Here is a 57,671-nt window from a genome sequence, read left to right on the forward strand (position 1 = left end):
CTACGGCCCGGTGAACAAGGCGGCGATCAAGGCGCTCGACGCCAAGACGCAATCCAACATGCCGAATTCGCCGACCAACGCGAAGAACGCCGTTTTGCAGGACATGGCGTTCTGGACCGATCACGGCGACGAACTCGAACAGCGCTTCACCGCGTGGGCATCGAAGTAAGCTTGTTGAGTTCGAGGTTCAGGCAACACAGCGGCGGGCGGCGCGACAAAAGCGCCGCCCGCCGCAGCAAGGAGACTCCCGCGTGAACACGATCACCATTGCCGCCGAGGCGCCGCCCGAATCGGCGGCCCGGTTAAAGCGCGAACTGCGCATCGCCGATGCGAAAAAGCGCGCCGTCGCGTTGCTGTTCATCGCACCGCTCGCCATTTTCCTGCTGCTGATTTTCGTCGTGCCGATTGGCGCGCTGCTGACGCGCGCGGCTGAGAACCCCGAAGTCGCGACCGCATTGCCGCACACGGGCGCGGCGCTCAAGAGCTGGGATCGCAAGTCCGCGCCGCCCGACGCAGCCTATGCCGCGCTCGCGCAGGATTTGACCGCGATCCAGGACGGCGAATCGATGGGCGCGCTCGCCCGGCGTCTGAACACCGAAATCCCCGGCTACCGCTCGCTGGTCGCAAAAACCACCCGCGCGATGCCGCTCAATGGCGACCACGGCAAGCCGCTCGCCGCGCCGCAAATCCGCGCGAAGATTCTGGAAATCGACGATCGCTGGGGCGATGTGAACTACTGGCAGGCCATCGCGAAAAACGCGAGCCGCTATTCGCCGTTTTATTTGCTCGCCTCGCTCGATCATCGGCAGGACGGCTTCGGCAATATCGAACACGCCGGCCCGGATCAATCCATCTATCTGAACATTTTCGGGCGCACCTTCGTGATCGGCGTGGCCGTGACGTTTTTCGCGCTCGTGCTCGGCTTCCCGCTCGCCTACTGGATCTCGACGCTGCCCGCGCGCCGCGCGAACCTCGTCATGGTGCTCGTGCTGATCCCGTTCTGGACGTCGATCCTCGTGCGGGTCGCCGCGTGGATCGTCCTGCTGCAAAGCGAAGGACTCGTGAACCGCGCGCTGATCGGCAGCGGCATCCTGAATGAACCGCTCGCGCTATTGTTCAACCGCGTCGGCGTCTATATCTCGATGACGCATATTCTCCTGCCCTTCATGATCCTGCCGCTCTACAGCGTGATGAAATCCGTGCCGCCTACTTATCAGCGCGCCGCCATCTCGCTCGGCAGCCATCCGTTCGCCGCGTTCTGGCGCGTGTACGTGCCGCAGACTTATCCGGGCATCGGCGCGGGCGTGCTGCTCGTGTTCATCCTCGCGATCGGCTATTACATTACGCCCGCGCTGCTCGGCGGCCCGAACGACCAGATGGTGAGCTACTACATCGCGTATTTCACCAATGTCACGATCAACTGGGGCATGGCCTGCGCGCTCGGCGGGCTGCTGCTCGCCGCCACCCTGCTGCTGTACGTGGTCTACGGCCGCTTCACGCGTTCGAACCTGAGCCTCGGCTGATACCGCCATGAAAATGACGAAACCGTTTTTCGCGCCGCACACGTCCGTCGTCGAACGCGTCTGGTATTTCGCGCTGCGCGGCTTGTGCGTGCTCGTGCTGCTCTACCTGATCCTGCCGGTGCTCGCGATCGTGCCGCTGTCGTTCTCGTCGAGCACCTTCCTCGTCTACCCGATTCCCGGCTTCTCGATGCGCTGGTACGAGAACCTCGTCATGTCCGACGAGTGGCGCATGGCGGCGAAGAACAGCTTCATCGTCGCGCCGTGCGCCACGCTGGTCGCGACCATTCTCGGCACGCTCGCGGCCGTCGGGCTGACCAAGGCCAATTTCGTCGGCAAAGGCTTGCTGATGGCCGTGCTCATCTCGCCGATGATCGTGCCGGTGATCGTCGTGGGCGTCGGCATGTATCTGTTTTTCGCGCCGCTCGGGATCGCCAACACGTATTTCGGGCTGATTCTGGCGCACGCGGCGCTCGGCGTGCCGTTCGTCGTGACGACGGTCGGCGCGACGCTGCAGAACTTCAACCACAATCTCGTGCGCGCCAGCCAGTCGCTCGGCGCGAACCCGTTGACGACGTTTTTCCGGATCACGCTGCCGGTGATCGCGCCGGGCGTGATTTCGGGCGCGCTGTTCGCGTTCGCGACCTCGTTCGACGAAGTGGTCGTCACGCTGTTCCTCGCGGGCGCCGACCAGACGACGCTGCCGCGCCAGATGTTTACCGGCATCCGCGAAAACATCAGCCCGACGATCGCGGCGCTCGCGACTATCTTGATCGTGTTTTCAACGAGCTTACTGCTGGCGCTCGAATGGCTGCGCGGACGCGCCGCGGCCCGCGCCGTGGCGGCCTGAGCCGTTTTCCGGAGAAAGTTGCCGGTCGATTATTCGCGCAGACGGGACAGTGTTTTCACGGATGCGCTCTTTATCAGCACCCGCTTAATGACGTAGTTTCTAGGCTGGACCTCAAGCCTGGAAACGAATGCCATGAGAGCATTATCAAAACGCGCCGATCCGTGGTTGCAAACGGTCCGCCAACTGACCGTCCTTCCCGCCGATTCGGCCGGCCCGCGCGCCTTGCCGCGCCAGGAGCGTCCGGAACGCGCGTTTATCGACCGTTTGACGCGCGACTGGGAACGCGATCATTCGCGTCAGTCGAACGATCGCCTGCCGTTTCCGCAGGCGGTCGTGCGCGTGATCGAGCGGCCGAGCAGCGCGACGGCGATTATTTACTGGTCCGATCCCGGCACGTGTCACTACGGTTATCAGGGCTGGCGCGTGACCACGGCGACCGGTGAAGGCGTGTGCTCGCTTTCCGGCCAGCCCGTGCATCGGGGCGACGCGGTGTATCGACCGTCGCAACGCGATCCGAAACCGCACAACGCTTCGGCGATGATTTTGGCTTCGTCGATGCCCGTCGATGAGGAAAGCACCGCCGATTGCGTCGATTGTCACGGCGAACACGCTTAAGCGACGCATCGCGGATGCAAGTTCCACGCCGGTATTGCGCGTTTTCGCGCCATACCGGCGTCGTGCGTTCATAAGCCAGATGTACTTCCGGCCCGCCTCGCGCCCCTTAAACTAGAGGCCCGCCGCTTCATGGCAAAACCGCGCGATGCTCTGCCTCGGACGTCCTCGCGGCCGGAAAATCGCGGGCAGCCGGTGCGCGTACTTCACGCGCGCGCCGGTTCTCGTCGCGAATTTGTCATCGGATGTGTGTACTTTGCATTCTCTCGCCGCTCCATTACCAGCAAGGAGTACATCGTGAAGAATCAGTCAGCGCAGGCCGTTGTGGGCACCGATCCTAGCCGGACCGACAACCCCGCCTTCGAAACCATTCCCGTGCGCACCATGCCCGAACAACCCGCCGACGAATCCAGCCACGCCGATTCGCTCGACATCCCGCTCAACTACGGCGGCATGATGGACGCGGTACGGGACGCGGTTCGCGCGAACCTTTGATGTAAAAAACAACATCTCCGGCGCTTGCCGGGACGAAAAACGGCCCGGACTTCGGTAGAAGTCCGGGCCGTTTTCGTTTTGGATTGGGGGTCGGGGGCTTGGCTTGGGACTTCGTGTGTTTTGGCTTGGCACTGCGTGTTTTGGCTTGAAACGGCGTGTTTTGGCTTGGGACGGCGTGTTTGGCTTGCCCTGCGTGTTTGGCTTGCCCTGCGTGTTTAGCTTGGCACTGCGTGTTTGGCTTGGCACTGCGTGTTTGGCTTGGCACTGCGTGTTTGGCTTGGCACTGCGCGTCTCGGCTTGGCACTGCGCGTTGAGTTTGGAATTACGCGGTTGCGCTTGAGCCTGCGCGGTTGCGCTTGGGAATGCGCCTTTGGCGCTTGAGATTGCCCCCTTACACGCACCCCAGCGCGCGCAAGCAAAAAGCGCAACCCGCCGCACTCACGGCGCGGCTTCCGCTTCGGCGCGCTTCAGATCGGCATGAGCTTGATCGACTTTGCGCTGCCGATCCGCGATTTTCGATTCGCTCTTGCCTTCGTCGCGCGCTTTCTGAAGATCGTGTTCGCGGGAGGCGAGACGCTTTTCGGCGTCCGTCACCTTCTTCTGGCTCGCCCGGCGCAACGACGCGTCGCTGCAATTGCGCTTGAGCTGCGTGAGCGCGGTTTCGAGGCCCGAAACGCGCGGCGCGTTGTTGTGCGCCTTCGCTTCGGCAATCTCGGATTCGAGCGCCGCGCGCTTGCTGTCGCAGGTCTTCGCCTGCGCCGAGGCGAGCCCGGGAAGCATCGCCAAAGTCATCACCACGCCGCCGATCAACGTTTTCATTCGCGCTCCAAAGTCAGTCGATGAGCCGCCATGATGCCGCGACGCATCCGTTCCCGCCAGATTCATGCGTTCAAGGTTCGCGCGAGCACGTCCCGCACGACCCCTAGCCGCCGCGTATCGCGCGCCGGCCGCGACACGCGATCGGTCGCGAACGCGAGCGCGCGTTCGAGCCGCGCGGCGGCGGCATCGACAGCGGCGTTGGCGTTGCCATTGGCATTGGCGTTGCCATTGGCGTTGGCGTTGGCGTTGGCGTTGGCGTTGGCGTTGGCGTTGGCGTTGGCGTTGGCGTTGGCGTCGGCGTCGGCGTTGGCGTTGGCGTTGGCGTTGGCGTTGGCGTCGGCGTTGGCGTTGGCGTTGGCGTTGGCGTTGGCGTTGGCGTTGGCGTCGGCGTTGGCGTCGGCGTTGGCGTTGGCGTTGGCGTTGGCGTTGGCGTTGGCGTTGGCGTTGGCGTCGCCATTCGCCTTGCCGAGGCCGCCAACCAAACGCCCGTCCGACGCCGCGCGCGCCAGCTCACGCGCGAGCAAAACGCACGCGCAGAGCGGCCCGGCAGCCAGTTCCACGCGCGCATTCCATGCAAAGACCTGCTGCGTGCGCAACGGCCGGAGCGCGATCCGCAATTCCTGCCAGCGCCGGTCGAGCGCGCGCATCGCGACGAGCGGCCCGCGCGCGCCGGACGATTCCGGCAATCCGGACGCGCCCGAAGGCACGGCGCTCGCCTGCAATACGTCGCGGATCGCGGCGATCACGCCCGCGATCCGGGCGTCGACGTGGTGCGCGGTGCGCAGCGGCATCAGCCACGCGGCCACCGCGATCGACACGACGCAGCCCGCCAGCACTTCCTGCACCCGTATTTCGATCAGCGGCACGATGGCGAAGCCGAGTTCGCCATACACCAGCCCGACCAGCACGGTGATGAAGAACACGCCCGGCGCGTAGCGGGTCAGGATGAAATACGCCCAGCCGAACACGCACACGAGCATCGCCGCGACGAGCGCGAGCGGCATGCCGTGCAGCGTCATGACGAGCGCGGCGCTCACCAGCACGCCCGCGAACGTGCCGAGCACGCGTTCGCCCACCTTCTGCATGGTGTCGCCGCGCGAACGCGTGCCGAGGAACACCACGAACGTCGTGATGACCGCCCAGAACCAGCGCTCGGGCGAAAGCGACTGGCCGATCAGCATCGCGATAAACGCCGCGGTCGTCGCGCGCAACGCGGGCAGCCAGGCGAGCGATGCGCGGAGCGCGGCGAGCTTACGCCACGCATCGCGAATGGCGGCCGATGGACTGCGCGGCAAGGCTTCCGACTCCACATGCGCCGACGACGGAACGGCTCGCGCCAGCCGATGCAACGCGCGCCGCAGCGCGACCGTGGTTCGCCTGCGTTGCGGCGTCGGATCGTCGGGTATCCGCGCTTGCGGCATCCGCGCTTGCGGCGTCCGCGCTTGCGGCATCCGCGCTTGCGGCGTCCGCGCTTGCGGCATTTGCGCTCGCGGCGTCTCGAACACAAACTGCGCCGCCGTGACTTCGACATCGACGAGCATGGCGCGCAGCCGATCCTGATCCCGCACGCCGAGCAGCGAAAGTTGCTCCTCGACGGCTAATGCAGCGTCGTTTAAAAGCGACAGTCTCAACATGGACAAATGCTCGACGTTTCCGCGTGCATGCAGCACTTGCGCGCCGCGCAGCGCGACGCTTCTCAGCGCGCGTCGCAAGGCGGCTTCGGGACGTACCGGCACCAGCACACGCCCGACGAACGCGATCACCCCGACGGCGACAAACGACAATCCGACCATCGCGATCAACGGCTCGTGCGCCGGATGGAGATAAAGCCCGAGGTAAAACATGACGACGGCGCACATCGCGCTTCCGAGCGCGCGCGGTCCGCACGCCTGGCATAGCACGCCGGCAAAAAGTACCGCGAGAAATCCGGTGTCGCCAAGAAGCGGCCAAGCCGACAAGAGACTAGCTACGACAAAACTTGAACACGCTACCAGATAAATAATCGCGAGCGAGACGAACCAACTCGCGCGCCGGGCGTCGCGTAAAAACAACGGAGCGACCATCGCGAATAGCAACGCAAAAGCGGGCAAGGTCATCGGATGTTGGGTTCGCAACGTCCACGAAACACCGATCACGCCCGTCAGCAAGCACGCGAGCGCGCTGCGCGAGGCGGTGTGTAACCGGAGCAGGCCGGGATCGGCCAGAAGAAGGCGGGACGCGAGGGATGGAACGGCGACGTCTGCCTCGTGCGCGGCAGGACGACCGCGCGCGGACGGCGCGGTGAATCCGGTGTCGGACATGATGCGTATGACCTTTGGACGAGTCCCGGTCGGGCTTGTGGCCGCCCCGGAACGACGAACGTGCAATAAGCCAGCAAAGTGCGCGGGCCGCCTGATGCATGCCGTGTGCCGTTTCTTCGCCGGGATCGCCGGCCGAATCGGCTTCGGGAACGCGCGCGGGACTTTTAATCTCGCGTAAACCCGGATGTTAGCCGCGATTGGATTGAAGAAAAAAAGATCGCAATTTCGCGTTTTTACGCTCAACCCTTTCCCGTTTCGCGCCGTTAACTAGTTGGTACAAAATGGATCTGAAAGCTTTGCACATTCATCAGACGAAAAAATATTACTCAGGAAAGCTTTGCAGTTATTTCCAAGACTTACTGAATCATCGAACAGCGCCGGAATCGGCAATCTTTTCATGCGACTGAATAAAAAATACGGCTGCTAGTCTTAAAGCTGGCGAAAAAAAACGGGTTGAAGTACCTTCGGGCGTGCGTAACCGCCTATATGAACAGCGGGCGCGAGTGTGCTCAAAAATCGGGCGGAACCATTGCCGGATTATCGAGTAAGACTGACCGATTTATTTCGGCACGAGACATTGGCCCTTTATTGGACGTTATGGTCGCTATTACCGAATACCTTCTCGATCGTCAGATGTCCGCGCAATGGCGCGGCGTGCTGGCCGCCCTCGCCGATGAATTCGAAGCGCAAATCGGGCGTGAAGAACTGCGTCAGTTGATGCACCGCGTCGGCCAGCGTTTCGCCGATGCCCAGCCGCTCCCGCCGTGCGGATCGACCGCCGAGCTTGCCGAAGCGCTTAACGTGCTGTGGCAAGACACCGACTGGGGTTTCGTCGAAATCGCCGATCACGCCGAGTATCTGCGCATCGTCCACTACTGCGCGCCATTGCCAGCGTTTGGCCGTGACGCATTGAAATGGACGCCGGCTTTTCTTGAAGGCGCTTATCAATACTGGTTGAGCGCGCTCGGCGCGGAAGGGTTGTCGGTGCAGCAGACAAGTGAATTCGACGAGAACGCCGCTGTCGAATTTCGTTTGATCCGGAGCGATCGCGCGAGTTGAAACGCCGGATCGGCGATGGACTATCGGCATTACGCTGGATTTCCGCGAACCAGGGCCACGCACGGCCGGCCGCACGCAAACACAAGCGCGATAAAGAGCGCGATTTAGAACGTTAGCAGGCAATACGAGGATGGCGGCATCATGAATACTTCACGCGACATCGAAAAGCTGTTCGATCATTTTGGCGGCAATGCGGGCGATTATCAGGAAATCGGCCGCGAAAACGAGGCACGCTCGGCGCGCACGCGCTGGCCGCTGCTCGCCACGCTCGATTTCAGCCAACCGCCGATCCCGACCGTGACCGAGCGTGGCGGCGTCCAGTTGCCGCGCGGCTTCACGCCCGCCGGAAACACCGGGACGGGCACCGATACACCCCGCCCGGCCGCCACGCCGATCGGCCGGGGCAAGCCGCCGCTCTTCGCCCGTGCGCATCGCCGCAGCATTCCGCCGGTCGCCAACGTCGCCATTCCCGAGACGCCGGCTGGTGCTTCGCGTTTCGGCGACTTGAGCGATCTCAGCGAAGCGGCTGCGCAGCCCGTGCGCGTGGCTCCCGCGCCGACTCCGGCTCCTGTGCAAGCGCCGGCTCCCGTGCAAGCGGCCGCGTTCGCGCCCGCCGCCGTGCCGCCGCCTGTCGTCAAGCCGCAACCCGCCGTCGCCGCGCAACCAAGTTTCACTAAAACACCCGGACCGTCGATCCTCGGCAAGCTTTTTACCGCGCCGGCCACGCAGCCCATCGCCGCGCTGCCCGACGCGCCGCTTTCGTCCGTATTCGACCGTTTGCGTGCGACGCCCGCGAACAGCCGCCCCGAAACTGAAACCCAGACGCCCGCCCGCCCGTGGCCGGCCAGCCGTATTCCGAGAAAATGAAAGTCATCACCGTGGTATCCGCGAAGGGCGGTGTCGGCAAGACGACGCTCGCCGCCAATCTCGCTTCCGTCATCGCCGCGCGCGGACGCCGCGTGCTCGCGCTCGACCTCGATCCGCAAAACGCGCTGCGCCTGCATTTCGGCATTCCGCTCGACACCATCGACGGCATTTCGCGCGCGACCCTCGCCGGCGATCCGTGGCAAACCGTCATGTTCGACGGCGTCGACGGCGTGACCGTGCTGCCTTACGGCGCGGTGGTCGAAGACGATCGCCGGCGGTTCGAATCGCACGTGGATCGCGATCCGCTCTGGCTCGCGCAGTCGCTCGACGGGCTCGGGCTGGACCCGGAAGACATCGTGATCGTCGATACGCCGCCGGGTTCCTCGGTCTATACGCGCACCGCGCTGACCGCCTCGCATTTCGCGCTGAACGTCGTGCTGGCGGACGCCGCCTCGTACGCGGCGATTCCACAAATGGAGCGGATGATCGAAAACTACGCCGCGCCGCGCAAGGCGTTCGGCGGCCAGGGTTATGTCGTCAATCAAGTGGACCAGTCGCGCCAGTTGAGCAAGGACGTGCTGAAAGTGCTGCGCAACATGCTTGGCACGCGGATGTTCCCCGGCGTGATCCATCAGGACGAAGGCGTGAGCGAATCGCTCGCGTGCGACACGACGCTGATTCACTACGACCCGCTGAGCCAGGCCGCCGCCGATCTGCGCGCGTGCGGCGACTGGCTGCTGGCCGCCGCCGATTCGATGCAGGCCACTTCCCGGAACGTCGCATGAGCACGCCCGACCCCACCCTTGCGCCGCCGTCGCGCCTCGAACGGATTGTCGATGCGCGGCTCTGGAGCAGCAAGATCGTGACCGTGATGGTGACGGCGTTCGCGATCTTTACGCTGTATTTCGTCGTCACGGTGCCGCTCGTGTTCGGCCAGCAGCTTGCGTTCGCGAGCATCTGCTTCGTGTTCGCGCTCCTGTTCCGCCGCCTTCAGGGCAAGTACGTCACGCTCGTGATGATCATGCTGTCGGTGATCGCTTCGAGCCGCTATATGTACTGGCGGCTGACGGAAACCACGTACTGGGAACGTCCGCTCGACGCCGTGTGGGGTCTGCTGCTCGTCACCGCCGAAGTGTATTCGGCGCTCGTGCTGCTGCTCGGCTATTTCCAGACCGCGTGGCCGCTCGAACGCAAGCCCGTGCCGCTGCCCGCGTCGCGCGATGCATGGCCGACCGTCGATATTTTCATTCCCACGTATAACGAGCCGCTTTCGGTGGTCAAGCCGACCATCTACGCGGCGCTCGCGCTCGATTACCCCGCCGACAAGATTTCGATCCACGTGCTCGACGACGGCCGCCGTCCCGAGTTCAAGGCGTTCTGCGAGGAAATCGGCGTCAACTGGACGATCCGCACGCATAACCGTCACGCGAAGGCCGGCAATATCAACGAAGCGCTGAAGATCACGAAGGGCGAATATCTCGCCATTTTCGACTGCGATCACATTCCGACGCGCTCGTTCCTGCAGATCGGCCTCGGCTGGTTCCTGCGCGACAAGCTGCTCTCGATGCTGCAGACGCCGCACCACTTTTTCTCGCCGGACCCGTTCGAGCGCAATCTCGGCACGTTCCGCAAGGTGCCGAACGAAGGCGAACTGTTCTACGGACTTGTGCAGGACGGCAACGATCTTTGGAACGCGACGTTCTTCTGCGGATCGTGCGCGCTCTTGCGCCGCACGATGGTCGAGGAAATCGGCGGGATCGCGGTGGAAACCGTGACGGAAGACGCGCACACCGCGCTCAAGCTGCACCGGCTCGGCTACACGACCGCGTATCTGGCGATTCCGCAGGCGGCGGGTCTCGCGACCGAAAGTCTCTCCGGCCACATCGGCCAGCGGATTCGCTGGGCGCGCGGCATGACGCAGATTTTCCGTATCGATAATCCGCTCACCGGGCGCGGCCTCAAGATCGGCCAGCGGCTCTGCTATCTGAACGCGATGATGCACTTCTTCTACGGCATCCCGCGTCTCGTATTCCTGACCGCGCCGCTGTCGTTTCTGTTTTTCGGCGCGCACGTGATCGAGGCGGCCGCGAGCACGATCGCCATTTTCGCGCTGCCGCACATGATGCACGCGAGCATCACGAATTCGCGGATGCAGCGCTCGTTCCGGCATTCGTTCTGGGCCGAAGTGTATGAATCCGTGCTGGCGTCGTATATCACCGCGCCGACCCTGCTCGCCGTCATCAACCCGAAACTCGGCAAGTTCAACGTGACGGCGAAAGGCGGCCAGATTTCGAAGGACTACTTCGACTGGTCGATCTCGCGTCCTTACCTGTTCCTGCTGCTGCTCAACCTGATCGGCTTCGGCGCGGGCATCGCGCACATCGTTTTGTACTGGCACGTGTCGAGCGAAGTGCAGACCACCATCCTGAATCTGTGCTGGACGGTCTACAACATGCTGATCCTCGGCGCGAGCGTGGCTGCCGCGAGCGAGCGCCGCCAGGTCCGCACGACGCACCGCGTGCTGATGAAGATGCCCGTGATGCTGAAATTTTCAACCGGCCGCACGCTCGCGTGCGAAACCATCGATTACTCCGAAGGCGGCGTGGGCGTGAAGTTGCCGGCGGAAATCGAAGTGCCGATGCACGAGCGCGTCATGGTCTCGCTGTTTCGCGGCGACGAGGAATATTCGTTCCCGGCGAACGTCGGATTCACCGCGCCGGGACGCGTCGGTCTGCGTTTCACGACGCTCACGCGCGAGCAGGAGTTCGAGTTCGTCAAGACCACGTTCGCCCGCGCCGACGCGTGGACGGGCTGGTCGGAAGGCCGTCTCGCGGATACTCCGCTGCGCGGCCTGTCACACGTTTTACTGGTGGGCACGCGCGGTATCGCGGGCTTGTTCGAACATCTTTATAGCGACCTTCGGACCTGGATGGGACATCGTTCGGTCGACGTCAAGAAGCTGAAAACCAAAGACTGATCCATGAGTGAAGGTATGTGCAAGCCGCGCGTCGATAAAACAACAGGGAAACGCGCATCGCGTTTGGCGGCAAGACCGCTCGCCCGCTCACTCGCATTCTGGCTCGCGCTGCAGACGGCGCTTGCTTCGCCGCTCGCAACGGCCGCCGCGGCCGTTGCTTCGGCCTCTGCCTCGGGCGCGGCCGAAAATGCAGCGGGCGCCGCCACGATCCTGAATCCGAACACCATCCCCCAGCCCGCGCTTGCGATGCCGGTGCCCGCATTTTCGGGCGGCCCGGTGAAGGCGCTCGGCGCACGCACGCCGACCACCGCCGAGCCCGGCGTGCTGGTGCCGGGCGGGCGTCGTCAGACGCTCTCGTTCGTCGATCTCGGCGCGCTCGATCCGCTGCAACTGCGTGGCACCGACGGCCAGAACGGCGTGCCGTTTTCCGTGCGCGGCGACGAAGTGGTGACGGCGGCGACGCTGCATCTGATCTACAGCTACTCGCCCGCGCTGCTCGCGTCGGTCTCGCAGTTGAAGGTGTTGATCAACGGCGAAGTGGCGGCGACGCTGCCCGTTCCGCGCGATCAGGCCGGCACGCTCGTCGCGCGCGACGTGTCGATCGACCCGCGTTTCATCACCGAATTCAACCACCTCAACGTGCAGTTGATCGGCCATTACACGCAGCAGTGCGAGGACCCGTCGAGTTCGTCGCTGTGGGCGACGGTCAGCAACGCGAGTTCGCTCGATTTGACCTACGCGTCGCTCGCGAGCAAGCCGGATCTGGCCGCGCTGCCCGCGCCGTTCTTCGACCGGCGCGACGTGCGCCGTCTCGAATTGCCGTTCGTGTTCGCGCAAAAACCGAGCGTGCAGACGCTCGAAGCCGCCGGGACCGTCGCGTCGTGGTTCGGATCGCTCGCCGGCTATCGCGGCGCAGTTTTCCCCGCGCAGATGGACAACGTGCCGCTGTCGGGCAACGCGGTCGTGTTCGCGACCTCCGATTCACATCTGAGCGGCGTCACGATTCCCGAAATCAACGGCCCGACCATCGCCGTGGTCGAACGCGATGCAGCAGCGCGCGGGCGGCTCCTGCTCGTGCTCGGCCGCAACGACGCCGAACTCAAGACCGCCGCGAAGGCGCTGGGGATCGGCCAGAACGCGTTCACCGGCGAAAGCGCGACCGTCACGCAACTCGCCGATCTCGCGCCGCGCCAGCCCTACGACGCGCCCAACTGGCTCTCGACCGACCGCCCCGTGCGCTTCGGCGAACTGGCCGAGCAGCGCGATTTGACGGTGAACGGCTACGACGCCGACGCCGTGCGCGTGAACCTGCGCGTGCCGCCCGACCTCTTCATGTGGCAGACCAAGGGCGTGCCGATCGACCTCGGCTACCGTTACACCGTGCGCCCCGCGCCGGATCGGTCGTCGCTGAATATCAGCGTGAACAACGGCTTCGTGCAGTCGCTGCGGATTCCGTCGGTCGCGACCTCCACGTTCGATCTCGGCCGCTATTTCTCGCGCGTCATGCCCGACCGCACGGCCGCCGCGCGCCGCGAAATCTATTTGCCGCCGCTCCTGCTCACGCCGCGCGCGCAGCTTCGCCTGCACTTCTACTACGACATTCCGAAGACGGGCGAATGCACGGGGCGCGTGCTCGACAACGTGGTCGGCGCGATCGATCCGAATTCGACCATCGATCTGTCCAGCTTCCCGCATTACATGGCGCTGCCCGATCTCGCCGCGTTCGCGAACGGCGGCTTCCCGTTCACGCGGATGGCCGATCTCTCGCAGACCGCCGTCATCCTGCCGAACGATCCGGGCTCCGCCGATTACAGCCTGTATCTGCTCGAAATGGGCCGCATGGGCGCGTCGACGGGTTATCCGTCGAGCGGCGTGACCGTCGCATTCGCCGATCAGGCCGACCAGCTCGCCGCGAAGGACTTGCTCATTCTCGGCTCGCCGGGCCGTCAGCCGCTCCTGCAACGCTGGGCCAAGTCGATGCCGTTTTCGGGCGACGCCGATTCCCGCAGCTTCCAGTTGTCGGATGTCGGTTTCAAGCTGGTGGACTGGTGGCACGGCGACCACGGCGTCGAACGCTCGCCCGCGCGCGCCGATCTCACGCTCGTCAGTTCCAATGGCGACGCGCTGATCACCGGGTTCGAATCGCCGCTGCAGAAAGGCCGCAGCGCGGTCGCGCTGGTGAGCGCGGCGGGCCAGTCGGACGCCGATCTGAGCGCGGCCTTGCTCGACGCCGAACTCATCACCGAAATCCAGGGCGCGATGGCCGTGATTCACGGCCGCACGGTGACGGTCACCTCCAATGGCGACGCGTACTATGTCGGCCAGTTGTCACCGTTCCAGTACATGCGCTGGGCGCTGTCGTCGCATCCGCTGCTGCTGGTGTTCGCCGGCGTGATCGCCGCGCTCCTGATCGCCGCTCTGTTCTACCGCACGCTGCGTTCCATCGCCGCGCGCCGCCTCAAGGATTGACAATGCAGTTTGCCTTGAAAACAACGCTGGCTTCGACGCTGGCCGCTGCGCTGCTCGTCGCGAGCGGCGCAAGCGAAGCGGCGTGCGCGTGGCCGGCGTACCGCAGCTTCGTCGATCGCTTCGTGCAGGCCGATGGCCGCGTGATCGACTATTCGACGCCCGCGCAGCAAACCACGTCCGAAGGCCAGTCCTATGGACTTTTCTTCGCGCTCATCGCCAATGACCGCGCGACCTTCGATCGTCTGCTCGCCTGGACGCGCGCGAATCTCGCCGCGAATCATTTCGACGCGAACGACATGCATCTGCCCGCGTGGCAATGGGGCAAGAAGCCGGATGGATCGTTCGGCGTGCTCGACGCGAATTCGGCGTCGGACTCGGATATCTGGATCGCCTACGATCTGCTGCAGGCCGGGCGGCTCTGGAAAGATCCGTCGTACACGGCGCTCGGCCGCGCGCTCGCCGCGCAGATCGTCAAACACGAAGTGACCGATCTGCCCGACCTCGGTCCGATGCTGCTGCCCGGCCCGCAAGGTTTCAGCAAGGACGGCGTGACGCGCCTGAACCCGAGCTATCTGCCGCTGCCGGTGCTGCGCGCGCTCGCGCACGACGCGCCGGGCGGTCCGTGGGCCGCGCTCGCGGACAACGCCTACAAGCTCGTCAAGACCACGTCGCCGCGCGGTTTCGCGCCGGATTGGGCGGCGTATCGCGACGGCCAGTTCGTGGTCGATCCGGTGAGCGGGGACACCGGCAGCTACGACGCGATCCGCGTGTATTTGTGGGCGGGCATGACCGCGTCCGCCGATCCGCTTGCGAAACCGTGGCTCGCCGCGCTCGGCGGGATGCGCGAACGTATTGCGCAAACCGGCATTCCGCCCGAGAAGGTCGCCTCGACCAGCGGCGCGGGAACCGGCGAAGGTCCGTTGAGCTACTGGGCATCGCTTGCGCCGTACTTCAAGGCGGTCGGCGACGACCGCGCGCTCGGCCTCGCGCGCACGCATCTCGCGGCGCTCGACGCCGCGCCGGATGCGGTCTCGAATGTCGTCTATTACGATCGCGTGCTCGGACTTTTTGGAATGGGTTTTATCGACGGGCGTTATCGCTTCGACTCAACCGGACAACTCGTGACGAACTGGAGAAGCGCATGCTGAAACGCGTTCCACTCCGGGTTCTCACCCTCCGTGCCGCGATGGGCTTCGCGGCCGGTTGCGCGCTGCCCGTCGCGCCGCTGAGCGCGTTTGCGCAGACCGCGCCCGATCCGATGAACGTGCTGATCAATCAGGGCAAATACTGGCAGGCGCACAAGCGCGGCGATCTCGCCGAGCAGGCGTGGCTGAAGGTGCTGCGGATCGACGCGAAGCAGCCCGATGCGCTGTTCGGCATGGGCATGGTGCTCGCCGACCGCAAGGACGGCAGCGGCGCGCAGCAGTATCTCGCGCGGCTGCGGCAGGTCGCGCCGAACTATCCGGACATCGACGAACTCGGCCGCCGGCTCGGCGAAACCAGTTCGCGCGATCAGTCCGTCAACGACGCGCGGCGTCTCGCGCAAAGCGGCCAGAGCGCGTCGGCGGTGCAGGAATACAAGCGCGCGCTCGACGGCAAGCCCGCGACGCCCGCGCTGACGCTGGAGTATTACCAGGCGCTCGCCGCGACGCCGCAGGGCTGGGACGAGTCGCGACGCGGCCTCGAACAACTGGCGCGCCAGAATCCCGGCGATCCGCGCTACGCGCTCGCCTACGCGCAGCATCTGACGTATCGCGACACTACGCGGCGCGACGGGATCGCGCGGCTCGCGGCGTTGTCGAACGACAGCGCGGTCGGTGCGGACGCGAAGAAAAGCTGGCGTCAGGCGCTCTTGTGGCTCGGCGCGCGGGCATCCGACGCCCCGCTCTATCAGGCGTATCTGCAAACCTCGCCCGACGACGCCGCCGTCAAAGCGCGCTTCGATTCGATGGTGCAGCAGGACCGCGCCGCGCGTACACGCTCGCAGACCGACGCCGCCGGCGATGCACGCGGGCGAACGGTCGCCGAAGGTTTCACCGCGCTCGATCGCGGCGATCTGGTGACGGCGCGCGCGCGATTTTCGTCGGTGCTCGCAACGAATCCCGACGACGCCGACGCCCTCGGCGGCATGGGCGTCGCCGCGCTGAAGCAAGAGCATTTCGCGGAAGCGCGCAACTATCTCGAACGCGCGTCGCGCGGCGGCAATGCCGCGCGCTGGAAGGACGCGCTCACGAGCGCGACGTACTGGACCTACACGAGCGAAGCGATCGGCGCGCGCAGCAACGGCGAAATCGCCAAGGCGCGCGGGCTTTTCGAACGGGCGATCGCGCTGAATCCGTCGGACGTGACCGCGCAGACGCTGCTCGGCGAGATGCTGCTGAACAACGGCGACCCGCGCGGCGCGGAACAGGCGTACCGGATGGCGCTGCGTCGTCAAGCCGACAATCCCGACGCGATCCGTGGCCTGGTCGGCGCGCTCGCGGCGCAAGGCCGCGGCGACGAAGCGCTCGAATTTGCCAACAAGCTGAACGCAGAACAACAGGCGAAAGCGGGCGGCATCAACAAGCTGCGCGGCGACGCGCAGGCCGCGCAGGCGCGCGCGGCGGAAGCGCGCGGCGATCTCGGCACCGCGCGGAGCCTCTTCGAAGATGCGCTGCTGAACAATCCCGACGACCCATGGCTGCGCCTCGACCTCGCGCGCATCTACGTGCGTCAGGGCGCGGTCGGCAATGCGCGCAGCATGATGGACGGCCTCCTCGCGACGCATCCCGACATGACCGACGCGCTCTACGCGAGCGCGCTGCTGTCCGCCGAAACGCAGGACTGGCAGGCCGGTCTCGATCAACTCGACCGGATTCCCGCCGCGAAACGCACCGACGCAATGCCAGCGCTGCAACACCGTCTTTGGGTTCACGCTCAGGCCGAGCGCGCCGCGAGTCTCGCGAAGAGCGGCCAACGCCAGCAGGCGCTCGCCGTGCTGCGCGCCGCCGAGCCGGTCGCGAGCGGCAACGCGGAACTGACGGGCGCGCTGGCATCGGCGTATGTCGATGCAGGCGACCCCGCGCGCGGCCTCGGCCTCGTGCGCAGCGCGATGGCCGTCGCCCCCGGCGACACCGGCCTCTTGCTGCAATACGCGGGCATTCTCGCGGCGACGCAGCAGGACGCGGAACTCGGTTCCGTCATGCGTCGCTTAGCCTCGATGCAACTTACGCCGCAGCAGCGCACGGACTTCGGCAATTTGAATCTCTCGATCGTCGTGAAACAGGCGGATACCGTGCGTCAACGCGGCGATCTGGCGAGCGCCTACGATGTGATCGCGCCGTGGCTCGCCGCGATGCCGGACAATCCCGATCTGCAGGCGGCGCTCGCGCGGCTCTACACCTCGGCAGGCGACGACCGCAGCGCGCTGACAAGTTATCGCGTAGCGCTGGCGCGCCGTCCCGACGACCTCGAATTGCTGCTCGCGACCATTCCCGCCGCGACCGGCGCAAAAGATTATCGATACGCCGAGGCGACCGCGAGCAAGGCGCTGGCCGCCGCGCCGGGCGATCCGCGCGTGCTGGCGGCCGCCGGGCGGATGTATCGCGCCGAGGGTAAGCTCGGGCTGGCCGCGCAGTATCTGCAACGCTCGCTCGTCGCCGCGAATACTCCGCTCGCGCCCGCCGCACGGACCGCGAGCAGCGGCAACGTGCCGCGCGGCTGGGAAACGGCGATGCAGCGCATCGGCGCGACGCCGCTTCCCGGCACTAATCCGTTCGAAGGAAAAACCGCCGTCGATGCGCTCGGCAATCCTTCATCGACGTTCCAATCGACGTCTCCTTCTTCGCTTCCTTCGACAACGCAGACCGTGCCGAACTATCCGCCGCCCCAGCAACCCGCGCCCTATGTTTCGCCTTATGTGGCGCCGACGGGCGCGCCCGTCGGGATCCCGCGTTCGACCGGCGGCTATGGCGCCGACGTGTACGGCTCCGGCCAGTCGGGCGGGCCGGCCGCCGCGCCGTTGCAGCCGTATCCGGGACAGCAGCAGGCGCAGCAGTACCAGGCGCAGCCGCAGCAATACCAGCCGGCGCCGATGCAGGATCCGGCACTAAGCTCGCCGTGGCCGATGTCGCAAGGCGCCCGCGATGCGCAAGCCAACGCGGCGGCGCAAATGCAGCCCGGCGGGAATGGCAACGTGAACGGAACGCCCGCGCGCCGGACGTCGGGCAAAAAGCCAGCGAAGAACGCCGCGCCGGCTTATGCGCAACAGCAGCCGGCGTATGTGCAGCCGCCGGTTTATGGACAACAGCAGCAGTACGCGCCGCAGCAGGGTTATGCGCAGCAGCCGTATCCGCAGCAATACGCGCAGCCGCAATACGCGCAGCCGCAGCAATATCAGCAGCCTTATCAGCCGCAACCGCCGCAGCAGTACCCGCAACAGCAATACGCACAGCCACAGCCCTACATTCCGCAGCCGCCCGCAGGCTACGCGCAGGCGTACTATCCGGCGCAGCAGACAGCGCAAACCGGGCAGGCGTACCCATCGCCCGCGCAGGTCGCGAATGCGCAGACGCTCGGCGTCGCGGATGAACTCGCGCAGATCAACCGCGAGCAATCGAGCACGATCTCCGGCGGGATCGTGTTTCGTAACCGCGAGGGTGAAGACGGCCTGTCCAACTTGACCGATATCGAAGCGCCGATCCAAGGCCGGATCAAGGCGGGCAACGGCCATGTCGTCGTGACCGCGACGCCGGTCACGCTCGACGCCGGCACGGCCAGCAACGAGAAAGCGACGCTCGGCCGCTTCGGCTCCAGCATCGACGCCGCGACCGGCGTGAACAATTACGGATCGCAGACGGCGAGCGGCGTCGGGTTATCGGTGGGCTACGAAACGCGGTCGATCAAAGGCGATATCGGCGCGACGCCGCTTGGCTTCCGCCACGAAAACGTGGTGGGCGGCGTGCAGTACGACGGCGGCATCACCGATCGCGTGACCTACTCCGTCGCCGTCGCGCGTCGCGCGGTGACGGACAGCTTGCTCTCCTACGCCGGCGCTCGCGATCAGGCCTATCAGAATCAGACGGGCCAGGAACTCTCCTGGGGCGGCGTGACGTCGAACGGCGTGCGCGCGGACCTCGGCTGGGACGACGGCACGAGCGGCGTCTACGTGAACGCGGCGTACCAGTTCCTCAACGGCGACAACGTCGCGAGCAACAACGCGGTCAAGGGCGGCGGCGGGATCTACACGCGCGTCTACAAGGACGCCGACCAGACGCTGACAGTCGGCGCGAACACGACGCTGATGCGCTACAACAAGAACCTCTCGTACTTCACCTACGGCCAAGGTGGCTATTTCAGCCCTCAGCAGTATGTGATCCTGAACTTCCCGATCGAATACATGGGCCGCAACGGGCTGTTCACCTACGACCTTAAAGGCTCGATCGGCGTGCAGCATTATCGCGAGGACAGTTCGCCGTACTTCCCGACCAACAGCAAGCTGCAATCCAACGCCGTCGTGAACAATCTGACGCCCGACGCGGGCGCGATGTATCCGGGACAAAGCAAGACCGGCGTCTCGTATTCGCTCAGCGGCACGGGCGAGTATCAGCTCGCGCCGCAACTGGCGTTCGGCGCGACGGCTTCGTTCGGCAACGCGTATCAGTATCGCGAGTGGCTTGCGGCGGTGTACGTGCGCTATAGCTTCACGAAGCAGACCGGCGTGCAGCCGTTCCCGCCGAGCGCGCTCGCGTCGCCGTACATGATGACCAACTGACGTTTATCCGCAGCAACTTGCGCGTCTTCATCGGGACGCGCCGGGCAACCGGCGCGTCCCGATGCTTTTTGGGCACGACGAAAACTCATACGTCATGTCCGGGTTATCTGAATAAATCGCCGTATCGCCCTTTTCTCGCGCGATAAACTGGCCTCTCATTAGTTAGCTTTGCCAATCAATAATTATAAAGACAGTAGATCGGAGAGCCTTGTCCACTCAGGGTTCTGGAGATTCGAGATGAAGAAGAAAGTTGCGGTGGCGGCGGCGCTGGTTGCGTCGTCGTGGACGGTATCGTCGCAGGCACAAAGCAGCGTCACGCTGTACGGCGTGATCGACGAGGGAATCAACTACACGAGCAATGTCGGCGGCGAACATGCTTACCAGATGCAAAGCGGCTACGCGCAAGGCAGCCGCTGGGGCCTGACGGGCGCGGAGGATCTGGGCGGCGGCGTGAAGGCGGTTTTCACGCTGGAAAGCGGCTACGACTTGAACAACGGACGCAGCGGGCAAGGCGGCACGCAATTCGGGCGACAGGCGTTCGTCGGCCTGTCCGACGCGCGATACGGCGCGCTGAAGTTCGGGCGTCAATACGATTCGCTCGTCGATTTTCTCGCACCGACAACGGCGAACGGCAACTGGGGCGGCTATCTGTTCTCGCACCCCTACGACAACGACAACACCGACAACTCGTTTCGCGTGAACAACGCCGTCAAATACACGAGCCCCGATTTCGGCGGCTTCAAGTTCGGCGGCACGTATGGGTTCAGCAATGCGGCGGGCGGCTTCGCCAACAATCGCGTGACGAGCGTCGGCGCGCAGTACGCAAGTCACGGCTTGCTGATCGCGGCCGCTTATCTCGACGCGGACAATCCGTCCGGCACCGCGAACGGCGCAATTCCGCTCTCCGACGAAAACTTCCGCGCGCAGCGTCTGCGGATTTACGGCGCGGGCGTGAACTACACGTTTGGATCCGCGACGCTCGGCTTCGCGTACACGAACTCCGCGCTGTCGCAGCCGGTATCGACGTCGTACATCAGCGCGTCGATCGTGCCGGCGGGCGGCGCGGTGTCGGCGTTGCGGTTTCAGAATTTCGAACTGAACGGCGCGTATCGATTGACGCCCGCGTTCCTGCTCGGCGCGCAGTACGTCTTTACGACAGCGAATTTCGATGCCACTTCCGGCCGCGCGCGCCCGACTTATCACACGCTCGGCGTGATGGCGGACTACAACCTCTCGGTCCGGACCGACGTGTATGCGCAGGCGGCGTATCAGAAAACCGCTGGCGACAAGACCGGCACGGCGCTCGATCGTGCATACGTACCGGGGGCGTCGGATGCGTCGGCAAGCACGAACCAGTTCGTGTTGCGCCTGGGAATGCGTCACCGGTTTTGATCGGTAGACGATAAAACTGCGCCCGAACCAGATTCGGGCGGTGTCGGTCCACGTAATGCCGTTGCGCGCGACCGCCTGCGTCACGCGCCACATTCCTCTCCGATGAACGTGCGGCTTCGCTTCACGTTTCCTCCCAAAAAATCAATGTGTAAAAGCGCGACTCGAGGCTGCCCTGCTCGACCGCTGCGCCGTCGTGCGCGAGCCGAATACCGAGACCGACTTGACACAGGGCTTTTCATAAGACTTTTTGAGAGCATTCCTACATCAAGCGATAAGCGAAAAACTTAATATTTACTCCAACGCAGGCGAGTAATGCTCATCCCTCCAACGGCTCTACGAGGAAGCAAATCACGACTGTGTGGCGGCGTCGCGGTAATTCACCGAAAGACGCCGCGTTCCTCTACCCACGCCTCGCTATTCATTCTTTGGATCTGCCATGAAATTCTCTACATCAGCCCTGTCCAGCATTGCAGTACTCGGCGCGATCGCAGTCGCATCCACCGGCGCGCAAGCTGCCGACGGCACGATCACGTTCACCGGCGCTGTGTCGGACACGACCTGCTCGATCGACTCGATCGCGTCCGGCCCGGCCGACAAGTCGGTTACGTTGCCGACCGTTTCGACCCGCACGCTTAGCGCGAACGGCGCGACGGCCGGCACGTCGGCCACGACCGATCTGACGTTCGCCCTGACGGGCTGCACGGGCGCAGCGAAGGCCGTTGCGCACTTCGAAAACGGCTCGACCGTCGACCAGACCACCGGCTACCTGGCAAACCAGTCCACCGCGCCTGGCTCGGCCACGAACGTTCAGGTGCGCCTGCTGAACGCATCGCTCCAGCCGATCAACGTCGTGACCAACGCCAATAACGACATCGCCAGCAACGGCGTGGCCGTCATCACCAACGCAGCAACGCTGCAGTATTTCGCCGAGTACTTCGCTACGGGCGCGGCAACCGCCGGCCCGCTCAGCACATCGGTCAAGTACACGATGCAGTACCAGTAAAGCGGTAACTGCAGGCGTCCCTGTTTGCGGACGCCTGCTTTTCGCCCAATTTTAGAGACAGCTGTTCACGGAGATCCACGATGAAGTCGCTTACCAAGATTGCATGCGCACTGGGCATGACCTTACTACTGGTCGCAGGGGGTGCCGCCGCGAGCGTCACGGTGGGCGGGACACGGGTCGTGTATCCGCTTGAGAGCCGGGAAGTCACGGTCAAACTCGATAACGACCGCGCCACGCCTTCGCTGGTTCAGGTCTGGATGGACAAAGGCAATGCGGAGTCGAAGCCCGACGAAGCAACCGCTCCCTTCGTCCTGACGCCGCCGATCTTCCGCATGGATGGCCACAAATCGCAGACGCTGCGCATGATGTACACGGGCGAAGCGCTGCCGCAGGATCGCGAATCGGTCTTTTGGCTTAACGTGCTCGACGTGCCGCCCAAGGCGAAAAGCGGTCCCGACGCCAATACGCTGCAGTTCGCGTTCCGCACGCGCATCAAGGTTTTCGCGCGTCCGAAAGACTTGCCAGGCACGTCGCAGGATGCAGCTGAAAACCTCACCTGGAAGATCGTGCCGTCTCCCGACAACAAGGGCTACGCGGTCAGCGCGACGAATCCGTCCGCCTATCATGTGTCGTTCAGCGAAATCGACGTGGTGTCGGGCACGCGGACCTACAAGAACGAGGTCGGCGGAATGGTCGAGCCGAAATCGACCTCCGTGTTCACGATCAACAATCTCGACCAAATTCCAGCCGACGCCCACGTGAAATACATCGCGATCAGCGACTTCGGCGGCGCAATTCCGCACGACGCGCCGCTCGGCCGGTAACGCCAACCCACGCTCGCCGCCGATCAGGCAGCGAACCGCACGCCCGGCGTCGAGCCGCGGCGCATCAAAGACACTCCTCGCGCGTTCAATTCGCGGACCGCCCTCCAGGCAGCCCGCCGGGAAAACTCGCGCACGAATTCGAACGTCGTCATCGCGAACCCGGACCATGAAACCTTCTCAACGCCCTGCATCCCGCCCGAACGAAACCGTGCTGCGTCTGCGGCCGCTCGCCGCGATCGTGGTGGCGTTGCTGGCATGCGGCGCGATTTCGCCCGCTACGGCCGGAGATTCCACATCGAATGCAGTCGAAGAAGTTCAGTTCGACAACGTGTTCATCAACTCGCAAGGCGGCCAAACGATCGACGTGAGCCGCTTTGCACGCGGCAACGCGGTGTCGCCGGGAGGCTATCTGGTCGAAATCGTCGTCAACGGCTCGCGTCTCGCCCGTGAAGAAGTCCGCTTTGCAACGCGGGACGGCCAAGCATCCGCGACGCCGTGCCTAAGCCGCGCCCTGCTGCAACGCGCAGGCGTCGATCTGGTTAAAGCCGACGCCGCGACAGGACACGCTGCTGCGACGGCAGCGCCGGAGGCCGAGTCGTGCGGCGACGTCGCCGATATCGTGCCGGGTGCGAGCGTCGATTTGGACTTCGCCGAGCAGCGCCTCGACCTGAGCGTTCCGCAGGCCTACATGCGTCGCTCGGCGCGGGGCTACGTGTCGCCGGATCAATGGGACCAGGGCGTCAACGCCGGCTTTCTCAGCTATAACGCGAACACGTTCCGCACGAGTGGTGGGGATCGCAACTCGACGCAAAGTTATCTCGGACTGAACGCTGGCGTGAATGTCGGGCGCTGGCATTTCCGGCATCAGTCGTCAGCATCGGCATCGACCGGTCAATCGACCCAATTCGACAACATCGCCACGTATGCGCAGCGCGATATCGAAAAGCTGGGCGCGCAGGTGACGCTCGGCGACGCCTACACGACCGGCGAAGTGTTCGACAGCGTCTCGTTCCGAGGCGCCCAAATAGCAACCGACGATCGCATGTTGCCCGAGTCGCTGCGTGGCTATGCGCCGGTCGTGCGCGGCATCGCCGATTCGAACGCGCGCGTGACGGTGCGTCAGAACGGCCAGGTGCTGCTGGAAACGAACGTTTCGCCAGGCCCGTTCGAAATCAACGACCTCTACTCGACGGGTTACGGCGGCAATCTCGACGTGACCGTGACGGAATCCGACGGGCGCACGAAGACGTTCACCGTGCCGTTCGCATCGGTCTCGCAATCGCTGCGTCCCGGCGTCACGCGATTCAGCGCAACGGCAGGCCAGCTTCGCAACGATTCCCTCGAACAGAAGCCGGTGTTCGGCCAGTTCACGATCCAGCGCGGCCTGACCAACGCCGTCACCGCCTACGGCGGCGCGATCGCCTCGTCCGCCTATGCCGCCGCGAACCTCGGCGCGGCGCTGAATACGAAAGTCGGTGCGTTCTCCTTCGACGTCACCGGGTCGCAGGCGAGCGTACCCAATGCGCAGGCGATGCGCGGCACGAGCCTTCGGATTGGCTACAGCAAGTTCTTCACGCCCACCGATACGAACGTCGCGGTCGCCGCGTACCGCTTTTCGTCGTCGGGATATCTGAATCTAAACGATGCGGCTTCTGTGCAGGACATCGCGAATCGCGGCGGCGACGTCGACTCGGTTTTTCGCCAGCGCAGCCACTTTCAGGCGACCGTCAACCAGCGGCTCGGCGATCACGGCACCGTGTATCTGACCGGGTCATCGCAAAATTACTGGAACCGTAGCGGCACCGACACGCTGTATCAGGCCGGTTATACGAACGGCTTCAAATACGGCACATACAGTGTGTCGGCCGGGCGCACGCGCGCCATGGACGGACGCCTGTCGAACGAATTCATGCTGGGCCTGACGATGCCGCTCGGTCAATCGGCCCGCGCACCGACGCTGACCACAAACGTCGCGCGAAACTCCGGCAGCGGCACGAATACGCAGGCGAATATCAGCGGCTCGCTCGGCGAGTTCAACCAGTTTTCCTACAGCGGTTACGGCAACTACAACGCGGGCACATCGAACAGTTCCGGCGTGGCGGGCGCGAGCGCCACCTACCGCGCGCCCACCACGACGGTTAGTGCCTCGGCAAGCGGCGGTAACGGCACGCAACAGGTGTCGGCGGGCGTGCAGGGTTCGATCGTCGCGCATCCGGGCGGCGTCACGTTCTCGCAGACGGTCGGCGATACGTTCGGCATCGTGCAGGCGCCGGCAGCGAAAGGCGCGAACGTATCGAGCGCGCCGGGTACGAAGGTCGATTCGCACGGCTACGCGGTGATTCCGTATCTGTCGCCCTACAGCTTGAATGTGGTGGATCTCGACCCGAAAGGCACTTCGACCGATGTCGAATTCAAGTCGACCTCCGCGGAAGTCGCGCCGCGCGCCGGGTCGGTCGTGATGCTGAAGTACGACACGGTGACCGGTCGCGCGGCGCTCGTCCGCGCGCCGAAGCTGGGCGGCGGCACCCTGCCGTTCGGCGCGAGCGTGGAGGACGAAACCGGCAAGTCGGTGGGCGTGGTCGGACAGGACAGCCGGATCTTCGCGCGCGGACTCGAAGATCGCGGCGGGCTGATCGTGAAGTGGGGCGACAGTCCTGCCGAGCAATGCCGGATCGCGTACACGCTGCCGCAACCGACTGAAAAGACGACGGGATATCTGTCGGTGGAGTCGCAGTGCGTCGCCGGGCCGGTGCTTCAGGCGCAAAACTTCCGCACCTTGAACACCAAGTCAGTCGATACGCATTGAATTCAACCAGAGACCGAAATAGAAAGCGCTGAACAAAATAAGCCTCAAGCGTTTTTTGCTACGGACACTCTCAGCAGTCCGGCGGGCGCATCCGGCGTCAATTCCGTCGTCCCTTCGACGGGCAGCGCGACTGGTATCGGCATTCAGTTGCTCGATGCAACCGACAACCCGCTCACCCTGGACCAGGTGCGCATGGTCGCGAATTCCACGACCGGCAATCTGGCCGTTCCGTTCTCCGCGCAGTACTACCGGCTCGCAACCGGCGTGATGACCGGCACGGTGCGAGCCTCGGCCACCTACACGATGAGCTATCAATAACGCCGAATCCGCTGCGCATTCAGCGCGCCGCGAGATCTTCCGGCGCGATGCTCCACCCGCCCCCGAGCGACCTGTACAACGCCACCGCCGCGAGCGCATGCTCGCGTTTCGCCTGATTCAGCGAATCGGCGTCCTTCAGATACGCCTCCTGCGCCGCGAGCACATCGAGAAAGCTCGCCGCCCCGCCCTTGTACAACTGCGTCGAAAGCGTGAGCGACTGACTGGACGCGCCGAGTGCATCGGTCAGGCGCGCGGTCGCCTCGGTCGAACTCACAAGATCGCTGCGCGTGTCCTCCACGTCCTTCAACGCTTCGAGCATCGTCTGCGCGAGATGCAATTGCGATTCGCGCATCCGGCTTTCGCTCGCCTCGATCTCCGCCGTGATGCGCCCGGCGTTGAAAATCGGGCTGGTCGCGTTAAGCGCGGCGCTGAACAGGTTGTCGGTGAGCGTCGGCAAACCCAGATACGAAGACGCCAGCAAACCGTCCGTCAGACGCAACGAAAACTTCGGATACCGCTCCGCCCTCGACACGCCGACCTGCGCCGCGCGCGTCTCGACATCGGCATAGGCGGCGCGGACATCGGGACGGCGCAGCAGCGCGTCGGACGGCAACACCTGCGGCGCGGCGTTCGACGGCGCGGGAATCGCGGGGTCGTCGCCGGGTTGCGCGAGCGTCAGCCGATCCACCGATTCCGGCGTGCGCCCCGAATACACCGCTATCAAACTCAACTGATGCTGCACCGCCGATTCCGCACGCGGCAGCCGCGCTTCGAGTTCGCTCAACTGGTTTTGCGCGCGCGCGACGTCGAGCCGGGTCGAAAGTCCGTATTGCAGGCGGCGTTGCGTGAGCCGCAACGCGCGCTCTCGAATGACGATGTTGTCGCGCAGTATTTTGCGTTCGGCCTGCGCCCAGCGCAAATCGACGTAAGCGGACGCGGTATCGGCGGCCAGCGCAAGGCGCACCTGGTCCGCGTCGTGCGCGCTGTGACTGCGCGCGGCTTCCGCTGCGAGCAATTCGAGCCGCTCGCCGCCGAACACGTCCGGCGTCCAGGAAAGCGCCACGCCGATTCCGGCTTCGCGCACGTAGCCGAGCGGCGGCGGCGTGTTCTGCCGCGTGTTGGATGCGCCCGCGTTGAGATCGAGTTGCGGCAGCAGCGCGGCGCGGCGCTGGGTGGTGAGTGCGTCGGCTTGCTTTACGCGCTCGGCGGCGGCCTGCACATCGAGATTGCCTTCCAGCACGGACGCCACCAGTTCGTGCAGCACGGGGTCGCCGAACTGATTCCACCACCCGGCGGGATCGACGTCGGGCGCGGCTTCCGGCGTGCTCACCGACCACGCCGCCGGAGCAGTCGCGCCGACGGTCGCGGACAAGTCGGGATGCGTCGCGGGTTGCACGGCGCACGCGGCGAGCGTCAGACAAGCGGCAATTTCAGCAAACAGTTTTTTCATGGCTTCGTGACTTCGTGGCGTCGTGACTTCGTGACTTCGTGGCTTCGTGGCTTCGTGGCTTCGTGGCTTCGTGGCTTCGTGGCTTCGTCGCTTCGTCGCTTCGTGGCTTCGTGGCTTCGTGGCGTCGTGGCTTCGTGACTTCGTGACTTCGCGGCTTCGTGGCTTCGTCGCTTCGTGGCTTCGTGGCGCGGATCAAGCAGATCAATGAGCATCCGAGGAAGGCGGCGCGTTCGTGATCGGCCGCGAAAACAGCACGCTCGCGATACCGACAAGAAAGCACGCGGCGAGCACGTAGAAACAATCGGCGAAGGTCAGCACGAGCGCTTCGCGCAACACGAGCGCGTGCAGGTTCGCGAGCCCCGCCTGCGACGCGTCGAGCGCATCGCCCATGGCCGCGCCGAGATGATTCGCGCTTTGCGCAAGCAGGCTTTCGACTTCAGGCCGCCCGCTCGTGATGTGCTCGTTCAGCCGCAGATAATGCAGATTGAGCCGGTCGTTGAGCATCGTTGCGCTGACCGCGATGCCGATCGCGCCGCCCAGATTGCGCATCAAATTGAAGAGGCCGCTCGCCGATCTGAGACGCGATTGCGGCAGCGAGCCGAGCGCCATCGTGACGATGGGCGGCACCGCGAATTGCTGACCGATCCCGCGCAACGCCTGCGGCAGCAGGAATTCCTGCCAGCCCCAATCGTGCGTCATCGGCGTGTAGAAGTAGCAGCCCGCGCCAAAACAGACGAGGCCGAACACGAGCAGCCAGCGCATGTCGATAAACCGCGACGCCGTCGCGTACGCCCCGAGCGCGAGCAACTGGAAGCAGCCGACCGACAGCAGTGCATAACCGATCTGCAGCGAATCGAAACCGCGCACCCGCGAGAGAAACAGCGGCGTGAGAAACACCGAAACGAAAATACCGATACCCGTCACGAACGACAGCAGCGAGCCGATCGCGAAATTGCGGACGGCGAGCGCGCGCAAATCGACGATCGGCTCTTTCGCCGTGAACGCGTGGACGAAGAACAGGAAACCGCAGATCGCGGAAATCCAGGTGCAGGCGAGAATGGCGTCGTCGCCGAACCAGTTCTTGCGCGGCCCTTCTTCGAGCACGTATTCGAGGCAGCCAAGGAAGCCCGACATCAGCAGGATGCCGAGGTAATCGCCGCGCTTGAGGAGCGACAAATCCGGTTCGTCGATCCGCATGTACTTCGGCACCAGCGCGGCCACGGCGACGCCCGGCACGAGGTTCAGATAGAACAACCAGTGCCACGACCATTGCGACGTGATCCAGCCGCCGATCACCGGCCCAATGGCGGGCGCGAGCGACGCGAGCGCGCCGATGGTCGTCGAGGCGATCAGCCGTTGTTTGCCCGGGAACAGCACGAAGGCGGTGGTGAAGACGGTCGGGATCATCGCGGCGCCGAGCGCGCCTTGCAGGCCGCGGAAAATGATCATCGAATTGATGTCCCACGCGAGGCCGCACAGCATGCTCGTCACCGTGAAACCCACGGCGGACGCGACGAACAGCCAGCGCGTGGAAAATACGCGCGAGAGCCAGCCGGACATCGGAATCACGAGAATTTCCGCGATCAGATACGACGTCTGCACCCACGAAAGTTCGTCCTGACTCGCCGATAACCCGCCGCCAATGTCCTTCAGCGACGACGCCACGATCTGGATATCGAGCGTCGCCATGAAGAAGCCGAGGCACATCAGCGCGAAGGCGAACGCGCGCTGGCGAATCGGCTGGCTGGCGGGATCGAGCGGCGCGGCGGTCGCGGCGTTGGCGTTCATTGAGCCGCCTGCAGATCGACGTGGACGCGCACCGTCGCCGAGAGTCCTGGCCGCAGCACGTTCTTGGCGCGCGGCTCGTCGTCGAGCCGGATTCGCACCGGCACGCGCTGCACGATCTTCGTGAAATTGCCCGTCGCGTTTTCAGCGGGCAGCACGCTGAACGTCGCGCCGGTCGCGGGCGCGAGACTTTCCACGCGTCCGGCGAGCGGCGCGTTGGCGGCGTCGAGCGCGACATCCACGCGATCGCCGACGCGCATCTGCTTCAACTGATCTTCCTTGAAATTCGCGTCGATCCACAATCCGCTCGACGGCACGATGCTCAACAGCGCCGCGCCCGCGTTCGCCAGCATGCCGACGCGCGCCGTCCGGTTGCCGACATAGCCGTCCACCGGCGCGCGGATCGTCGTGTATTCCACGTTTAGTTCGGCCACGCGGCGGGCCGCTTCTGCCGTGCCGACGCGCGCGCGGGCATCGGCGATCTGCGCGTCGATCACGGTGGATTCGCGCCGCGCGGCGACCAGCGCGGCGTCGCTCTGGTCGGCGGCGGCGCGCGCCTTGGCGAAATCGGCGTCCGCGCGCTCGACGATCTGGCCCGACACGGCGTCGTCCTTCACCAGTTCGCGATACCGCACGCGATCCGCCGCGCTGCGCGTCACTTCCGCCAACGAAGCGTGCCGCTGCGCGTCCTGCTGGCTGATCACGGCGTCCTGCAACGCGCGCTTCGCCTGGAGTTCGGCGACGGCGGCCTGCGCGCTCGCCACGTCCGCCGAGGCTTGCGCCAGGCGCGCGTCGTAATCGCGGGCGTCGAGGCGGATCAGCACCTGCCCCGCCGTCACGCGCTGGTTATCCGTGACCCGCAATTCCGCGACGAACCCGTTCACTTTCGGCGCGAGCACGGTCACGTTGCCGCCGACATAGGCGTCGTCGGTGGATTGCACGAAGCGCAGCACCGTGTACCAGTACGTCGCGGCGGCGATCAGCACCACCACCACCGCGCCGACCGCGAGACGCATCCACGGCACGCGCCGGGTTCGGGCGGGTGACGCCGGCGCGGCGGGCGCGGCGGGCGAGGAAACGTCGGTCGATGTGCTCATGGTCACTTTTGTGCATATGCACTTAATGAATTTCAAAAAAGCACGCGGACCGCGTGCTCAACAGATTCGGGAAGGCTAATTGTGTATATGCACTAAGTCAAGCGCGGCGAATGTACAAATGCATGACGCCGCCGACAATAATCGCTACGCGCGGTCGCGGAACAGCGCGTCGAGCTTCGCGCCGGGGACCGCGCCCGCAAAACCGTCGAAACGGCCTTGCGCCAGTGCCTCGGCCGCGTGCATGAAGCCGCCCCACGCCGCCCGCGCCAGCGCGCCGCCGACGCTCACGCGCCGCACGCCGAGCGCGGCCACCTCATCCAGCGTAAAGGCCGAATTCGAGCCGATCAGCAAATTGACCGGCTTCGGCGCGACCGCCGCGACGACCGCTTCGATCTGCTCGCGCGTCGAGATTCCCGGCGCGTAGAGGCAGTCCGCGCCCGCGTCGGCGTAGGCTTTCAGGCGCGCGATGGCGTCGTCCAGATCGGGCACGCCCGCGAAAAAATTCTCCGCCCGGCCGATCAAGAGCGTATCGCCGCCGGATTCGTCGATCGCCCGGCGGGCCGCGCTGATCCGTTCGACGGCGATGTCGATAGGAAAGAGCGGCGCGGACCCGTCGCCGGTCGAATCTTCTATCGACAGCCCCGCCACGCCCGTCTCGACCGCCAGCCCGACGCTTTCCGCGACGCCCTCCGGATCGCGCCCGAAACCGTTCTCGAAATCCGCGTTCACGGGCAAATCCGTCGCCTCGACCATCTCGCGCAGGTGCGCGAGCACGACTTCGCGCGAAAGGTTGTTATCGGCGCGTCCCGTCGACCACGCGCGGCCGGAACTCGTCGTTGCAAGCGCCTTGAAGCCGAGCGTCTGAAGATAGCGGGCGCTGCCGATATCCCACGGGTTCGGCAGGACGAAGCATCCGGATTCGTGCATTGCCCGGAACGCTGCGCGCTTCTCGTTGACGGTGCGGGTCATTGGGTGTCTCCTGAAAAAGGTGCTGACAGAACGCCGTGGGCGCGCTCGATTGTCGAACGCTCGACGCGCCACGCGTGCGCTGTGCGCGAAACTGTGCGATTCCTGAGTGTGGACAACGCGAGGCAGCCGCTTCATTATCCGGTTTCCCGTTCGACAACTCGGCGGAAAACGCCCGATCGAGAGAGGCGCGACCGTGGTCAGGAAAAATACCGCATTTCCGCGCAGCCAAAAAGCGCCGATGACCACGCAACGCCGCGCGGTCCTCATCATCGGCGCGATCCTGTTCATGGCCGCGCTCGGCTGGGCGCTGGCGATCGTCATCAAACCCGCGATTCAGCGCACGATCGTGATCACCACGGGTGCCGACAAGGGCATCTATCGCGGCTTCGCGGACCACTACGCGCCCTTGCTGAAACGCGACGGCATCACGCTCGATATCCGCAGTTCCTCGGGTTCCGTCCAGAATTATCAGCGGCTGACCGACCCGAAAAGCGTTTATGAAGTCGGCTTCATCCAGTCGGGGACCGTCAAACCGAGCGAAACCGATGGCATCCAGACCATCGCCGCCGTCTCGTACGAACCGATCTGGGTGTTCTATCGCGGCGACGTGACCGTCAACCGGCTGGCGCAGTTGCGAGGCAAGCGCGTGTCGATCGGCGTTGCGGGCAGCGGACTGCTCAACGTGTCGCAAGTGCTGCTTGCTTACAGCGGCGTGACCCGCGACAACACCAGGCTGCTTGAAATGGACGCCGCCAAAGCGTACGAGGGCCTTGAAAGCGGCCAGCTCGATGCAGCGTTCTTTATCGGCCGGCCCGACGCGCCGCTTCAGCAGACGCTGCTCAACAGCAATCTCAAGCTCGTGAGCTTCGCGCAGGCCGACGCATTGGTGCAGAAATTTCCGTCGCTCACGAAGATCATTTTCCCGCGCGCGCTGACGAGCATCGTCAACGATCTGCCGCAGGCCGACGTCACGCTGCTGGCCGCAACCGCAATGCTCGTCTCGAAGGAGACACTGCATCCGGCGCTCGCTTACCTGCTGCTGGAAGCGGCGAACACGGTGCACGGCGGCGAGGATTACTTCACGCCGCGCGGCGCGTTTCCCAATCCGAATACCGACGAATTCCCCATCTCCGACGAAAGCACGCGCTACTTCAAATCCGGCCGTCCGTTTCTGCAGCGCTACCTGCCGTTCTGGCTCGCGAGCTTTGTCGAGAGGCGCTTGTTGATCCTGGTGCCGTTCGCCGCGATCTTGCTTGGGTTGTTCCAGTTGCTGCCGCGCATCGCGGAATCGCGGCTCAAAGGGCGGCTGGCCGTCTGGTATCGCGCGATCAAGTCGCTGGAAGACGAAATACGAAAAACACGGCAGCCCACGCCGGAGCAGACCGCACAATGGCGCGACGAGATCGAGAAAATCGACGAGTTCGTGAGCCAGATACACCTTCCGCAGCGCTATTTGCCGGATGTGTACGCGCTCAAGCAGGCGATCGGCATCGTGCGCGACCGGATAATTCAGGTGGCCGGGCAGCGTCGCGACTGACGGCGCGCCGTTCTCGGGAACAGGCTTTGCGCCGAAGTTCGAAACCGCAGTCCGACACCAGGAGAGCCTGATGGAAAAGCACGGGTCCAAGTATTCGAGTCGCGAAGCAATCAGCTTGATCGACGAACAGTTGCAGGTGCTCACGCTTGCGCTCGGCGCGGCGGCTCAGCCGCCGAATCCGGAGGGGATCCAGTTGAAACGCAAAAACGAGCCAGCGCTCGTGATCTCGGCGATTTCGGCTGCGGATTCAGGCGCAAACGCGGGCGCGAACGCAGCGGCGAACGCGCCCATTCCAGCCGCCGCCGTAGAGCGCGTGCTCGTGACCAACGCAATGCTCGCCATCGCGAGCTTTCTCGCCGATCACCATATCGACATCTCGCGCGCGCCCGAAATTCAGTTCCTGTCCCGCGCGCGCGATGCGATCCGCAACGGCAACATCGTGACGGTCCGCGCCGGTGAGCCGACGCCCGAAGCCAGTTTCGGCGGACTGAAGATCGATGCATCCGACGACGGCGCGCCGCTCTTCTGCGACGGCGACGGCAAAGGGGTGATGTGTAGCGGCGATGCGGTTGCGCTGATGCGGCGCGTCGCCGAGCATTTGCGCGGCATGCGGCATCTGTTCAGCGCGGGCGATGCGGGATAGCGGCGTCCGGCACGCTCACAACCGCACCGTCTGCATCAGCCGATGGCTATACGCGCCATGAAACCAGACGTGATCGACCAGCGCCAGCGCGCCGAGCCACGCCGCGCCGACGATCAGCGCGTCGCAATGGCCGCTGTTCCACCAGTTGAGCGAATGACGCCGGGCGATCCACGGGACGCCGAGCGGGTTCGGCCAGTCCGCGAGCAAATGCATGAGGCCGCCGCAAGCAAAGCCGAAAGCCGCCGACGCGATGGGATGCACGTGCAAAAAGTGATAGGAACCGGCCAGCAGCGCGATCCACGCGACGCCCCAGTGCGTGAGCGTCCGGTGCGTGATCCAAAGTTTGCGCGAGCGCGACCACCACGCGACTTCGAGCCAGTCGGGCGCGGTTCCGCCGACCACGCCGCCCGCGAACGCAAGCGCGATGCCGAGCAGATACGGACCCGCCGCGCCGGTCTTGCCGACCACCGCCGCCGCGATAACGCCCGCCGCCCAGCCGGACGCGTGATGTGCCTTGTTCGAAGCCATGAGTCGTCGCGGCGCCCGCCGCCGTGGAAAATCGTGGCGCGCATAATTGCATGAAAAGGGCGCGCGCGGCATCGCGAAATGGTAAGTGTTCGTTGCGCGGCGGCGCTCGCTACAATGTCGGTTACGCAGCCTCCAGCCCGAACGCCTCCCATGCAAGACCTCAAATACCTGAGCGCCTATCCCGCCGCGTTGCAGGACAAGGTGCGCCAACTCATCGCCCGGGATCAGCTCGGCGACTATCTCGCCGAGCGTTATCCGCAACGTCACGCCGTCCAGTCCGATCGCGCGCTGTATCAGTATTGCGCCGAGTTGAAGCAGGAATATCTGCGCGTCGCGCCCGCCATCGATAAAGTGGTCTACGACAGCAAGCTCGACGTCGTGCGTCACGCGCTCGGCCTGCACACCGCCATCTCGCGCGTTCAGGGCGGCAAGCTGAAAGCCAAGAAGGAAATTCGCGTTGCGTCGCTATTCAAGGAGACGGCGCCGGAATTCCTGCGGATGATCGTCGTGCACGAACTCGCGCACTTAAAGGAAAGCGACCACAACAAGGCGTTCTACCGGCTGTGCGAATTCATGCAGCCGGGTTATCACCAGATCGAATTCGATCTGCGCGTGTATCTCACGTATCGCGATCTGCGGCGCGACTGAGCACTCAACGAAAAGCAACACAGGAGACAATCCGATGGACCTGAATTTGCGTGGCAAGGTAGCGGTGCTCACCGGCGCGAGCGTCGGCATCGGATTGGCGGTTGCGGAGGCGTTCGCCGCCGAGGGCGCGCAACTCGTGCTCGCCGCGCGCCAGCCGGAACGGCTCGACGAAGCGGCGGCGTCGATCGCGGCGCAATACGGCGTGAAGGCGGTGCCGGTGGCCTGCGATGTATCGACGCAAACCGGCGTCGATACGCTCGTCACCGCCGCGCGCGACGCGTTCGGCGGCGTGGATATCCTGTTCAACAATGCGGGCACCGGCAGCAACGAAACCATCATGAACGCGCCCGACGAGAAATGGCAGGCGTACTGGGACCTGCACGTCATGGCGGCGGTGCGGCTCGCGCGCGGCCTCGTTCCGCTGATGAAAACCCGCGGCGGCGGCGCGATCCTGAACAACGCGTCCATTTGCGCGACGCAGCCGCTCGGCTACGAACCCATCTACAACGTGACGAAAGCCGCGCTGATGATGCTCTCGAAGAACCTCGCGAACGAACTGATCGCCGATAACATCCGCGTCAACACGATCAATCCCGGCCTCGTGCTCACGCCCGACTGGATTAAGACCGCGAAGCAGCTCACGGAGAATTCGGGCGGCGACTGGGAGGCGCATCTGCAAAACGTCGCCGACGAACACGCGCCGATCCGCCGCTTCGCCTCGCCCGCCGAACTGGCGAGCTTTATCGTGTTTCTGTGCTCGGAGCGCGCGAGTTACAGCGTGGGATCGACGTATTTTGTCGATGGCGGGATGCTGAAGACGGTTTGATGCCCGAGTCGGGCGCGCCCTGCGCGCGTCGATAATTCAGCGTGCTGCCCAATCGTCGACCGCCGAGCCGGATCGCCGGTCGGATGCCGCCGCCGGCACGGAACTTGCCGGCACGGCCTGCCGGGGAGCGTCGTGTCTGAGCGATGGCGCATCGGCATCGTTTATCACCAGTCGATTGTTCCGCAACTCGATCTTCACCGGATCGGTCTTCTTCCATTGCTTTTTCGGAATCGCCACCTTCCATGCCGCGTCCCGCCCGGGATCGCGGAAGAACGCGACCACGCCCACGAACTGCGCCGCCTCGTTCATCGGCTCGGCGATATTCGCGCTCGCCTCCGGACGTAGCACGACGTCCTTCGTCGCGAGCAAATCCGCCTTGAGCAGGTTCAGATCGTCCGACTGCAGCTGCGAATAACTCAGCTTTTCGAAGGCCTGCACGTCCTTGAGCTGGTAGAACCTCACCACCGTCGAAAGCGACTGCCCTTCGACGTCGGCGTTGAGCGACGTGCGGCCCTTGAGGTCCACGTTCATGGTCTTGACCTGAGTCGTGAAGGCCCACTTCGCGGCGTCCGCGGTTGTATCGCTGATCGACTGGGCGACGCCGCAGCCCGACACGGCCACCGCCGACCCAATCGCGATCGCCAGACTTGCACGGCTTGCACGGCTTGCGGCGCGCTTGATTTTTTCGTCCATGATGACGATGCCCCTGTTCCTGATGTTGTTCTTCATGTGTGCATTTCTCCCGCGCCGTTCCAGCGGCCGAGCTGCACGCGCGTGATCCGCGCCGCGCCGTCCGCCGATCCGGCCGTCACTTCCAGTTGCGCCGTAAAACCCAGGGTCGACTGACGCGGTTCGAGCACGGGTTTCGGCATGAGCTCGGGCCGCACGTGCATTTCCAGATCCGCTTCGCTTTCGTAGCCCAGATAGAACCGCAGCAGCGCCATGACCTCGCGATGCGCGCGTTGTCCCGGCACGAGCGCCAAAACCGTTTCACGCGACGCCGGCGTAATGACGACCCGCGCGGTGTTCGCCCGGTCGTAGAAGCCACGGCCGAGCAGACATTGCTCGCCGAGCGCCGCCGGCTCGACGTCGTCGACTTCCCGCCACACCGGGTGAAATTCCTCGACCGCGATCGCGGCGTCCGGCACGGCGTGCCGCAGCACGCCCGCCAGTCCCTCGGCCGTGCGCGTTTTCTGCATGGCGAGCCCGAGCATCGACAGCAGCCGGCGTTTGTCCGCGACTTGCGAAAGCTGGTGACGCGCGGTGGAGGACGCCTGCATCCCGGTCGCCGCGCGCGGTTGCGGTACGGAAGTGGCGATGTGCACGGACGTACTGAATCCGAAGCCCGCGAAGCTGAGCAGATAGCGGGAGACCGGGTCTGCGCCGTCACGCCTGAAACCGGCCGGATACCGGTATTTGCGCGCGACGCGGTAGTACTGCGTCATCACGCGGTGATGGAACAGGTCGAGGAACGCCGAGAGGCGCTCTGCCCCGTCGCGGCTCTGCGCCACTTCGTCGATGAAATACGCGGGCATGCGCGCGTCGACGCCATCAAGCCCGAGGAACGTCGTCACCACGGATGGCGGCGCGGCCGGATTGTCGGCGTCGCGCCGGACCGCATCGATCTCACGCCCGGGAAAGCCCAGTTGCGCGCGCGAACGGAACCGGACGGGATCCGTACTCGGCGAATCGGTGGTCCCGAGCGGCGGAGCGTCGGGCGCGGCCAGTTCGAGCAGTTCGCAAAAGCGGATGAAGTTCATCCGCGGCGCGTGGTCGAAAACGGCGGGAAGGACTGCCGATGGCGGCGGCATCGTTCGTGCGTTCAAAACGGCGCCCCTTCGCCCTTGGTTTCAGGCCATTCGATACGCTGTCCCGTGGGTTGGGTCACGATCACGAGCTTTGTGTAGAGGTTCAAGGTTGCATAGAGACCGAGGAACCGGTTGAGCATGCTGCCGAAGAGTTCGAGGTCGCCGCTGCCCGCGAAACGCCCCGCGTCGAGCAGGACGGTAATCTCCACGCCGCGCAACAGCCCGCCCTTGACGAGCTTGCTGAGCGGCCGGTGGCGCACGTCGGTGATGGCGTCGATACGCCGGCGGTTGAGTTCGCCCTCGGTCCAGTCGTAGAGCGCGAGCGAGCCGCGCAAAATTTCCGCGTCGAGCAGCGACAAATAGTTCGGGGCGAGATGCGACAACACGCGCCACTGAAAGCGGTCGCCGGTGGGCGGATAAACGGGCAGCGTCGGCGCGGTGAGATTGCGCACCGCGCCGATGCTGGTAAAACCGCCGCGCATGCGCGTAATGCCCGCTTCGCGCAGCGCATGGCGCGGCAGCATTCCGTTGGTCCCTGTCACCGAAAGCGACAGCGTTTCGGTGGGCAGTGTCTTCGCCTGATCCCAGGCGTGGCCGCCGAGCACGATCCAGGTGTCGAAGCGGCCGGACGGACCGCGCCGCATGCGGCTGTGATAGTAGCGTTCGGGCATGTCATGCCGCAGCATGCCGCCGCGATGCCGGAAGGCCGCGAAAGGCACGTATTCGAAACGCCGGCCGCGCTCGAAATACTCCACGGCATCGACCGAATAAATATCGACCAGCGAGCCATGTTCCGCGCGCGCTCGCACGCGGTATTCGGTTTCGTGCTGCGTGATCGTGACGGGATCGCTGCCCACCGAGAACAGATTGATGACAGGCGTGCAGTACAGACGAACATTTTCCGCACTGAAACGCATGTCGTCCGGATACGAGCGCTCGAGCACGACCTCGACATCGAACGACGTCGCCGATGCGGGAATCGCCTGAATGTCGAGCCCAAGCACGTCGACGAACATGAACTTTTCGGGAAACGTGAAGTACTCGAGCAGCAACTGATAGCCGCCGAATGCGTTGTCGGCTTTCGGCCAGAGCCGCTCGTCGGCCGCGAAACCTGCGGGTGCGAGACGAAGACCCGGCATCGGCATGGGCGCGCCGGGGCGGTCTTCCGGCCAGCCCGGCACGCGAACGTGCATCGCGACCGGTTTTGCCGTGAGCGCGGCGTAAAGCGCAAGGGCCACGGGCCGGTCCGCGTTCAAGTACAGGCGCAGGCGCGGCACCTGGAGCCGCTCGCGTTCGGTCTGAGTCTGGATAGCGAGACGCAGACGGATGACCGAGCGCCCGTCCTCACGCGCATAGACGCCCGCTTCGCTCAGCGCGAGCGGATACAGGTCGACCGCCTGCGTGGTGCGATAGATACACTCGATCGCAGCGTCGCCCGCGTTGAGTTCGGTGCCGACCGGCTCGGAGGTCGCCTCCAGGCCCGCCGCGAGCGTCTCGTGTTTCTGCAGCGCGCCTGCCTCGGGAATGAGTTCGAGAATGGCGAGCGACGGAATCATGCGCAGATAATGCGGCCACAGCATGCTGACGAGACCTTCGGTCAGCTCGGGCAACTCGTCGTCGAGCTTGTGGCGCAGCCGGCCCATGAGGAACGCAAAGCCTTCGAACAGCCGCTCGACGTGCGGATCGCGCTCGCCGACGCGGTCGAGGTCGAGGTCGCGGGCGCGAGCGGGGAAAGCTTGCGCGAACTCCTTGCCGGCTTCGCGCAGATAACGCATTTCGGCCTCGTAATAGCGCAGGATCTGGTTATCGCGGGTGGGTTCGGTCATGTGCGGTTTATCCGTTCAGGCGGGCGCGGCTGGGCGTCGTAGTCGAGGTATTGAGCCGATGGTTCATAACGGCGCGCGACCTTGCGGGATCGGCACTTCGGCATGTCTCGCCGCGTCTCTCGCGGCCTTGGGCAACGGCGGCGGACCGCTGGACGGCGGCAGACGTGCAGCGGGCGCGCTACGATCGATGAAGATCCGCGACGGCAGCACGAACCCGCGCAGTGCAAGCAACTCAAGCGGTCCCCTGCCCACGTCGGTACGGATCACATAGCGCAACGGATGTGCGATGTTCGACGGCGCGGGCGCAAGCGGCGCCTGCACCGTCAGCGCAGCCGGGTCCGCGTCGTTCCAGTCTCCTTTCTGGGTCTGGGTCTGGGTCTGGGTTGGCACCGGTTCGACGCCCGCTGATTTCGCCTGCCAAGTCAGCCGATACGTCGCGCTGTCCACCGGCTCGACCGTCGCGCGCTCCAGCATGCGCACCAGCGCCCAGCGTCCGATGTACTCGAAGCTCCGGTTCGTGCCCGCCGTGTCGGTCTGCCATTCGAGCCGCGTGCCGGCACTCTGCGGATCGTTCGACGGCCACGTCAGCATCTGCCACGTCTCCTGCTGGTTGTAGTAGTGCAGCGTCTGCGCGTCGAGCGTCAGCAACGTGTCGCTCACGCCCGGCGTCGGCACGGGCTTTAGCGCGAACACGTACTGCGGCTCGCCTTGCGCGAGCAGATGGCCGGCAATCTGCCGCAGCGTATTGATGGCCTTCAGGAACGCCGGATCGAAACCGCGCGCCGTGCTGCCCGCGCCCGACCGGGCGGCCGCAGGCACCCACTGGTCGCCCTGAAGTTGCAGCGCGCCGGCGAGTTGCGTCGAGAGAAACGTTTCGATCAACCCGCCCTGCGGACGCACGAAGCGTGCGAGTTCGGGCAGCGAGGCGTCGTTGGACGTGCTGGCGAATGGATAGCGTCCCGAAAACGAACGGTTCCACGCCGAGACGATCGCCTCGCGCCACGCGTCGTTCAGGCTCGCCTCGGCGGGCGTGAGCACCGTCTGCGTGGCCTGCGCGATCGGCTGCACAAACAGCGCCTCGCCCATGCCCGACCATTGTTCGCCGAGGCTCGCCGCGACGAGCTGCGCGTACGCGAGCGTATCGGATAGCTCCGAGCCCTTGCCCTGGAATAGCGACTGCGCGACCTGGCGCGCCTGGTCGTCGGGATCGGCGCTATCGCTGATTTGTTGCAGCTTCAGGCGCAGCGTCGTCACGCGTTCCGTGAAGCGGTCGAGGCTCAGGTCGCTACCACCGGACGCGGCGTTGCCCGCGCTCTGGCCGACCAGCTTGAGCACCGGACCGAACGACGCGCCGAGCGGCCCGGCCGGTTCGGCGCGGGCGGGCTGCGAGGCGTCGTCTTTCTTGCCGAAGATATTCTTTGCGCGCGTGACGAGCGCATCGGAGATCGAGGCCTCCTGCACGCCCGCGCCGCCCTGCCAGGCGAGCGACTTCATCAGCGCGATGAGCGGCGATTGCCGCGCGTCCGCGATCAGCTTCAGTTGGCCGACCGCGGCAGGCAACGTCCGCGCGGCCTCGAACCGGACGCTGTTCATGAAGTCTTGCCAGTGGCCCGCGTAGCCGGAGAAATACTGGGCGCGCAAGGCCGTGCGCAATGCTTCCGGCGTGAGGGCTGCCGTGGCCGCGCCGGTTTGCGCGGCGTTGCTGTCGCCGAGCACCCAGTCGGCGGATACGCCGTTGTGTTTCGCCGCTTCATCGATGGCGGATTCGATCGAACCTTCCCACGCCTGGCGCGTGAACACACCGGGCAGCGTCGCGGACGACGAAAACACGCCGCGTGTATCCGTGCCCGCCGTCAGCGAGGCAAGCGTCTGGTCGGGATATTTGCGGCCTATCGAATCGAGGATGCTCTGGTAGATCGTGTCCTCGGAGTTCCTCACGCCGATCACCGCCAAGAGCGTCTGGCGCGCCGCGCCCACGAGTTCCTCGCGCGGCTGGATGCGCCAGTCGGGATGCGCACGAAAGTGCTGTGTCCAGAAACCGAACAGCCGCGCGGAGAGATCGAGTTTCTCGCCGGGCGGCAGGCCGGTGGCGACGTTCCAGTGCTGGCCGAGTTGCGGCGTCATGAAGGCTGGATCGGCGCGTCGGGGATCGGCCATCATCAAATAGGTTTTGAGGGCCCGCTGGCCGGCCTGCGCAATTTCGCTGCTTTGGTCGTCGATTTGGGTGGTCGGCATTTGGCCGAGATCAACGAGCTGACCTTCGATATCCTGCTGCACCGGCGCGACGAGCAGCGGGCGCGCCGCGCGCCCGTAAGGCGTCCACAGCGCCGCGAGGATCGCTCGATCGTGGTTCAGGCCGAAGCGCGTGGAGAGCGGCGTGTGTTGCTCCACGCGCGCCTCGTGCAGGCCGATGCGCTGCTGGAGATCGAACAGCGCGCGCAGGCGGGCGGGCGTGTCGGGTGCGTGGTCGAGCGTGCGCAGGGCGTCGGTTGTCAGCGACAGTTCGCGCGCGTTGGTCACGCCGGAGACGAGCATGCCGGCGCTCCACAGGCCGATAAGCGCGAGCGCGATCAACGATATCACCGTCACGGGATTGGAAAATGTGCGGCGGCCGGGCGTGCGGCTCGCGGCTTCGGCGATGTAGGCCCACAGCGGGAGGTGGGTACTGCTGGATACGGTCGCCGATCCGGCAGCAGGCGGCAACGGGGCGAAGAAGGCACCGGCGACCTGCATCGGGCGGCGCTGCCAGCCCGACAGACCCGCGATCCAGCGCGCGAGCACCGCGCCGCGGGCGTCGAGCCGGGCGGAAAGTTCAGCGGCGTACGCGTCGTCGCGGTTTATTGCGAGTTGGTGGACGCTACGGTCGGCGAGCCGGTCGCGCAATTCGACGAGCGCGCTTTCGATGGACGATGCGTCGAGCGAATATGCGAATTCGCAGCCGATCACGGGCGTGGCGGTTCGGTGGACCGGATCGGCGGCGGCGATGTCGAGGACGTAGACCGGCGCGGACCAGCGCAGCAGTTCGGTGATGCGGGCGAGATGGAGGGGCCACGGGTTCTTCTCGTGGCTTGCGATCGACAACGGCGTGTCGTTATCGAGCACGAGCGTGATGGCATCGATTGGGCGACCGTGGCGTAGTTTGCGGAGTTGGCGCAGCCATGATTCGTCGGGGTTGCCATCTGCACCCAGACCGCCCCATAGCAGCACGGCGGTATCGGTCGGCAGCCAGCCTTGTTCGGCTAGATTCGGCAACAATCCGTTGATGGCTGCGAGGTCGCCCGTGACCAGCACCCAAGGTTGCGCATAGGCGCAGCGAAGCCAGCGCTTCTGTTGCAAGTAACGCTTCAGATGTTGTGCCTGCGAGATGAACTGCTCTGCACGGTGCTTTGCGGCGGCCGCAGCGGGATCGGCGGGCGGAGGTGGCTCGGCGCCTAAGGCTTTCGATGCCTGCTGGATGACCTCTCGCTTCTGTTTGCGCTGCGATAACGAATAGACGATGCCGACAAGACCCGCTCCCCCAGCGGCGACAAGAATCGTCTTATAACGCACCAACCATGAGACCAGATCCTTCGAATCCACCGTAAACAGTACAACACCCGCGATGAGTGCAATGACCGCGGCGACGGTCGCACCCCTGCCCCAGATACGCATTTTTTCGCTTTTCAAACTGTTGTTTCCTTTTGAGGCGCAGCCGAGATCGTGCACAGGAAGAGGGATGCGGATTCCGGCTCGCTCCAGACGACCAATTGCGGTCCCGCTCCGTGCACTGCCTCCATTGCGATGGCGAGCGCGACCCAACCACTGGCTGGACCCGGTTTGCCGAGGAGGCTGTCGAGCAGATGCTCGGTTACCGGATCTTTGGGATCCGCTTTGAGCACCGAGCGAAGGGCGGTAGCGTCGTCGACGTCCCAACCCGCGGACCACACGTGCGCGGGACGATCGGGCGACATCTGTGTCTGCACGATCTGCGAAAGGCCGCGTTCCAGCGTGTCGCGCGCGCTTATCATGGGGCGGAAAATCGAGCCCGCCTCGGTCGCAGCCGGCTCGATGAGAAACGCCGCGCCACCTTCGCTGAAGTCACGCTCTTCCTCTTCGTCCACCCAGAGCTGCGTGGCGATTACAACGCGTGTTGTAGTGTCGATGCGATCCGCTAGCTGAATAATCCACTGCGCGCCGCCGGTCGCCGATCGTGCCTCGACGCTAAATATCGCGCGAGGGACCATACGGCCGAAAATCCGTTTCGCCTGCCGAATCCAGATATCCACCTGTTCGAGCGACGCGTTGTCCAGCATTAGCGTAATGACGACTTCCCGCTGAGTTCGAAGCGCGTTGGAAAAACGCCTGGCGACGAGGTGCAACAGCCTCGTGCGGCGAAACGCAACCGAACGACTCTTCGCCCAGCCGAACGACAAAGCTCGGTCTTTGTTCGATGGATGAGCCGCTTTTGCATCGGCAAATCCGGCGGGCTCGTTAGACGCCGCGGCGAAGGCCGCCACACCGGTCACGCGCAAATGCCGACGCGTCCATTCGCGCCACATTCCTGCAAGCCGATGCTGCTCTTTTTCTGCTTCTTCAGCATCCGTCTGCTCATCCTCCCAACCGCGTAACTTCACGCCAAATGCCAAAGCACAGGCGACCAGCGGAGCGCCAGCCAGCGCACACCAAAACAGGAGCGTGTTGGTCGGCTTGCCGTTCGGCCACAACATCAAGACAGCAGTCACCGCGCCCGATGCAAGGGCGGTGAGCGTCGGGAGCCACACGCGCAGCGAGATCGGCTTCGGATACTCGATGGTGGAAAATACTGGGATAGGCCAGGTCATCGGGCGAACATTGGTTAGGATATACAACTATTGCTGACGCTGATGCAGCAGAAATTGAGGTCTGCAGGTTCCCATCGACTTGGCTTTGTCCAGCCGCTCGCAAGGTCAATTTTGCGATTCGGATAATTTAGGGGAGTGTAATTGCGCTATTCAGAATGGGCGTCAACTTTTCCTTTGCCGAAATGAAAAACATACCAATTTTTTCACTTTCCGTCAGTCGATGGACAGCCTTGCAGCCTGTGCGCGATATTTATGTCTTAGGCGGCGGGAAAATCAAGAGGCTCAGGAGGCAAGTTCTCGCTGTCGTTACGAGATGGGCGGAAATGGCTTGTGACTGCGGTTTCCGTCTGATTGCGCTTATGATTCTCCGACTTATTTTGGACGGGAATTTCTGTTGCCTTTATCTTCCGTTATTAATGTTGGCAGCGGCGCCCCGATTGGCTTCACGAGATTCGCTCCCTGCTGGATCACCAGCAGCGTCTTTCCGCTGTCAGGCAGCTTGCTCGCACGGTCTTGGCTCAGGGTCACTAGCAGCCCAGCGCATCACTCTCATCACATCTAAAATTTTCGATGGCTTTGTCCATGTTGTCTGTCACAGTCGAATTGCATAGGATCTGCACTTCGCCGCCACCTCTTTCAGAAATCGCTACGCCATATTTTGGAAAAATAGATTCGTTGCCGTCGTAGCTTCTAAAAATTGAATATTTGTATTCCGAATTAACGAATGCAATTCGCAAATAATCAACGTGCTGGCGAAAATAATGATTATAAAAAAATCCATTCTTATCGTCCCGCTGCGCCGAGTATTCCATTTCGATTCGCCTGCGTTTTCCGTAACGGTAGGTCGTTAATCGGCCGCGCTCATTCCCGCAGAGCGCAATCGCTTTTGAGCGTATTGTAGAGCACGAAAATATCACTGATTCTGCAGGCGTGCATAATAAAGACCCCGCAAACCCCGGTTCGCAAAGAACGCCGCTCAACAAAATTAAAATAATTTTCCGTGTCATTCTCATTTTTCACACAATTCATCGTAATTTCTTGAAATTATTCTATCGTAGCCATTCTAAGCTTTTCCATTGTATCCAGCGACAAACGCGTGCCAATCTTTACTACAAATTGATCGTTTTAAACATTATCTGAGTTAATGAATGAAACGAATGAACTGAGTTGATTATCCTCCGACTCACTTATCGATGAAACATAGTCATGAGCGTTCGCAAAACCAGCAGAATTGTAATTGCTTCCTAATATCTGGAACCGCCCCCAGGATGCAGAAAGCAACGCCGCATTCGGGTCAAGTGCGTATGCCTCAATCAATTTTTCGTACTGAATCGCCTTCGCGCCATATCCTCCCGGCATGGAATTGGAAATTCGTGGATGGCTTTGATCGTATTTTCCTTGCGTGGCACGATGAAATAGATGTCTTTCAAAGAGAATAGACGGCACTGGATCGTCTCCCCATGCCAAATCGTGACCGGGTCGAAAATAGGAACCGGATGAGCCGGTTTCGGTGTTCGCAACCGCTTTGATTGCCCGTACCTCACAACCTAAGGTCGCAGCGGCCTCTGCATAGCGTTGTCCATTAAGTGACCGGCCATCAAATTTCTGCAAAAATTTAAGGTCAATCCGCTGCCCTTTTCTGGTCGCCTTGTGGCGTAAGCACGCCACGCTGTCCGCCGGAGAACCAGCCGCGATGCTATCGAGTTTTTCAAGGTTGCCACGGCACAAGGACGCTGGCGCTGACTGAATTTTATTACCGCTATTTCGCCTGCAGCTTTGTTCATGGAACGGGCGTCAATAATTCGTCGATTCGTTTCCTCATAGAAGCGAGAGTACACTTCTCATCCGTCCCGCATTTATTTCGCGTAGCCAACCATGCGCTCTGAGCACGGGTTAGCGAGTTAATATCTTTGCCCAGATTCTCGTATTGAGATATAGATAACTTGTACGCTTCAGATACGCTGCGGTCGAATGCAGAAAGCTCCATAGACTGACATATTTCGTTTTCCGTTTGATTTTTCGCCTTTAGACAACTATAGGTAGGTCTTGGCTTTTGATTGAAAGATATTCTATCCAAAACGAGGATCGTTTCGTCATACCATCTCAGCACAAGTCGCTCACTACGGGTCATAAACAGCCAAGAGCCTTGTACACCTCCATCCGTTCCCAAGCTGCCATTCCACATCACGTCTTTGCAATAAATTTGTATTAACTTGGAACGCAAATCCCAATCGGGATCAAGCCGATAACTCTCCACATCCGCATGGACTGCGGGATAACCATACCCTGCCATGCTCTCCCTAATTAATTCTCGAGGGTCAGCGGAGATTAGCTTTACACGCGATATCACACATTCTGAATTTTCCGGAGCATCGGTCGATACGCGGCCAGGTGCGAATGTAAAAATGCGGCCAACCAAACGTGGATCATTCCATATATAGAAAGATTTTCGAGACGCCTCTGTATTTATATGCACTTCGGCAACCTCCCATTTGCCTCGCAAAGAATTGGGAAGTTCGTTCGCGACGGCTGGCAGCGCCAAAATAAAGGATACCACCAAGCAAATCAATGATTTCATATACGATGTCTCAGCGATCTCAGCGATTCGACAAATATCAAAACCCTCACTCATTTATGCGCAAGCGGGTGGCCATTAAATTCATATTGATTATTGATATATAGACTTACCTCATCCGCACGTCGGTTTGTAAGCCCCTTCATCACAACACCCCCGGATGTATTTCCTTCTCTAATTTTTGTCATCGCGCTGTCGATATTCCCATTATTTATAAAATCGGACACGCTCCTCCATCGCCCGGCGGGATTATATGCAAAGCTCACGAGCGCATCGAACTCATTTTGACTGAGCAAGACTTTTATTGAACCGCACACCACATTTTCGTAGTGTTTAATAGTATTGCGGAGCAACTCCACCTGTTGTGCATCAGTTAAATTAACTAGATTACGATTTGTGATGGCAAATGTACTTGCAGCATCACCTTGCAATCCCGATGCGTGTGAAACAGCCTCCGCCGTCGTATCGGAAAGTCCGATGGATTTCATGGCAGCAACAATCTCGCCTGAAGTTCTTCCTTTCATATCGAATCCTGCACCAAGCGTTACGCCGCTACCGCCGCGAGGCCAATGCAAATGGTTGGTAACATTCGCCTGCGCCTCATGTGCGAATATGAACCATAGGCCGTTATCGGAAATCGCGTGAGCATTTGCGCTGGGGCTTTGATAGAAATTCCCCACCAACCCCACCGGATGAACATGCCAAACATCAGGCCCCGCCGGGAACCCTTTAACAGCCTTCACCTGCTCCCACCACCGTAGTTTCCTGATCCGCTCCAGCTCAGATTGCCAAATATGCTTGCCGTCGCCCATCAGCGACGAGAGCGTTTCCCACTTGCTCATATCGCCGCCCCACTCGCTCTCGTAACCCACAATCAAATGCGAAACCGCTCCCGCGAGCCACGGCACGGTCAACGCCTTTCTAAGATCAGCGGGAACGACGCTCCCTTTGCCACCACCTTGCCGCTTCGCCGCCTTCTCCAGTTTCGCGATCAATAACCCCGCGTTCACCGCAGCCGCAGTGACGCTGAACTCCTCTTCCTCGCCGTCAAGCAACTGTTTTGCTTCGTACAGATTGCGCCGATACATGTCGAGCAGTGGAACGTCGGTCGTATCGACTGTGTCGAAGCCCGGCCATGACCACGGGCTTTGCCATTGCGTATCGGGGTGAGCCTTTTCGCAAACCCAGCCAAAAATTGTCTTGCCATCAGCATCGCCCGCGGTGATCGACCACCATTGCGTACCCTGATCGCAAGCCTTGCTGGTATCGGCTACCTGGTCGAGTTGCGCACGCGAAAGCACCTGCGGGTAGCCGACCACGGGTTGCGCATTGGGGAGCTGAAGCGGAAAGGCCGTCCATGTGTGCTCGAGTGCGCGCGCCACCTTGCCCGCGACGCTGCGCTCAACCCAGAGCGGACTGCCGACGGGCGTGCCGCTCGAATGGTGTGCGGGGCCTTTCTTGTGCGCAACCGGCTGCGCCGCGAGCCGGTTCGGTTGCACCATGGCCCAGCATCCTTTGCCCGGATCGCCTTTTGCGAGCGTGAGCGTAAGGCCCGCAAGCTGATCGTTACTTTGCGGGTCGGATGGCTTCACAAGCTTCGCTCCCTGCTGGATCACCAGCAGCGTCTTTCCGCTGTCAGGCAGCTTGCTCGCACGGTCCTGGCTCTTGCTGATGAAGTCCTTGATCTGCGCGCCGGTGAACACTTCGACATGAAGCAGCGGACGCATCGGTTTGGGTGGCATCACCTGCGATTGACTGGAGTTCTGATATTCGCCAAGGTAGCCGACCACATCGCCCGCCTTGACTGGATACGGCTCGTCCAGCACGACAACCGTATCGAGCGGCTTGGGGTCGACAACCGCATCCAGTTGGTCGAGATTCACCCAGCCCGTTGACGCTCTCGGATCAGGCACGCCGCCCGCGACATTGGCAACCGGCGTCCCGCTCAGGATCTTGGCGATCTGCGCCCAGCCGGACGTTGCGCTGCTCGTCACGATAAGCTCGCCACCTCGCGGCAGCAGCCCGATGACGGTCCCCTTCTTGGCACGGTCGTGAATATGAACACCCTGTGCGCTCTGGGGCGCATCCGCACTATCCGCCGCGCCGGTCGACGGCAGTGCGTATCGCAGCTTCCGGTCGCCTTGTGACACCAGCGCGCCGAGGCTATCCGGCGAAGGGCCCGCCGCTATGCTCTCGAGTTGCGCACCGTCGCCGAAAGTGGTGCGTTCGGCGCCGCCCGAATCCAGATCGAACCTGAACGGTGTACTGAACCGGGGCGGCTGTGTTTGCTGATCCTGCGCCTTGCTGCCGACGACAAAATGTCTGTCGCCTTGCCAGAATGGTAGCGGGCGAGGTGTCCATGCCGACTGGTTACCACCGCTTGCCTGCGCCGCCCGGTAACCGGCCCAGTCGAGTTGGTGCATGTACAGGCTGTAGAACTCGAGCACCTCATCGGCGGGCGGCTGATAGGCCGGCGGGCCACTGGCAACGACTGTGGACGCGCCCGATGCGGGGGAGGCCGAACTCGACGCGCTGCCCGGCTTGTCCGGTATGGGCGGCAGCACGAGCTTGTGGCGCACCAGCACGAAAGATGTCGAGTACAGCGCGTAGCGCGGTGGCGTGGTCGGATAGGTCAACTCGGGATAGACGGTATCCAGCCGATAGGCCACCACCTCGCCATCGGCAATAACCTTGGCACCGTCGCCCTGCTTCAGCTTGCCGCCGGTTCCCGTATCGAAGTGGATACCACCGTGGAACATGCCGTTGGCACCCAGCGGATAGAAACCGCCATCCGCACTTGCCAGCGCATTGAGCCAGGTCTGCGGATCCGCTGCGTTGCCGCTCGACGGTGCAAACGGGAAGCACCAGTTCAAGGGCTGCCATTGCGGCGGTGAATTGGCCGGTGCTGCCGCTGCGGGACGCGGTTGGCCGCGATCGCTTGTCATGGTCTAGTCCGTCCCGGTCAGTTCGAGTAATGGTCTGCGCGACTCTGGGGGATCACCCCGGCGGCTGTAGGAAGAGTGGGATTGGCGTTTATCGACGCCGCGCCTTTCTTCTGGATCGTGATTACCTTGAAAAGCAGATCCGCAGGGCCCGCGAGCGTGACGTTGCCATCCTTGAGTTCGATGAATGCACCGCCGCATTCGAGAATGAGCTCTTTCTTCGCGCTGATGCGTACCGCCCCGTTGACACTCGCCATCGACACATCCTTATCGGCGAGCAGCGACATTGCGTCGCTTTGTGCCTGAATCTCGACAGGGCCTTTCCCGGCGAATATCTTGATTCCGAGCTTCTGCGCGAACATCGAAATCTTCTCGCCCGCCGCGACTGTGAAGCGCTTCCCGACGCTGAAGTCGGCGTTCTTGCCCGCGACCGTCTCGATGTTGCCCTGCGCCGCGAACTGGATGCCCTGGCCCGCGACGATGCCCGCCGAAGCTGGCGTGCTCATCAGCAGACCCGGTTTCTTCAGACCGTCGAAAGCTTCTTTCATTTGCTGCTGTGCGTCGGTGTCGGCAGGCTCGGCTTTCGCGCTCGTCGCCGACTCTGCCAGCGCCTTTGCAGTCGCCAATGCACTCTCAAGCTGCACAATCGTCTCCTGCATATCGAGCTGCTTGCCACTTGCACCGGGACGATCATAAGTCGTCAGATGCAGACCCTTGCCCGCGCGTTCGACGCCATACCCCGACGTCCTCAACTCGTAGCCTTCGCCACGCTTTTCGAGCTTGCTGTCGACCAAATAACCGAGGTTGAGTTGCGACTTCCCCGAATGCTCCGTACTCAGCTTGATGCCTTCTTGCCCCGCCCAATCCTCCATCCGCAGTTTGTTGTTTGACTGCGTACGGATCGTGTTGCGCGAGAGCCAGCGACGATCGTTCGTCACCAGATCCCTCGCCTGACTATGGTGGTGGAACGCCGTGATCTCCGGCTTGTCGGGGTCTCCATCGCGGAAGGAAATCACCGCTTCGTCGTTATCGAGCGCGACGAAGTGCATGCCTGTCTGCAACTTGCCAGCGAACGGTTTCGCCAGCCGCAGCGGCACACTTTCACCACCGCCGGGCCAGTCGGCGAAATCGACGTCGAAGCGGACCACGTAATAGCCCGCCGACGTCAAATATCCGTATTTGTATTTATCAGGGCTGCAAACCCGCGCGCTGAGCGTCCCCGCGATCTTCGGCCACGCTTCGGGGTGCAGTTCGAGACGAAAGCGCCGATCGGCGGGAATGGCCGTATAGCTATTGGTATAGGACTTGTCACGCGCTCCGAGGTGCGTGACTTCGATCACCACTTGGCCTTTGGGCGCATCCGGCAACACCACATCCGTTTCCAGCACGCGCGCGCATTGCAGCGCGAGCACGGTGCTCTCGCCATCGAATATCACTTGCCGCGCGATGGCTGCCTCATGGCGCAACTGGGCTTCCCATTTCGCGCCGTCTTGACTCAAGTGGTGCGTGCCGTAGATGTACGGCTGGCCATAGGTCGTAGGATCCTGAGGCGCGATATTCGCCTCGTCGCGAAAGCGCTCCCACGCCTGCTCCGGGTCGTAATCCGCCACGGCGAACGATTGCGGCACCGTCACCATGTGCGTTTTGAGCGACGTCACCGCTTCGACGCCGGCCGCATCTAAGCCGGAAGCCTCGCGATACGGCGCGATCAGTTGTGGATCGTAGAGATAATGGTCGATGTCATCGCTGAAGACCACCTGATCGCCATACTCCGTCTCAACGACGAAAGAGTAGATGCCCGCCTTCTGCATAAGCATCTGCACGTAGGCCAAATCGTCGATCTTGTATTGGAAGCGGAACAGGTGCTTGACGTAATGGTTTCTCAGACGAAACGCGTACTGCTCGGGTCTCAGACCGTGACGACGCATCACCGAGGCGATGATGTCCGGCGTCGATTGATGCTGATAGACCTGCGTATTGGTGACCGCCGAAAGCCGCCCGATGTGGGATTTCAGCACGACACGGTACTTCGTGAAGTCCTTCGTCGTCTGGATTATCGAGAAGCGCTCGATAAAGCCTGAGAACTTCCGTGAGGTACCGTCGTCCGGCACGATCGTGAAGACTGCGTCGCGGCTCAGGTAATCGGCGCGCGCGAGTTGCAGCGGATGCGTCAGTTCGATGCACACTTCAACCGGCTCGCCCATCTTCTCCGTTGCCGCGAACGACACGACCGATAACTGCGCCGCGCTATCGGTGCCGGGCACATCGAGAAAGTAGGCTTGCCGCCCGGGGATCGCCGTCACGCTGGTTAGAAATCTGCTCGCGTATTCATGCAGGCTTGCCATATTTTTCTCGCCCCTCACCTGATAAGCATTGCTTTTAAACGGTCTCGCGCCACCGGCCACCCACGTGCAAGACTGATGTTTTTAGTCAGACAATACGCGCGTTCATTCCTCCAGTGAAGCGGCATAAAGCTGCAACCGAGAGGGTCCGTTGTTTTTAATCAGCCGATGACAATCCTTAACCATTCCCGCTTTTTTCGAGACGATCGATATGTTAAATATTCCTAACTAATCGATGTGAAGCCCGGCCAAGAGACAGAACATGAGCGCAAGCTTCCCCGACATGACACAGCAAGGCTTCAGTGCCGCGACGCGCGGCGTGGACATGCTCGCAGATCCGCTTCGCCTCGATCAGCACCTCGCCGTTATCGACCGGATGCTCGGGGTGCAAATCGACGCCATCCTCCACCACCGCGCTTTTCAGGCACTCGAATCCGCGTGGCGCGGGCTGGAGTTTCTGGTCGATCGGACGGACTTTCGCAGTAACGTGCGCGTCGAGGTGCTCGACGTCTCGAAGGAGAGCTTGCGGGAGGACTTCGAGGACGCGCCCGAACTGATCCAGAGCGGTCTCTTTCAACACACGTATGTCGAGGAATACGACACGCCCGGCGGTTATCCGGTCGCGGCCATCATCGCGAATTACGAGTTCGATGCGAGCGCCCCGGACATCGCGTTGCTGCGTAATTTGTCCAAAGTGGCGGCGGCGGCGCACATGCCCGTTATCGGCGCGGTTTCGCCGGCTTTTTTTGGCCGCACATGCATGGAGGATGTGGCGGGGATACGGGATCTCGCCGGCCACTTCGAACGCACCGCCTACCTCAAATGGAAGGCGTTCCGCGAAACGGAAGACGCGCGTTATATCGGGCTCACGCTGCCGCGGTTTCTGGCGCGCCAGCCGTACGGACCCGATACGGATGCGGTGCGGGCCTTCGACTACACCGAAGACGTCCGCGCCGGCGGGCGCGATGCCTTTCTGTGGGCGAACGCGGCGTTTGCCTTTGCCGTGAATCTGGTCAGGAGTTTCGTGCGGAACGGCTGGTGCCTGCAGATTCGCGGCCCGCGCACGGGCGGTTTGATCTCGGACCTGCCGGTCCATCTTTATGACCTCGATACAGGGCATCTGGGCAAGATCGCGACCGACGCATTGATTCCCGAGACCCGTGAATTCGAATTCGCGGCGCGCGGTCTCATGGCGCTTTCGTACACCAGCAATCACGACCACGCGTGCTTCTATTCCGCGCATTCGGCACAAGAGCCGGCCGTCTTCGATTCACGGGATGCCGCGGCCAACAGCCGCATCAACGCGCGGCTGCCGTACATCTTCCTGCTCTCGCGAATCGCGCATTACCTGAAGCTGATCCAGCGAGAGAACATCGGCACCACCAAAGACCGCCGATTGCTCGAACTCGAACTGAACAACTGGATCAAGGGGCTCGTCACCGTCATGACGACCCCGGGCGACGATCTGCAAACGTCGCACCCGCTGCGAGAGGCGCGGGTCGTGGTGGAGGACATCGACGACAACCCGGGCTTCTTTCGCGTTGCGCTCTTCATCGTTCCGCACTTCCAGATCGAGGGCATGGATGTGAGCCTGTCGCTCATGTCGCAGATGCCGAAAGCCAAACGCTGAACGCCGCCCACTTACAACCCGAATTCCGACCCGCACCAGCAATGAAGATAACGAAACCCCTGTGGACGCGCGGAATTTTCATGACGCCGCAGCACTTCCAGCAGCAGGCACTCTGGGAACATTTCGCCAACGACCAGGTTGCCCGCATTGCCAGCCCCGATGCCTGGGGCGTGATCGATGTCGCGCTGGACACGCAGGCCCTCGCCGTCGACCGGTTGCAGCTCGCGCGATTGACCGCGCGTCTGCGCGACGGCACGTTCATCGACAGCGAAACGGCCGACTGGCTGCCCGCTGCGCGCAGCCTGGCGGACGTGCCGGCCGGCGTCGAATCGGTCACGGTGCTCGCCGGCGTGGCGCTCGTCGATGCGCAAGGCGGCAACTGCGTGGAGCCCGGCGATAAGCCCGCTCGCCCGCGTCGCGTGACCCGCGAATTCCTCCATGTCGTGGACATCAACGGCGAGGGAAAGGAGGAAATCAGTGTCGAACGGCAAATCGTCGCGCTGCTGTTCGATTTCGAAAAGCCGGACGACTACGTCACGTGCCCCGTCGCGCGTCTCGTGCGCACGCCGCAAGGCCGTTTCGAACGCGACGATACGTTCGTGCCGCCGTGTTTGTTTTTGTCGGCAAGCGCCCGGCTCACGCAACGCATGCGGCGCATGTCCGAAATTCTGACGGCCAAGAGCGCGAGTCTCGCCGTGCGCCGCAAGGAGCGCTCAGACCAGATCGCCGATTTCGCGGTGTCCGACGTCGCGCTTTTCTGGCTCTTGCATTCGGTGAACAGCACGTGGCCTGAACTGGCGCGTCTCGCCCAAGCGCCCGATCAGCATCCCGAGCGGCTCTATGCGGTGCTAGCGCGTCTGGCGGGATCGCTTCTCACGTTCTCGACCACCGAAACGCTGCAGGCCATTCCCGCCTACGACCACGACGCGCCGGAGCCGGTGTTCGCGGAACTCGAATCGCTGATCCGCGCATTGCTGGATGCCGTGATCCCGTCGCGTGTCGTGCCCATCGCGCTGGAGCGGCTGCGCACGTCGATGTGGCTCGGCCACATCAAGGACGAGCGGCTTACCGAAAGCGCCGACTACTACCTGTCCGTGCGCGCAGCCATGCCCGCTCATGCCCTTCTCGAACGGCTGCCGGAGCTGTGCAAGATGGGCGCGCCCGACGAGGTCGAGCACATCGTCAACTCGGCGCTGCCAGGCATCGCGTTGCGTCCTGTGTCGCGGCTGCCGGCGGCGATCCCGGTGCGGATCGAGAACCAGTATTTCACCGTGGATAGCGCAGACCCCGCTTTCGCGCGGATGTTCGCGGCGCGCGCCTGCCAGATTTATCTGCCGGGCTCGATTCCCGAGGCCGAGCTGGAACTCTACGCGGTGTTGCCGTCATGAAGCTCGCACCGAGCCGCCCGATCGATCTGTTGCCGGTTGCCATGCGCGACACGGCGCGTACCGTTGCGACATTGCGCAGCGACAGCCCGCCCGCGGTTGCGGACCTGCGCCGCGAGTGCGCCGCGCAACTCGCCGCGCTGCGCGAAGAGCTCAAGCGGCGCGGCCAGCCGCGCGATGTGATCGACGACGCGCTCTACGCGCAGTGCGCGCTTCTCGATGAAACCGCCCTCACCGGGCTTGGCCCGGACGCGCGCGACGAATGGGAACGCGAACCGCTGCAGGTGCGCACGTTCGCGCGCAACGATGCGGGCGAGGAATTGCTGCGCCGGATCAACCATCGGCTGCGCGAATCCGCGCCCGTGGCGCCGCTCCTCGCGATTTTCGCCGCCGTGCTTGAACTCGGTTTCATGGGGCGCTTCGCCGCAAACGGCGGCGATGCGCGCGCGGCGCTCGTGCGCAAGATCGACGAACGTCTCGCCCGCGCGACGGCCAACCGCGCGGACAAACTGGCGCCGGATCCGTCTGGCCCGATTGTGGTGAATCCGCGCCGCGCACGCCGACCGTCCGTCTCGCCGCTCGCCTGGGTGCTGATTGCGGCCCTCGCGGCGCTACTCGCATGGTTCGCCATCGACCGGTGGCTCGTGACGTCGATCGCCGGCATCTCGCATTGAGGCGCCCATGAATACAAAACGCACAGGACCCGGACTCTTCGAACGGATCACCGGGCACTTCGCCGACGGCTCGCGCACAAGCGATTTCTCGCCCGAGGACCAGACGTTCTTTTCCGTGCGGGACAACATCGAGCGCATTCTGAACAGCCGCCGCCGCTCCCTGGCGCATCTGCCGGATTACGGCCTCGACGATCTCTCGGAAATTTACCGGCATCTGCCTTCGTCGACGCATCGGCTCAGGCACGCCATCGAGGCGACGCTCCTGAAGTACGAACCGCGTCTGAAGGCGGTCGGGATCGAGGTGCATACGCCAGAACCCGGCATGACGGTCGGCTTTACGATGGCGTGCGAGCTGCATCAGGAGGGAATGGTCCGCTTCGACACGGTCTTCACGCCAGACGGCAAAACGCAGCTCAGGATGCGGCAGGCAGCGCTCGACAAATATTGACCGTTCAACCCCGCGCGGAGAAACGCAACGTGGCAACGATGCTGGCAGTGAAAGGCAACAAGACGACGACCGGCGGCGAGGTTTTGGACGCCGATGAGTCGTGGTCGGACGAGAACGGCGCGCTTGCGAAAGACGGTGGACTTGCGTCCTGCGGGTCCTGTGGACATCCCGGCCCCATGCTGGGCACGGCAAAAGGCTGGGGGCTGACCGACACTGCCGCCGTGAAGGACGGCGATATCGTGGCGTGCCAGTGTCCTAGAGGCACGAATCGCGTGATTGCACGCTCGGCGTACTACGACGAGTGATCGGTGTCAGGACGGCTCGTGCGCTTCGCGCAGCCGAGAAAACCCGTCCGGTCAAACTAACCGCTTTACCTAAATAATTGTTCCGGTCATGAATGCGCGCGGTGTCCCGCCACCACCGCCGCGCATTTCCCGCAATTACGTAATTAATACGCTATTTCGGCTCGTACCAGTTATAAGTCGGCAAAGAAGGAATATCCGTTCCGATCTGCAGCGTAATGTCGCGGTGCGAAGTCAGTTCGATATCGCGTAAATCACCTGTATATCGCCGCACATCGCCGTTTTCGTTGATATACGCCACGACCGTACCCGTAACACCCGCCACATCGGTCGAGCTCAACGTCTCGCCCCAGATATCGAAAAATTTACCGAGCGTGAACTGTTTCAGGTTCGGCGTTTCGATATGGATAATCCCGGTATTGTCGTGTGTATGCATCTCGTAATTGCACGAAGCAGGCAAGCCGATATGCGCCGGCAACGCGAGCATTTGCCCGTCGCGATAGATCGCGAGGTGCGCATGCACGTGATACGTCTCGGTCATGCCCGCCGCGCAGACGATGTCGTCGACCGGCGCGCCTGTGCCGCCCGTCGCCGTCGAACCGTTTGGCCAGAACGCGTTGCCCACCACGCCGCCGTACAGGAGGACGATCGGCGATGTCGTGGCGAAGGGCGGCGGATCGGTCCAGGTGTAAGTCGGAACCTGCGTGAGCGGCGAGTTGATCGCGATGGTGATTTCACGGTGCGCCGTCAGGTCGATGCTCGCGAGATCGCCGGTGTAAGGCGTGAGCACGCCGCCGTCGTTGATATAGGTTGTCGGTGTGCCGGAGAGGCCCGCGACGTTGCTCGCCGTCAGCGGTTCGCCCCACACCGCGAAGAACTGGCCGAGCGTGTAGGACGCGGCGGTGTTGGTCGCGTCGATGCGGATCTTGCCCGAGCCGTCGTCGGTGTGCACCGGATACACGCAACCCGTTTGCGCCGCGATGGTCGGTTCCACGCGGCCGATGCTCGCTGGAATCGTCAGCGGCTGGCCGTTGTAGTAGATCGACAAATGCGCATAGGTGTACGTGTCGCCGGGCGTCGCGCAGTTCAACGTGCCGACCGCCTGACCCACGCCGCCCGTCGCCGTCGAACCCGCGGCCCAGTTCGCCGTTCCGAGCGTGGTGCCGTCGAGCATCGCCGTCGCGGTGGCGAGGGTGACCGGCGTCGGCGTGGTTGTCGTGCTCGCAGGCGTGGCGGGCTCGGCCGTGCTCGCGGGGGTGCCGGGCGTCGCCGTTTCGCTCGCGCCATTGCTGGATGGCGACGAGGCGCCCGTCGAACTGCCGCCACCGCCGCCGCAGGCCGCGAGAAGAACGAGACTAAGAAATGCACAAATC

General features: G+C 63.4%; 44 protein-coding genes (2 of these 44 running past the window's edge). 26 read left to right on the plus strand and 18 right to left on the minus strand.

Annotated elements, in window-relative coordinates:
• The 5 genes from AC3D25_RS29030 to AC3D25_RS29050 form a co-directional block, all read left to right on the plus strand.
• Window positions 1–169, plus strand: the 3' portion of a protein-coding gene (locus tag AC3D25_RS29030; protein ID WP_488891927.1) for an ABC transporter substrate-binding protein. It extends 869 nt beyond the left edge of the window; only the last 169 of its 1,038 coding nucleotides appear in the window; its start codon lies off the left edge, out of view; its stop codon occupies window positions 167–169.
• 82 nt (window positions 170–251) lie between these two features.
• Window positions 252–1,523, plus strand: coding sequence for an ABC transporter permease (locus AC3D25_RS29035; RefSeq protein ID WP_488891928.1), 1,272 nt, complete (start codon window positions 252–254; stop codon window positions 1,521–1,523).
• Between the two features lie 7 nt (window positions 1,524–1,530).
• Window positions 1,531–2,370 carry an ABC transporter permease gene (locus AC3D25_RS29040; protein ID WP_488891929.1) on the plus strand — a complete coding sequence of 280 codons (840 nt, stop codon included), beginning with the start codon at window positions 1,531–1,533 and terminating at the stop codon, window positions 2,368–2,370.
• Between the two features lie 132 nt (window positions 2,371–2,502).
• Window positions 2,503–2,985, plus strand: a complete 483-nt coding sequence (locus AC3D25_RS29045; protein WP_488891930.1) for a DUF3331 domain-containing protein — start codon at window positions 2,503–2,505, stop codon at window positions 2,983–2,985.
• Between the two features lie 294 nt (window positions 2,986–3,279).
• Complete coding sequence (locus tag AC3D25_RS29050) at window positions 3,280–3,477, plus strand: hypothetical protein (protein ID WP_488891931.1); 198 nt, start codon at window positions 3,280–3,282, stop codon at window positions 3,475–3,477.
• A 438-nt stretch (window positions 3,478–3,915) separates the two neighbouring features.
• Here AC3D25_RS29050 and AC3D25_RS29055 read toward each other — a convergent pair whose 3' ends face one another.
• Window positions 3,916–4,296, minus strand: coding sequence for a DUF1090 domain-containing protein (locus tag AC3D25_RS29055; RefSeq protein WP_488891932.1), 381 nt, complete (start codon window positions 4,294–4,296; stop codon window positions 3,916–3,918).
• 62 nt (window positions 4,297–4,358) lie between these two features.
• Window positions 4,359–6,596 carry an FUSC family protein gene (locus AC3D25_RS29060; RefSeq protein WP_488891933.1) on the minus strand — a complete coding sequence of 746 codons (2,238 nt, stop codon included), beginning with the start codon at window positions 6,594–6,596 and terminating at the stop codon, window positions 4,359–4,361.
• A gap of 597 nt (window positions 6,597–7,193) precedes the next feature.
• On the opposite strand from AC3D25_RS29060, the gene bcsD reads away from it, so the two are divergent.
• From bcsD to AC3D25_RS29120, 12 genes are all read left to right on the plus strand, one after another.
• Window positions 7,194–7,655, plus strand: a complete 462-nt coding sequence (gene bcsD, locus AC3D25_RS29065) for a cellulose biosynthesis protein BcsD (RefSeq protein WP_488891934.1) — start codon at window positions 7,194–7,196, stop codon at window positions 7,653–7,655.
• A 141-nt stretch (window positions 7,656–7,796) separates the two neighbouring features.
• Complete coding sequence (bcsP, locus tag AC3D25_RS29070; RefSeq protein ID WP_488891935.1) at window positions 7,797–8,522, plus strand: cellulose biosynthesis protein BcsP; 726 nt, start codon at window positions 7,797–7,799, stop codon at window positions 8,520–8,522.
• A complete protein-coding gene (bcsQ, locus tag AC3D25_RS29075) occupies window positions 8,519–9,307 on the plus strand; it encodes a cellulose biosynthesis protein BcsQ (protein WP_488891936.1) in 789 nt (262 codons plus the stop codon). Before bcsP ends, bcsQ begins: the two co-directional genes overlap by 4 nt.
• Window positions 9,304–11,499 (plus strand): UDP-forming cellulose synthase catalytic subunit, encoded by a 2,196-nt coding sequence (gene bcsA, locus AC3D25_RS29080; protein ID WP_488891937.1) that lies wholly within the window; start codon window positions 9,304–9,306, stop codon window positions 11,497–11,499. Before bcsQ ends, bcsA begins: the two co-directional genes overlap by 4 nt.
• A gap of 3 nt (window positions 11,500–11,502) precedes the next feature.
• Entirely contained in the window at window positions 11,503–13,968 is a 2,466-nt protein-coding gene (gene bcsB / locus AC3D25_RS29085) for a cellulose biosynthesis cyclic di-GMP-binding regulatory protein BcsB (RefSeq protein ID WP_488891938.1), read from the plus strand.
• A gap of 2 nt (window positions 13,969–13,970) precedes the next feature.
• Window positions 13,971–15,116 carry a cellulose synthase complex periplasmic endoglucanase BcsZ gene (gene bcsZ / locus AC3D25_RS29090; protein ID WP_488891939.1) on the plus strand — a complete coding sequence of 382 codons (1,146 nt, stop codon included), beginning with the start codon at window positions 13,971–13,973 and terminating at the stop codon, window positions 15,114–15,116.
• Window positions 15,110–19,720, plus strand: coding sequence for a cellulose synthase subunit BcsC-related outer membrane protein (locus AC3D25_RS29095; protein WP_488891940.1), 4,611 nt, complete (start codon window positions 15,110–15,112; stop codon window positions 19,718–19,720). Before bcsZ ends, AC3D25_RS29095 begins: the two co-directional genes overlap by 7 nt.
• Before the next feature lie 237 nt (window positions 19,721–19,957).
• Window positions 19,958–21,112, plus strand: coding sequence for a porin (locus AC3D25_RS29100; protein ID WP_488891941.1), 1,155 nt, complete (start codon window positions 19,958–19,960; stop codon window positions 21,110–21,112).
• Between the two features lie 436 nt (window positions 21,113–21,548).
• Entirely contained in the window at window positions 21,549–22,115 is a 567-nt protein-coding gene (locus AC3D25_RS29105) for a fimbrial protein (protein WP_488891942.1), read from the plus strand.
• 80 nt (window positions 22,116–22,195) lie between these two features.
• Window positions 22,196–22,939, plus strand: coding sequence for a fimbrial biogenesis chaperone (locus AC3D25_RS29110; protein WP_488891943.1), 744 nt, complete (start codon window positions 22,196–22,198; stop codon window positions 22,937–22,939).
• Between the two features lie 166 nt (window positions 22,940–23,105).
• A complete protein-coding gene (locus AC3D25_RS29115) occupies window positions 23,106–25,745 on the plus strand; it encodes a fimbria/pilus outer membrane usher protein (RefSeq protein ID WP_488891944.1) in 2,640 nt (879 codons plus the stop codon).
• Between the two features lie 18 nt (window positions 25,746–25,763).
• The gene (locus AC3D25_RS29120; protein ID WP_488892185.1) at window positions 25,764–26,063 is read left to right on the plus strand and encodes a fimbrial protein; all 300 of its coding nucleotides are present in this window, start codon (window positions 25,764–25,766) and stop codon (window positions 26,061–26,063) included.
• Between the two features lie 19 nt (window positions 26,064–26,082).
• Here AC3D25_RS29120 and AC3D25_RS29125 read toward each other — a convergent pair whose 3' ends face one another.
• The 4 genes from AC3D25_RS29125 to AC3D25_RS29140 form a co-directional block, all read right to left on the minus strand.
• The gene (locus AC3D25_RS29125; protein ID WP_488891945.1) at window positions 26,083–27,513 is read right to left on the minus strand and encodes an efflux transporter outer membrane subunit; all 1,431 of its coding nucleotides are present in this window, start codon (window positions 27,511–27,513) and stop codon (window positions 26,083–26,085) included.
• A gap of 201 nt (window positions 27,514–27,714) precedes the next feature.
• Window positions 27,715–29,301, minus strand: coding sequence for a DHA2 family efflux MFS transporter permease subunit (locus AC3D25_RS29130; RefSeq protein WP_488891946.1), 1,587 nt, complete (start codon window positions 29,299–29,301; stop codon window positions 27,715–27,717).
• Window positions 29,298–30,395: an HlyD family secretion protein gene (locus tag AC3D25_RS29135; protein ID WP_488891947.1), complete on the minus strand. Its 1,098-nt coding sequence runs from the start codon at window positions 30,393–30,395 to the stop codon at window positions 29,298–29,300. Before AC3D25_RS29135 ends, AC3D25_RS29130 begins: the two co-directional genes overlap by 4 nt.
• A 144-nt stretch (window positions 30,396–30,539) precedes the next feature.
• Entirely contained in the window at window positions 30,540–31,364 is an 825-nt protein-coding gene (locus tag AC3D25_RS29140; protein WP_488891948.1) for an isocitrate lyase/PEP mutase family protein, read from the minus strand.
• 238 nt (window positions 31,365–31,602) lie between these two features.
• Between AC3D25_RS29140 and AC3D25_RS29145 the strand changes: the two genes are divergently transcribed.
• On the plus strand, window positions 31,603–32,901 hold the full coding sequence (locus AC3D25_RS29145; protein WP_488891949.1) for a TAXI family TRAP transporter solute-binding subunit: 1,299 nt from the start codon (window positions 31,603–31,605) through the stop codon (window positions 32,899–32,901).
• Window positions 32,902–32,971: 70 nt separating this feature from the next.
• A complete protein-coding gene (locus AC3D25_RS29150) occupies window positions 32,972–33,544 on the plus strand; it encodes a hypothetical protein (protein ID WP_488891950.1) in 573 nt (190 codons plus the stop codon).
• A 15-nt stretch (window positions 33,545–33,559) separates the two neighbouring features.
• On the opposite strand, the gene AC3D25_RS29155 is transcribed toward AC3D25_RS29150, so the two are convergent.
• Complete coding sequence (locus AC3D25_RS29155; RefSeq protein ID WP_488891951.1) at window positions 33,560–34,072, minus strand: metal-dependent hydrolase; 513 nt, start codon at window positions 34,070–34,072, stop codon at window positions 33,560–33,562.
• A 150-nt stretch (window positions 34,073–34,222) separates the two neighbouring features.
• Between AC3D25_RS29155 and AC3D25_RS29160 the strand changes: the two genes are divergently transcribed.
• Both AC3D25_RS29160 and AC3D25_RS29165 read left to right on the plus strand, forming a co-directional pair.
• On the plus strand, window positions 34,223–34,720 hold the full coding sequence (locus AC3D25_RS29160) for a M48 metallopeptidase family protein (protein ID WP_488891952.1): 498 nt from the start codon (window positions 34,223–34,225) through the stop codon (window positions 34,718–34,720).
• A gap of 34 nt (window positions 34,721–34,754) precedes the next feature.
• A complete protein-coding gene (locus AC3D25_RS29165) occupies window positions 34,755–35,546 on the plus strand; it encodes an SDR family NAD(P)-dependent oxidoreductase (RefSeq protein WP_488891953.1) in 792 nt (263 codons plus the stop codon).
• A 36-nt stretch (window positions 35,547–35,582) separates the two neighbouring features.
• Here AC3D25_RS29165 and tssJ read toward each other — a convergent pair whose 3' ends face one another.
• The 10 genes from tssJ to AC3D25_RS29215 all read right to left on the minus strand — a co-directional run bounded on the left by tssJ (window position 35,583) and on the right by AC3D25_RS29215 (window position 51,862).
• Window positions 35,583–36,239, minus strand: a complete 657-nt coding sequence (tssJ, locus tag AC3D25_RS29170; RefSeq protein ID WP_488892186.1) for a type VI secretion system lipoprotein TssJ — start codon at window positions 36,237–36,239, stop codon at window positions 35,583–35,585.
• Between the two features lie 32 nt (window positions 36,240–36,271).
• The gene (gene tssG, locus AC3D25_RS29175) at window positions 36,272–37,306 is read right to left on the minus strand and encodes a type VI secretion system baseplate subunit TssG (protein WP_488891954.1); all 1,035 of its coding nucleotides are present in this window, start codon (window positions 37,304–37,306) and stop codon (window positions 36,272–36,274) included.
• Between the two features lie 62 nt (window positions 37,307–37,368).
• Window positions 37,369–39,180: a type VI secretion system baseplate subunit TssF gene (tssF, locus tag AC3D25_RS29180; RefSeq protein WP_488891955.1), complete on the minus strand. Its 1,812-nt coding sequence runs from the start codon at window positions 39,178–39,180 to the stop codon at window positions 37,369–37,371.
• Between the two features lie 63 nt (window positions 39,181–39,243).
• Window positions 39,244–42,846: an ImcF-related family protein gene (locus tag AC3D25_RS29185; protein WP_488891956.1), complete on the minus strand. Its 3,603-nt coding sequence runs from the start codon at window positions 42,844–42,846 to the stop codon at window positions 39,244–39,246.
• Window positions 42,843–44,000 (minus strand): hypothetical protein, encoded by a 1,158-nt coding sequence (locus AC3D25_RS29190; protein WP_488891957.1) that lies wholly within the window; start codon window positions 43,998–44,000, stop codon window positions 42,843–42,845. The genes AC3D25_RS29185 and AC3D25_RS29190 overlap by 4 nt, the downstream gene beginning before the upstream one ends.
• Window positions 44,001–44,527: 527 nt before the next feature.
• Window positions 44,528–45,007 (minus strand): hypothetical protein, encoded by a 480-nt coding sequence (locus AC3D25_RS29195; RefSeq protein WP_488891958.1) that lies wholly within the window; start codon window positions 45,005–45,007, stop codon window positions 44,528–44,530.
• Between the two features lie 118 nt (window positions 45,008–45,125).
• A complete protein-coding gene (locus AC3D25_RS29200) occupies window positions 45,126–45,728 on the minus strand; it encodes an N-acetylmuramidase domain-containing protein (RefSeq protein WP_488891959.1) in 603 nt (200 codons plus the stop codon).
• A 52-nt stretch (window positions 45,729–45,780) separates the two neighbouring features.
• A complete protein-coding gene (locus AC3D25_RS29205) occupies window positions 45,781–46,578 on the minus strand; it encodes a lysozyme inhibitor LprI family protein (protein ID WP_488891960.1) in 798 nt (265 codons plus the stop codon).
• A 50-nt stretch (window positions 46,579–46,628) separates the two neighbouring features.
• Window positions 46,629–49,520: a glycoside hydrolase family protein gene (locus AC3D25_RS29210; RefSeq protein ID WP_488891961.1), complete on the minus strand. Its 2,892-nt coding sequence runs from the start codon at window positions 49,518–49,520 to the stop codon at window positions 46,629–46,631.
• A gap of 17 nt (window positions 49,521–49,537) precedes the next feature.
• Entirely contained in the window at window positions 49,538–51,862 is a 2,325-nt protein-coding gene (locus AC3D25_RS29215; protein ID WP_488891962.1) for a type VI secretion system Vgr family protein, read from the minus strand.
• Window positions 51,863–52,184: 322 nt separating this feature from the next.
• Here AC3D25_RS29215 and tssC point away from each other — a divergent pair, with 322 nt between their 5' ends.
• Genes tssC through AC3D25_RS29240 form a run of 5 tightly spaced genes read left to right on the plus strand, consistent with a single transcriptional unit; the run spans window position 52,185 to window position 56,301 of the window.
• A complete protein-coding gene (tssC, locus tag AC3D25_RS29220) occupies window positions 52,185–53,489 on the plus strand; it encodes a type VI secretion system contractile sheath large subunit (protein ID WP_488892187.1) in 1,305 nt (434 codons plus the stop codon).
• Between the two features lie 41 nt (window positions 53,490–53,530).
• Complete coding sequence (gene tssK, locus AC3D25_RS29225; RefSeq protein WP_488891963.1) at window positions 53,531–54,877, plus strand: type VI secretion system baseplate subunit TssK; 1,347 nt, start codon at window positions 53,531–53,533, stop codon at window positions 54,875–54,877.
• Complete coding sequence (locus AC3D25_RS29230) at window positions 54,874–55,548, plus strand: DotU family type IV/VI secretion system protein (protein WP_488891964.1); 675 nt, start codon at window positions 54,874–54,876, stop codon at window positions 55,546–55,548. The genes tssK and AC3D25_RS29230 overlap by 4 nt, the downstream gene beginning before the upstream one ends.
• Before the next feature lie 7 nt (window positions 55,549–55,555).
• Window positions 55,556–55,996 (plus strand): type VI secretion system baseplate subunit TssE, encoded by a 441-nt coding sequence (gene tssE, locus AC3D25_RS29235; protein WP_488891965.1) that lies wholly within the window; start codon window positions 55,556–55,558, stop codon window positions 55,994–55,996.
• A gap of 38 nt (window positions 55,997–56,034) precedes the next feature.
• The gene (locus AC3D25_RS29240) at window positions 56,035–56,301 is read left to right on the plus strand and encodes a PAAR domain-containing protein (RefSeq protein ID WP_488892188.1); all 267 of its coding nucleotides are present in this window, start codon (window positions 56,035–56,037) and stop codon (window positions 56,299–56,301) included.
• A gap of 151 nt (window positions 56,302–56,452) precedes the next feature.
• Here the strand turns inward: AC3D25_RS29240 and AC3D25_RS29245 are convergent, their stop codons facing one another.
• A protein-coding gene (locus tag AC3D25_RS29245; RefSeq protein WP_488891966.1) for a hypothetical protein crosses the window boundary here: on the minus strand, window positions 56,453–57,671 show its 3' portion. It continues 23 nt past the right edge of the window; the window shows 1,219 of its 1,242 coding nt (coding positions 24–1,242); the start codon falls outside the window, past its right edge; it ends in the stop codon at window positions 56,453–56,455.

This window comes from Caballeronia sp. SL1002 (assembly GCF_057814995.1).

What these genes read in the sequence shown, in the direction of transcription:
- AC3D25_RS29135 (WP_488891947.1), bottom strand. Translation starts at nt 30,395, where the DNA reads ATGAGCACATCGACCGACGTTTCCTCGCCCGCCGCGCCCGCCGCGCCG.
- bcsA (WP_488891937.1), top strand. Translation starts at nt 9,304, where the DNA reads ATGAGCACGCCCGACCCCACCCTTGCGCCGCCGTCGCGCCTCGAACGG.
- AC3D25_RS29115 (WP_488891944.1), top strand. Translation starts at nt 23,106, where the DNA reads ATGAAACCTTCTCAACGCCCTGCATCCCGCCCGAACGAAACCGTGCTG.
- bcsQ (WP_488891936.1), top strand. Translation starts at nt 8,519, where the DNA reads ATGAAAGTCATCACCGTGGTATCCGCGAAGGGCGGTGTCGGCAAGACG.
- AC3D25_RS29145 (WP_488891949.1), top strand. Translation starts at nt 31,603, where the DNA reads ATGACCACGCAACGCCGCGCGGTCCTCATCATCGGCGCGATCCTGTTC.
- AC3D25_RS29165 (WP_488891953.1), top strand. Translation starts at nt 34,755, where the DNA reads ATGGACCTGAATTTGCGTGGCAAGGTAGCGGTGCTCACCGGCGCGAGC.
- bcsZ (WP_488891939.1), top strand. Translation starts at nt 13,971, where the DNA reads ATGCAGTTTGCCTTGAAAACAACGCTGGCTTCGACGCTGGCCGCTGCG.
- AC3D25_RS29150 (WP_488891950.1), top strand. Translation starts at nt 32,972, where the DNA reads ATGGAAAAGCACGGGTCCAAGTATTCGAGTCGCGAAGCAATCAGCTTG.
- AC3D25_RS29195 (WP_488891958.1), bottom strand. Translation starts at nt 45,007, where the DNA reads ATGACACGGAAAATTATTTTAATTTTGTTGAGCGGCGTTCTTTGCGAA.
- tssE (WP_488891965.1), top strand. Translation starts at nt 55,556, where the DNA reads ATGAATACAAAACGCACAGGACCCGGACTCTTCGAACGGATCACCGGG.
- tssJ (WP_488892186.1), bottom strand. Translation starts at nt 36,239, where the DNA reads ATGGACGAAAAAATCAAGCGCGCCGCAAGCCGTGCAAGCCGTGCAAGT.
- AC3D25_RS29110 (WP_488891943.1), top strand. Translation starts at nt 22,196, where the DNA reads ATGAAGTCGCTTACCAAGATTGCATGCGCACTGGGCATGACCTTACTA.
- AC3D25_RS29160 (WP_488891952.1), top strand. Translation starts at nt 34,223, where the DNA reads ATGCAAGACCTCAAATACCTGAGCGCCTATCCCGCCGCGTTGCAGGAC.
- bcsP (WP_488891935.1), top strand. Translation starts at nt 7,797, where the DNA reads ATGAATACTTCACGCGACATCGAAAAGCTGTTCGATCATTTTGGCGGC.
- AC3D25_RS29205 (WP_488891960.1), bottom strand. Translation starts at nt 46,578, where the DNA reads ATGAAATCATTGATTTGCTTGGTGGTATCCTTTATTTTGGCGCTGCCA.
- bcsD (WP_488891934.1), top strand. Translation starts at nt 7,194, where the DNA reads ATGGTCGCTATTACCGAATACCTTCTCGATCGTCAGATGTCCGCGCAA.
- tssF (WP_488891955.1), bottom strand. Translation starts at nt 39,180, where the DNA reads ATGACCGAACCCACCCGCGATAACCAGATCCTGCGCTATTACGAGGCC.
- tssG (WP_488891954.1), bottom strand. Translation starts at nt 37,306, where the DNA reads ATGAACTTCATCCGCTTTTGCGAACTGCTCGAACTGGCCGCGCCCGAC.
- AC3D25_RS29105 (WP_488891942.1), top strand. Translation starts at nt 21,549, where the DNA reads ATGAAATTCTCTACATCAGCCCTGTCCAGCATTGCAGTACTCGGCGCG.
- AC3D25_RS29125 (WP_488891945.1), bottom strand. Translation starts at nt 27,513, where the DNA reads ATGAAAAAACTGTTTGCTGAAATTGCCGCTTGTCTGACGCTCGCCGCG.
- AC3D25_RS29060 (WP_488891933.1), bottom strand. Translation starts at nt 6,596, where the DNA reads ATGTCCGACACCGGATTCACCGCGCCGTCCGCGCGCGGTCGTCCTGCC.
- AC3D25_RS29055 (WP_488891932.1), bottom strand. Translation starts at nt 4,296, where the DNA reads ATGAAAACGTTGATCGGCGGCGTGGTGATGACTTTGGCGATGCTTCCC.
- AC3D25_RS29230 (WP_488891964.1), top strand. Translation starts at nt 54,874, where the DNA reads ATGAAGCTCGCACCGAGCCGCCCGATCGATCTGTTGCCGGTTGCCATG.
- AC3D25_RS29045 (WP_488891930.1), top strand. Translation starts at nt 2,503, where the DNA reads ATGAGAGCATTATCAAAACGCGCCGATCCGTGGTTGCAAACGGTCCGC.
- AC3D25_RS29190 (WP_488891957.1), bottom strand. Translation starts at nt 44,000, where the DNA reads ATGACCTGGCCTATCCCAGTATTTTCCACCATCGAGTATCCGAAGCCG.
- AC3D25_RS29155 (WP_488891951.1), bottom strand. Translation starts at nt 34,072, where the DNA reads ATGGCTTCGAACAAGGCACATCACGCGTCCGGCTGGGCGGCGGGCGTT.
- AC3D25_RS29210 (WP_488891961.1), bottom strand. Translation starts at nt 49,520, where the DNA reads ATGACAAGCGATCGCGGCCAACCGCGTCCCGCAGCGGCAGCACCGGCC.
- tssK (WP_488891963.1), top strand. Translation starts at nt 53,531, where the DNA reads ATGAAGATAACGAAACCCCTGTGGACGCGCGGAATTTTCATGACGCCG.
- AC3D25_RS29140 (WP_488891948.1), bottom strand. Translation starts at nt 31,364, where the DNA reads ATGACCCGCACCGTCAACGAGAAGCGCGCAGCGTTCCGGGCAATGCAC.
- AC3D25_RS29215 (WP_488891962.1), bottom strand. Translation starts at nt 51,862, where the DNA reads ATGGCAAGCCTGCATGAATACGCGAGCAGATTTCTAACCAGCGTGACG.
- AC3D25_RS29130 (WP_488891946.1), bottom strand. Translation starts at nt 29,301, where the DNA reads ATGAACGCCAACGCCGCGACCGCCGCGCCGCTCGATCCCGCCAGCCAG.
- bcsB (WP_488891938.1), top strand. Translation starts at nt 11,503, where the DNA reads ATGAGTGAAGGTATGTGCAAGCCGCGCGTCGATAAAACAACAGGGAAA.
- AC3D25_RS29100 (WP_488891941.1), top strand. Translation starts at nt 19,958, where the DNA reads ATGAAGAAGAAAGTTGCGGTGGCGGCGGCGCTGGTTGCGTCGTCGTGG.
- AC3D25_RS29095 (WP_488891940.1), top strand. Translation starts at nt 15,110, where the DNA reads ATGCTGAAACGCGTTCCACTCCGGGTTCTCACCCTCCGTGCCGCGATG.
- AC3D25_RS29040 (WP_488891929.1), top strand. Translation starts at nt 1,531, where the DNA reads ATGAAAATGACGAAACCGTTTTTCGCGCCGCACACGTCCGTCGTCGAA.
- tssC (WP_488892187.1), top strand. Translation starts at nt 52,185, where the DNA reads ATGCTCGCAGATCCGCTTCGCCTCGATCAGCACCTCGCCGTTATCGAC.
- AC3D25_RS29240 (WP_488892188.1), top strand. Translation starts at nt 56,035, where the DNA reads ATGCTGGCAGTGAAAGGCAACAAGACGACGACCGGCGGCGAGGTTTTG.